We start from the raw sequence: 57,671 nt of genomic DNA, 5'->3' as shown, positions 1-57,671 counted from the left end.
TTTATAATAAAAGAAGAAAGGTGATAACGGTGTTATCGAATTAAAATCATGAAAAAAGAAACAGATGAGTTAAATGAAAAAATCTTGGAAAGCGCAATGAGTGAGTTCTTGGCTTATGGCTATCAGGATGCTTCACTGCGGAGAATTTGTCGCGCTGCTGGCTTGACGACTGGGGCTCTTTATAAGCGCTATGAGAGTAAGGACAGTCTCTTTGCTGCCCTGCTTGAGCCTACTCTGATAGCTTTAGATCAGTATGGACAAGAGCAGAAGCGACGTGACTATGCTTTCCTAGAAGAGGGACACCTGTCTGACATGTGGGCACATCGCTTGGAAGATCTCCAGTCCCTGATGAGGATTCTCTATGATCATAAGGATATTATGCAGCTCTTGCTCTTTAAATCTCAGGGTTCTTCGCAAGTGGACTTCAGGATGCGTCTGCCTCATTTGGCTGCTGACGAGACTTATCGCTATTTGGAGTTGGCTTACAAAGAGGGTAAGATCAATCGTTTGGTCAAACATGAGTTTCTGCGATCGTGCATGACAGCTTATTACACAGCTGTATTTGAGCCCTTGGCTCAAGACTGGCCCCAAGAGCAGGCGCTGGAATTTTGCCATTCCATCATGGACTTGTTTGACTGGGGAGGTTTGCTAGGTTTTTGATAGAAAGAAGGAAATTCTATGAAGAAAAAATCTGTTCTTGCTTGGATCTGGGACTTTGTTTCCCTTCATAAGATGTATTTTGTGCTCAGTCTAATCTTTGCTTTTGTCTCTGTGCTTTCAGGATTCCTGCCTTATTTCTTTATTGGCGGGATGATTAATAAACTCTTGGCTGGCAATAAAAACTGGGATTTCTACCTGCAACAGTCAGCTTGGGCAGGTTTGGCCTGGATTGGCTACTGGGGATTTCACGGTATTTCCACCATGCTGTCGCATACGGCTACTTTTAAGATTCTAGCGGAAATGCGGCATCGCCTGACAGATAAGCTAGCTAGGCTGCCTTTAGGTACAGTGCTTAGTCAGTCATCAGGCAGCTATAAAAACATTATCGTTGAGCGGGTGGATGCGACCGAAACGACCTTGGCCCACCTGATTCCAGAGTTTACTGCTGGGATTTTTGGTCCGATTATTGTTCTCATTGCTATGCTGGTTATCGATTGGCGGCTGACCTTGCTGTCTCTCCTGATTATTCCTATCGTGGCGCTGGCCTATATGCGGATGGTTGCTAATAGCGAAGCTGACTATCAAAATACTCTGGTCAAGACCAAAAAGCTCAATGATACAGCGGTGGAATACATCAATGGGATTGAGGTTATCAAGGTTTTTGGCAAGGAAAAATTTTCTTACGATAAGTTTGTCACGGCTGCTAGAGAAGGAGCAGACTGCTTTATTGAGTGGATGCGCAAGTTCAATCTGGAGATGGGCATTGTGACTGCTTTTCTGCCATCAGGCTTGCTCTTTCTGCTGCCGGCTGGCTGTTATTTCTATCTGCAAGGCAGTTTGACTGCCAGCAATTTTATTCTGATGATTATTCTGTCGCTCAGTCTTCTGACTCCTCTGATTTTAGTGGCTAGTTACATGGACGATTTACGGAAAATCGGGACTATTTTTGGCCAAGTCATTGATATTCTGGAAAAGCCTGATTTGAAAAGGCCTCAGGAGCTGCGAGAACTTCCAAAAGGAAGGGATCTGGTCATGACGGATGTCAGCTTTGGCTATACAGATGAAGAGGAAGTACTCCATGGTATTTCGCTAGATATTAAGGCTGGCAGTATCAATGCTTTAGTTGGTCCGTCCGGCTCAGGTAAGTCTACAATTGCCAAGCTTCTGGCTTCTTTCTGGGATGTCACTTCTGGTCAGATTACCTATGGTGGCATGGACATTCGCCAACTTCCGCTAGATTATTACAGTCGGCAGATTGCTTACGTGACCCAGGATAACTATCTCTTTGATGAGACTATTATGGAAAATATCCGGATGGGAAATCCAGCAGCATCTGACGAAGAGGTCATCGAAATTGCCCGTCGCTGTGGCTGTTATGACTTTATCATGAACTTAGAAGACGACTTTGAAACTCAGGTAGGCTCTGGTGGCGGTCATCTATCTGGTGGGGAGCGTCAGCGGATTGCCATCGCCCGTGCCATGCTTAAGGATGCGCCGATTCTTATCTTAGATGAAGCGACTGCTTATACAGATCCGGAAAATGAAGCACGGATTCAGTCCAGTCTGGCTCGTCTGATTGAAGGACGGACCTTGATTGTCATTGCCCACAGGCTATCTACAATCATGAGTGCAGACCAGATAGTCCTGGTCAATGATGGTCGGATCGAAGCTAGAGGCCGCCATGAAGAGTTGTTAGCGACCAGTCCGCTTTATGCTTCTATGTGGCAGGCCCATATTGCAACCAGGGATAGTGATGAGATGGAAGGAGGGTTGACTCATGCTTAATATACTGAAGAAATTCTTTGATTTCTGTACGGCAGAGGACCGTAGGAAATTTTATCAATCCATTTATCTGGGCGTCATCAAGTCCTTTATCATCGCTCTGCGTATCCCAGCAATAGGCCTAGTCCTTATGGGACTGATTGAGAAGAACCTCTCTATGCAGACCTTCTGGCTGGCTCTGGGTATCATGTTGGTATCCACTGTGCTAAACGTCTGGATTACCCTGAAAATTACCATGCTGCAGACGGAAGCGGGCTATCATACCTGTGCTCAGAAGCGGATTGAAATTGCAGAGCACATGCGCTATTTGCCCATGGGTTACTTTAATCAAAATAGCTTAGGCAAGATTACCAGTGTTACGACTAATACGCTGGAAGGACTGTCTGATGTAGCTACGCGAGTGGTTATGATGACTGTGCAGGGCTTTCTGACGACTGGTCTCATCACTATTTTAGTCTTTCTATATGATTGGCGGGTTGGACTGGTTCTCTTGGTGGGTCTCGTCCTCTTTCTCCTGCCAAATACCCTCATGCGTTGGCAAGTTGGCAAGGTTTCTGATGACAAGTATCAGGCAGATAGGGACCTAGTAGCCGTTGTTTTGGAGTATAGCCAAGGGATTGCTGAAGTTAAGAACTACAATCTGGTCAACCGTTCTGCCAAGAAGCTGTCCAAGGCTATTGAAGGCAAGAGTCGGCTAGATACCAAAATGACACTTGTGACCTCACCTTACATTGCCCTCCAGGGCATAGTGACTAAGCTGACCGGTCTATTTATGGGGCTTTTCTCTATCTACTTTTATCTCGATGGGAGTATGGAGCTGCTTGTGACCATTATGATGATTGTCAGTGGCTTCATGATTTATGAAAATCTAGACGGCGTTGGTTCGTTCTCTTCTCTCCTGCGCATTGTTGATCTGTCGGTTGATATGGTCAATCAAGTCTTAGCCATCCAGCCGATGGACATCAGTGGTCAGGATATTGAGCCAAAGAGCAGTCGTATTGAGTTGATAGACGTTAGCTTTTCTTATGGAAATAAGAAAATCATTGACTGGGTTTCCCTTACCATTCCCGAAAAAACAACAACTGCCTTGGTCGGACCTTCTGGCTCTGGCAAAACAACGCTCTGCAACCTCATCGCCCGCTTCTGGGATGTGGATCAGGGAAGTATCAGTCTAGGCGGCCATGATGTCAGGGATTACAGCTATGACAGCCTGATTCGTAATTTCAGCTTTGTCTTTCAAAGCGTCTATCTCTTTGAGGATACCATTGCTAATAACATTCGTTTTGGCAAGCCGGAGGCCAGTCAGGAAGAAGTAATAGAGGCTGCCAAGAAAGCGGCCTGTCATGACTTTATCCTCTCACTGCCTGATGGCTATGATACCAAGATTGGTGAAGGAGGTGCCAGTCTTTCTGGAGGTGAGCGTCAGCGCATTTCCATTGCACGGGCTATTATCAAGGATGCACCTATTATCATTCTGGATGAAGCGACAGCCAATGTTGACCCAGAAAATGAAGAAGCCCTCATGCAGGCTATTCAGGCTCTGACTCGCGATAAGACTATCATCATGATTGCCCACCGACTCAAGACGGTTGAGCATGCAGACCAGATTTTGGTGCTGGATCAAGGCCGCATTGTCGAACAAGGCAAACACCAAGACTTACTAGCTAAACAAGGCATTTACAGTAAGTTTATCCAAGAAAGAAAAACGGCTGCCAGCTGGCGGATATAGCTGGCGGAGTGATAAACTGAAACAGCAGGCCATTGGCTTGCTGTTTTTAATTTCGAGAAAGGATGATATAATAATCATAAAGATTAACGAGCAGAAGTAGGAGAAAGATGGAAGGAGCAGAGAAGCGGCGTCCTGGCCGGGCCTTTAGTTTGCATGATTTGAGCACTCGGAAGATTTGGCTGGAAAGCAATCATTTGCATGTTCAGTTTGATTATATGATTGATTATAGTCAGGAGGGCGAAAAGTATTATGAAGCTGGCATTTGCTTTGAAAATGTTGAGCTTGATTATTGTCAAATCTACATTTTGGACAGTCAAGAAAATCGGGCATTCACTGGTGTTTACTATCCATTAGAACATTTTCTAAAAGAATATCCGCAATTTATTATTACAATTATTCACGAATATTACAGTGATAAAAAGTGTCTTTGGCAGGGAGAATTATCAATGGGAAATAAGATTTTTCCTTGTCAGCTCCAAATAATGTATGAAGGCTGCATGAACTGTCGGGTCGGAAAAGAAAAAGAATAAAGAGTTTAACTACAGAGAAAGAGGTATCCTATGAATGAAATCAAATGCCCCAACTGCGGGGAGGTTTTTACTGTCAATGAGAGCCAGTACAGTGAGCTTTTGTCGCAGGTTCGAACTGCAGAGTTTGACAAGGAGATTCATGCTCGGATTGAGCAGGAACTGGCTTTAGCAGAGCAAAAATCCCAGAATATCCAACAAGCTCTCTTATCGCAGAAAGAGCAGGAAATTAGCAATCTTCAAAATCAAATTGCTCAGTTTGAGACCCAGCAGGAATTAGCTAAGAAAGAGGCGGAGCAGACAGCTAGTCTTCAATTGCAGGAGAAGGATAAGGAAGTTCAACAATTGGAAAGTCAGCTGACAACTCTGCGCTTGGAGCATGAAAATCAACTTCAAAAGACCTTGTCTGCGCTGGAAAAAGAGCGAGACGAGGTTAAGAACCAGCTAGTCTTGCAAGAAAAGGAAGCAGCGCTGGCTCAGACCTCGCTCAAAGAGCGCTATGAGGTAGAGCTGCGGCAGAAAGATGAGACTATAGAGTTCTACAAGGATTTCAAGGCCAAGCAGTCTACTAAGATGATTGGCGAGAGTTTGGAACAGCACTGTGAGTACGAGTTTAACAAGAACCGTATGGGCATGTTCCCGCGAGCGGAGTTTGGCAAGGACAATGATGCAAGAACCGGCAGCAAGGGTGACTACATTTACCGTGAGGTGGATGAAAATGGCGTGGAAATTCTCTCCATCATGTTTGAGATGAAAAATGAAGGCGATGAGACAGCGACCAAGAAGAAAAACGAGCATTTCTTCAAAGAGCTGGATAAGGACCGGCGGGAGAAAGGCTGTGAGTATGCTATTCTGGTGACACTTCTTGAGGCTGACAGCGAGCTCTACAATTCGGGTATTGTCGATGTGTCCTATGCCTATGAGAAGATGTATGTTATCCGACCACAGTTCTTCCTACCCATGATTACCCTTTTGCGTAATGCTGCGCTCAACTCGCTCCAATACAAGCGGGAACTGGCCTTGGTGCGGGAGCAGAATATTGATATTACGCATTTTGAGGAAGATTTGGATGCCTTTAAAGTAGCTTTTGCCAAGAACTATCAGTCTGCTTCGACCAACTTTGGCAAGGCAATCGAAGAGATTGATAAGGCCATCCGCCGGATGGAAGAAATTAAGAAATTCCTGACGACCTCTGAAAACCAGCTGCGCTTGGCAAACAACAAACTGGATGATGTCTCTGTCAAAAAACTGACACGCAAAAATCCTACCATGAAAGCTAAGTTTGAAGCTTTGAAGGGAGAATGAAGATTTAAACTATGGGAAATAATGTATATTATGAAAAACTAGTAAATGATGTGACTGAGGCAATAAACCAGCTAAAACTAGTAATTTTTATAGGTGCCGGAGTTTCTATTGCTCAAGGATATCCCAACTGGAATAATTATATTGAACATCTTATTAAGTATTGGCAAGGACAAGTTTTATCTGAAAGTGGTGAAAAAAAACTTGGTAGAGAACATCACTTAATTTTTGATTTAATTAGTAAATCTTATATTAGTAATAAACGAAAAGTTGATTTAGTAAACTATGAATTAAAGAAAATTTTTGGTGAAGACTTTGAAAAACGACGACTAGATTTTGAAAAAAGTTATTTTAAAAATTTACTACCGTATTCAATGGTTAATCAAACAGTAGAATCTTTAGCAAGTTTAAATGCAATATTTATTACTTCTAACTACGACTATGAAATTGAAAATCATATTAAACGTTTAAAGAATTCTGTAGTTACTATCAATGATCTCAATGAATTTACCAAGAACAAAAATGGGAAGCTACAATTTGGTGATGTTCTACATATTCATGGGACACCAGATTGTGATGTACAGTATTTTGTCAGCTCATCGGCAGATTATTCAAAAACTTATTTAAGAGATAGAGATAATTTTGAAAATTTAGTAACCTGGTTTAGAGAGACGGAACCCACAGTTTTGTTTATCGGAGCCGGTCTTGAAGAAGATGAAATTTTATCTTTGCTTTGTGAAGATAGTAAAAATTATGCATTGATGAAGTCAGAAAATACTGGTAATCAAATAGCTGATGAACATTATAGAGATGTTTTTGAGGAATTTTTTAGTTCAGAAAATCATACTCAAATTATATGGTACGGCGATAAATTTGAGGATTTACCAACTTTTGTAAAAAAATTAGTTGCTGATATTAATGAAAAATTGGGCACACATGAATTTTATAATAAGTGGAATATCCTTTTGAATCCTTTGTTAAATCAAGAAGACTATAATAAAAATTTAAATAGTATTTCTAATGACTTTAAGTATCTAAGTTCTCTTTTGGATAAGATTATTGAAAATGATAATGATGATCTAAGTCAACTATTGTTGAATGGTCTACTTCAGGGAGAAACTTTAAAGACAATTGAGTCAAAGTCTTTCCCTATATTTTGGACATTTATTGTTAAAAATATTGAAAAGTTAAGTGATAATAATTGGAAGACTATTTATGAGATTATTTCTAAAGGAAATCAAAGTTATTTTATAGATGATTTGTACATTATTTATAAGAAAGCTAGGGAAGGAAAAATTTTTGATAGTAAGCAATTAAATGAGCTAAGAAAAATTATCGCAAAAGATAGTAATGTTATTAACTCCAGTTTCAATCAAGATAAAACTCTTTTGGGATACTGGCTTGTAAATACTTTTGAGCAACAGAAGATGTATTTATACATTGAAGATGAGATTAAGATAGAAATCAATCTGGTACCAGAGTGTATTGAAAGATTGATTGAAATTTTTAATACATCATCACTTTTTCGTTACTATACTTTAAAAGAAATCTTAGAACACAATAACATTGAATTATTGTATAAACTTATAAAGTTAAAAAGATTATTTGTTGAAGGGAAAGATTTTTTAGAAGCTGTTCCTGAAAACTTACTAAGGACAAGATTGGTTCAAAGATTACTTGTTCAAATTGACAATGAAGATAGTTTAAATTTGAAGCTAGTAAATAAATTAATAAATCATATTGATTTTTCTTACATTCACTTTGGAGAAGAATTAAATTCATTTGTTAATAAACATAAAAATATTATTAGAAATAAAAATAGAGAAATCCCAGAAAAGCCTTATAGAAATTGGATATCTTCAATAGAAGGAGGTTTTGTTTCACAGTTTTCTTTTTTAACTCAAGAAAATCTTGTGGAGTATGATGAATCTAGATTATTAGAGATATTAGTCAACGCAGAAAATGAACAAAGAGGTTCTTCGTTTTTAGAAGAAAAGACGATAAATGAAACTGAGGATTTCTTGATTAGTGTTTTAAAAGAATCAAATGAACTATCTAGAAAGGTTTCTAATTTATTGGAAAATCATATAGAAGATTTATATCCAAAATATAAGAGACTATATGTAGAAATTATCAGTTCTTCTGCAATAATAGAGAAATTAAGAAATGTTGTTAGAGAAAAATATTTAGAAAAATTTAACAATGAATGTTTTGATTCTAACGATCGACAATTCTTTGAATATCATATAAAACAACAAAGTACTAATAAAGATATTTTTGAAAAATTGCTTAGTATCGATGTAAATAAACTTTCAACTTTAAGGGATGACGATGAACAACTAGATATGTTTCATTATATAAATAGTGATCTGGGATTATATTTGCAATGTTTGATATCATTATTTGATAATCACTCAAATTATAAACCTGGAATTATTCAGAAAATAGATTCTATAGAGGATCCTGAGTATAAGGAACTTTCTCAAGGCATTTTGTTAAATGAATACGATCCTAAAACAATTAATGTAACCTATCATACATTTTTAGGGTTTAGCTACTCTCATAAGGTGATTTATGCAAAGGTTGCAAATATATTCAAGGATGTTGTTGAAAATATTTTAAAAGAAAAAATTAAAGACAATCAAATTCTTGATAGAGTTTATCTAGTTGCTTTAGAGAGTGTAGATCCAACTATTGATTCATTTTCTTTATCAAAGAATAACTTTAGTCAAATGATAAACATCATTTTTACATCAGAGTATGAATTTAGATATTCTAAGCAATGGTTGCGAGAATTATTCAAATATGACTCAAGTGCAAACTACTTAGAAACAATTTCTAATTTATTTTATAGAGATAATCTTGACAAAGATAGACTAGCTTCATTTATTAATGCATTCAATGAATTTATATCAAGCTATAATTTCAAATTGTCTTTATATAGAATAAAAAACATTCTGAATCAAGAAAATACAAAGCATTTCGATTTGATTAAAAAATATTTTTTTGTGTTACTTGAGAATGATAAATTAGAAAATGATATTTTCTATCTAGACGGCATCAAAAGTATACTTCCTTTATTATCCTTAGATGAAAGAATGAATGTATTACATCATATTCAAAAACAGAGTAATTGTCCTCCTCCAGAGATTGAGGAATTGCAAAGAATTATAGTTAATTAAAATTTGTAAAAATAAAGAAAAATAGAAGTTAGACGATGTCTCTGTCAAAAAATTGACACGTAAAAACCCTACCATGAAAGCTAAGTTTGAAGCTTTGAAGGGTGACTAGGAGGATCCTATGCAGATACGAAAAGCAACCATGAAAGATGCTGAAGTCTTACTGTCTTTATACGAAGACTTGGGCTATCCAACGACCGCTTCTAAGCTGGCTCGACGTTTAGAAACGATTCTTTCTCAGCCGCATTATGGCTGTCTTTTAGCTGAAAGAAACGGAGAAATTTTAGGTTTCTTAGGTTATGCAAAGCTATTCTTTTTTGAAGCAGATGGATCTTACTATCGTATTTTAGCTTTGTTAGTTGCAAAAGAAGCAAGACGACAAGGAATTGCTAGTAGGCTAATCGATGAATTGAAGAAACAAGCGGTAAAAGAAGGAGTTAAGGCACTGACTCTAAATAGTGGATTAACTTCTGAACGAAATGCTGCACATCAGTTTTATCAGGCGGTTGGATTTGAAAAAGTGACTGCCGGCTTTGCACTGCATTTAAAAAGTCAACATGAATAAACATGATAAAATAGTAAGGGAAACGAAGTAATGTCTTCAACAAAAGGGAAAACCTTATATTTTAACGATAAGAGCATGGATTATGTGACCTTTGGAAAAGGTAAGAAAACTCTGCTCATCATTCCAGGCCTAGGGGATGGTTTGGCGACTGTTAAGGGAATGGCGCAAATCCTTGCCCTAGTTTATAGGGAGTTTGCAACAGCTTACCAGGTCTATGTTTTTAGCAGAATCAATGAGTTGCCAGAAAATTATACAACGCGAGATATGGCGACTGATATAGCTGAAGCTATAGATATTTTAGGTCTGAAAAGGGTAGCTGTCCTAGGAATTTCCCAAGGCGGTATGATTGCCCAATGGTTGGCATCAGATTTTCCAGAAAAAATTGAAAAATTGATTTTGACAGTTACAACTGCGAAACTGAATAATCTTGGTAGGGATCGGATTACTCGCTGGCTTGAGTTGAGTCAGACTGGAGCCTATAAGGAACTAATGTTCGATATTGCAAGTCACTCTTATACGCCTAAATCCTTTGGAAAGTTTAAATACCTTTATCGAATAATGGGAATCTTTGGTCGTATTAAAGATAAACAGCGGATTGCTATTCAGGCCATATCTTGCTTAAGACATGATAGTTTAGCAGTTCTGGAAAAGATCAACTGTCCTACGCTAGTCATCGGAGCAGAAGAAGATGACGTTCTAAGCGTAGAAGCTTCATACGAATTGCATCAACATATCAAAGATAGCCAGCTCACTATTTTGCCAGACTGTGGCCATGCACTCTATGAACAGCATAAGTATTTCCAAAAGAGAGTTTTAGTATTTTTAGAAAGTTAATCAATGAACGGAATTATCAACCTAAGAAAAGAAGCGGGGATGACCTCGCACGATGCGGTTTTTAAGCTGCGCAAGATTTTAAAAACAAAGAAAATCGGTCATGGGGGTACCTTGGATCCAGATGTAGTAGGGGTGCTTCCGATTGCTGTGGGCAAGGCGACGCGCTTGGTCGAGTTTATGCAGGAGGAAGGCAAGGTCTACGAGGGGGAGATTACCCTGGGCTGCTCAACAACGACAGAGGATGCCAGCGGAGACATCCTAGAGCGGACGCCAGTGACAGAGCTTTTAGAAGAAGCCCTTATCGATGAAGCGATGGGGTCCATGACTGGGGATATTCGCCAGATTCCGCCCATGTATTCTGCAGTCAAGGTCAATGGCCGCAAGCTTTATGAGTATGCAAGAGCGGGTCAAGAAGTGGAGCGACCAGAGCGGCAGGTGACCATCTATAGTTTTGAGCGTACCAGTCCGATTTCCTATGAAGGTGAACAAGCACGCTTTCGTTTTCGAGTCAAGTGCAGCAAGGGGACCTATGTCCGAACTCTGTCTGTTGATTTGGGAGCCAAGCTTGGCTTTGCCAGTCACATGTCCCAGCTGACACGGACTTCCTCAGCAGGTATGAGCTTAGATGATGCCTTGACCTTGGATGAAATAGCAGAGCGAGTAGCAGTAGATGATTTCTCCTTCCTCCAACCACTCGAATTAGGAATCGGAGATTTAGTGAAAGTTGAGCTCTCTGACGAGCAGGTTGAGGATGTGAGAAATGGCCGTTTTATCAACTTGGTGTCAGAAGAAGCTGAGCTAGCTGGCTTTTATAAGGAGAAGTTAATAGCCATTTTGGAAAAGCGGGAAGCAGCCTACAAGCCCCGCAAGGTCTTCCTTTAATATCCGCAGTAGAATTGTCAAAAGATTGTTACTCTTTTGTAATATGAAATGTGCGCTTGCATGTTATAATAATCTCATTAAACCTCACAAAAGGACAGCAACTGCACAACTGCTGTCCTTTTGTTTTGCATTTTTTCTGATTTTGACAAACGTCCTGACTAGAGTAGTAAAATTTTTTTGAATGTTTTGCAGTTTCGCGCGGAACGGATATTGTAAAAATAGCAAATGCGTAGTAAAATAGAGGAATGATGATAACCAAGAGAATTATAGATGAAAAAGGGATTGATCAGACAGAAGATACGGTCCTTGTTCTAGGCTATTTCGATGGGCTGCATAAGGGTCATCAGGCACTCTTTGAGAAAGCGCGAGAGATTGCTGCGGAGCAAGGTCTCAAGATTGCCGTGATGACCTTCCCAGAGTCTCCTAAGCTGGCCTTTGTCCGCTATCAGCCTGAACTCATGCTGCATCTGGCTAGTCCTGAAGACCGGATGGCGCAGCTGGAAAGTCTGGGTGTTGACTATCTTTACCTGATTGATTTTACTAGTCATTTTGCGGGCAATACAGCCCGGGACTTTTTTGAGAAATATGTATCTCGTTTGCGTGCCAAGGCTGTGGTAGCTGGCTTTGACTATCATTTTGGCTCAGACCGCAAAGAGTCACATGAGCTGAGAGATTATTTTAATGGTAAGATTGTTATCGTTCCTTCGGTTAATCTGGATAATTGGAAAATTTCTTCCACTCGGATTCGGGAGACGATTGCTGTCGGTGATATGCTGAAAACCCAGGAATTGTTGGGCTATCCTCTGTCCACTCGCGGGATCGTGGTTCATGGCAATGCCAGAGGACGGACGATTGGCTATCCAACAGCCAATCTAGCTCCCTTGGATCGAGTCCGTCTCCCAGGAGATGGCGTCTATGTCGCGGATGTTGAGCACAATGGTCAGCGCTATCGTGGTATGGCTAGTGTTGGGAAAAATGTAACTTTTGACGGTGATGAACTCCGTTTTGAGGTTAATATCTTTGATTTTTCTCAGGATATCTATGGCGATACCATTCGGATTTTCTGGCTGGATAAGATTCGCGAGATGGTTAAGTTTGATGGTATTGACAGCTTGATTGCTCAACTGCAGAGTGATGAACGGATCGCTAGAAGTTGGACTGGTTATCGAAATAGTTGAAAAATTTATATTTTCATAACATTCGGCAGTAATTTTCAAAAAAATATAGTCAAGCCAAATAAAATTTAGTATAATAGAGGTAGTTATTATACAGAATTAGAAGAGAAACGCATGATTACATTATTTTTATCGCCGAGTTGTACTTCTTGCCGTAAGGCGCGTGCTTGGCTGCTAAATCATGAAGTGCCCTTTCAGGAACATAATATCATGACGAGCCCTCTGTCAGCTCCCGAATTGCAACACATTCTTTCTCTGACAGAGAACGGTACAGACGACATTATTTCAACTCGTTCAAAAATTTTTCAGAAATTAGATTTGGATGTGGAGGATTTGTCCATTTCAACTTTGATTCAGTTGATTGAGGAAAATCCCAGTCTTTTGCGACGCCCAATTATTTTAGACGGTAAACGAATGCAAATCGGTTTTAACGAGGATGAAATTCGTGCTTTCCTACCTCGTAGTTATCGTAAGGAAGAGTTAAGATCCGCAACCATGCGGGCAGATATTCAGTAAAGATGAACAAAAATTATAGTTACCCACTAGATTTATCGTGGAGCACTGAAGAGCTTGCTTCGGTGCTCTCTTTTTTTAATGATGTAGAAGCAGCTTATGAACAGAAAGTCCAAGCAGAAAAGCTCTTGAAGTCCTATGCGGCTTTCAAGCAAGTTGTTCCTAGCAAGGGCCAAGAGAAGCGAATCGGCCGTGAGTTTGAAAACGTCAGCGGTTATTCGCTTTATCATGCTGTTCAAGAGGCAAAAAGTAAAGGTAAAGGAAGCATTTCTCTTGGAAAATAAATTTCATTTTGCTAAAGAAATCATCTACCAAGCTGGTGCTTTTTTGAGAGAACATCTCTATGATGATTTGGATGTGAGTCAAAAGACCAGTGCCACTGACTTGGTCACCCAGATGGACCGGAAGGTTCAGGATGATTTGGTGGCTAAGATTCTAGCCCGCTATCCGCAGGATGCTATTTTAGCGGAGGAAAATGGACTCCGACATAATATTACTGATGGCAATGTCTGGGTGATCGATCCGATTGACGGAACCACCAACTTTATCACTCAGAAGGCTGATTTTGCAGTCATGATTGCCTATTTTGAAGAGGGCATTGGTCGTTTTGGCTTGATTTATGATGTGACTAGAGACCAGCTCTATCATGGTGGCGGAGACTTTGATGTCTATTGTAACGACCGGAAACTTCCTGCTTTTGAGGACCGGCCTTTTCAAGATTTTCTCATGGCTTCCAATGCCGGTATGCTGCAAGCCAATGATTGGGGCTTGGCAGACTTGGCCCGAGAGTGTTTAGGGGTTCGGGTTTATGGCAGTGCTGGGATTAGCTTTAGCAAGGTACTGTCTGGCGGTCTCTTAGCTTATTTCTCCTACAACTGGCCTTGGGATTATGCGGCGGCTTCGATTATGGCGGAGAAGCTAGGCTTTATCGTCCAGACCTTGGATGGCAGTCAGCTAAATTTCCAGACTCGGCAGCCTGTCATGATGGCGCCTAAGTGCAAACTATCGGCTCTGACGCCTTATTTAGAAAAGGGGAAGCAGTAGATGGACTTTCCTAAAGGTTTTAAAGAAAAATATGAGCAGATTTTAGGCGCAGAAGCAGCAGAATTTTTTGCGACTTTTGACGAGGAGGCGATTTCGGCCTTTCGCAGCAATCCTCTAAAAGAAGGCCAGCAGAATTTCTCAGATGCCATTCCTCAGACAGACTGGGGCTTTTATGGCAAGGTGTCTGGCAAGTCTGCTGAGCATGTGACTGGTCTGGTTTATTCGCAGGAGCCAGCAGCTCAGATGGTGGCTCAGATAGCAGCACCATCTAAGGGGATGAAAGTCTTAGATTTGGCGGCAGCACCAGGTGGCAAGTCTACCCATCTCTTGTCTTTTTTGGACAATACAGGCCTACTGGTCTCCAACGAAATCAATAGCAAACGCTCAAAAATCTTAGTGGAGAACATTGAGCGCTTTGGTGCTAGAAATGTGCTTGTTACCAATGAATCTGCTGAGCGGTTGGCTCAGGTCTTTGAAGGTTATTTCGATTTGATTGTGCTGGATGCTCCTTGCTCGGGCGAGGGCATGTTTCGTAAGCAGCCGGATGCTACCCAGTATTGGACTCCAGATTACCCAGCCCAATGCGCTCAGCTCCAGCGAGAGATTTTAACAGCTGCTATGAGCATGCTTGCCAAGGACGGTCGCCTTGTTTACTCGACCTGTACTTGGGCTCCTGAAGAAAATGAAGACATCGTTGCTTGGTTACTGAAAGAATTTCCACTTGAACTGATTGATATTCCTAAGATAAACGGGATGACTGAAGGGATTGGCTTTCCTGAGACAGCTCGGATGTATCCGCATCGCTTCAAAGGTGAAGGTCAGTTTGCAGCTCACTTTCGCTTTACTGGTGAGAATAGCTGCAAGAAGATTAAATCAAGTAAGAATCGTTTGACGAGCGAGCAAAGAAAACTCTGGCAGGACTTTGAGAGCAAGCATCTAAAAACAATCTTGACTGAAGAACTGCAGACCTTTGGGGACAATCTTTATTTGTTGCCAGCTGGATTGCCAGACCTGTCCAAGCTAAAGATTGCCCGTAACGGCTTGCATCTAGGAACGTTTAAGAAGAATCGCTTTGAGCCTAGCTTTGCCCTAGGATTGGCTATGAAGCCCAGCGAAGTTCTGAATCGAGTTGAAATCAGTAATCAGGTCTTCAAGAAATATGCGGCAGGTGAGACGATTGAACTGGCAGGACCGCAGCCAAACGGCTGGTACCAACTAGTCCTTGGCGGGAACGGTCTTGGCTTTGCAAAAGTCACTGGAAAAACCCTGAAAAATTATTTTCCAAAAGGCCTGAGATTTAGATAAAATATTAGGAAAAGCTGGTATTATATGATATAGTTGAAGATGTGAATGTATTGAAAAAAGGCTTCTTTCTGCTAAGTAAGAAATACTAAAGATACTTCCCATCCTCTTGATTTTATTAAAGGAGAAATCTTTTGAACAAATTGAAAAAATTTGCTTTAGCGCTGACAGCTCTGGGCTTAGGACTCACCTTATCAGCTTGTTCATCATGGATTGACCGTGGTGAATCCATGACAGCAGTAGGATCAACTGCCCTGCAGCCTTTAGTTGAAGCGGCAGCTGATGACTTTGGCTCTAACAACATCGGTAAAACAGTCAATGTTCAGGGTGGTGGATCTGGTACAGGTCTGTCTCAAGTGCAGTCAGGAGCTGTTGAAATCGGGAACTCTGATGTTTTTGCTGAAGAGAAGGAAGGAATCAAAGCGTCTGACTTGGTGGACCATAAGGTCGCTGTGGCCGGTATTGCTGTGATTGTCAATAAAGAAGTTGATGTGGATAATCTAACGTCCGAGCAGCTGCAGAAAATTTTCACTGGTGAAATCACCAACTGGAAAGAGCTGGGCGGTAAGGACTTGGAGATTTCGATTATCAATCGTGCGGCTAGCTCTGGGTCCCGCGCAACCTTTGACAGTGTCATCATGGATGGGAAATCAGCTGTGCAGAGTCAGGAGCAGGATTCCAACGGTATGGTCAAAAATATCGTTTCGCAAACTCCTGGTGCGATTTCTTACCTAGCCTTTGCCTATGTTGACGAGTCTGTAAAAACCTTGAAACTTAATAACTACGAGCCAACAGCAGAAAATGTTGCTACCAATAATTGGTCGCTCTGGTCTTATGAGCATATGTATACACTAGGCAAGCCGACTGGTCTGGCTGCTGAGTTTCTTGAATACATGCTGTCAGATGATGTTCAAAAAGGGGTTGTTACAAGCATGGGCTATATCTCAATCAACGATATGAAAGTCAGCAAGGACGCTGATGGGAATGTCACAGCAATAGAAGGAGATTCAAAATGAAAAATGAGGAATTAACCAAAAAGTTGTTATCGCCTTCTAAAAATTCTCGCTTGGAGATGTTTGGCCGCTATCTGACTTTTGCCTGTCTGTCACTGATTGTGGTGATTGTGGCTATGATTCTAATCTTCGTTGCTCAGAAAGGTCTATCTACTTTCTTTGTCAACGGCGTTAATGTTTTTGATTTTCTTTTTGGTGGTGTCTGGAATCCTTCTGGTAAGGAATTCGGTGCCCTGCCAATGATTTTAGGCTCCTTTATCGTTACTATTCTATCTGCTCTGATAGCAACTCCCTTTGCGATTGGTGCAGCTGTCTTTATGACAGAGGTTTCTCCAAAAGGAGCAAAGATACTGCAACCTGCGATTGAGCTTTTAGTTGGTATTCCGTCTGTTGTTTATGGATTTATCGGTCTGCAAATCGTAGTACCTTTTGTCCGTACAGTCTTTGGCGGTACGGGTTTTGGGATTTTGTCTGGTATTTTTGTGCTCTTTGTCATGATTTTGCCAACAGTAACCTTTATGACGACAGACAGTCTGCGTGCTGTGCCACGTCACTACCGTGAAGCTAGTCTGGCTATGGGCGCAACGCGCTGGCAGACCATTTGGCGGGTAACACTCAAGGCTGCTCGCTCAGGTATCTTTACAGCTGTGGTCTTTGGAATGGCACGTGCTTTCGGTGAAGCCCTAGCTATCCAAATGGTCGTTGGGAACTCTGCGGTGATTCCAACCTCTTTGACAACACCAGCAGCTACACTGACCTCTGTCCTGACCATGGGAATCGGAAATACAGTTATGGGAACAGTGGACAATAACGTTCTCTGGTCTCTGGCTCTGGTGCTCTTGATGATGAGCTTAGCCTTTAACAGTGTGATTAAACTAATTACAAAAGAAAGAGGTAAGAAAAACTATGCACGCTAAGAAATTAGATAAATTGGCGACTGGTGTTCTCTACACAATAGCGAGTATCATTGTTGCCATCCTTGCCTCTCTCATCCTCTATATCTTAGTTAGAGGTCTGCCTCATGTTTCCTGGTCTTTCTTGACAGGGAAATCCTCTTCTTACCAAGCTGGCGGTGGTATTGGGATTCAGCTATACAATTCCTTCTTCCTGCTGGTAATTACTCTGATTATCTCTGTGCCTCTTTCTATGGGGGCTGGGGTTTATCTGTCAGAGTATGCTAAGAAAGGACCAGTGACCAACTTTGTCCGCACCTGTATTGAAATTCTGTCTTCACTGCCTTCGGTAGTAGTTGGGCTCTTTGGTTATTTGATCTTTGTTGTCCAGTTTGAGTATGGCTTCTCAATCATTTCTGGTGCCTTGGCCCTGACTGTCTTCAATCTGCCACAGATGACGCGGAACGTCGAAGATAGCCTGCGCCATGTCCATCATACGCAACGTGAAGCTGGTTTGGCCTTGGGAATTTCTCGCTGGGAAACGGTTCTGCATGTGGTCATCCCGGAAGCTTTGCCTAGTATTGTAACAGGGATTGTACTGGCTTCTGGTCGTATCTTTGGTGAAGCAGCGGCCTTGATTTATACAGCAGGTCAATCAGCTCCAGCTCTTGACTGGTCCAACTGGAATATTTTCAGCGTCACTAGTCCTATCTCTATCTTCCGTCAGGCTGAAACCTTGGCTGTCCATATCTGGAAGGTCAACAGTGAAGGAACTATTCCTGATGGCACAGCTGTTTCTGCTGGTTCAGCAGCAGTTCTCCTGATCTTCATTTTGATTTTCAATCTGGGAGCCCGCAAACTGGGCAGCTATCTGCATAAGAAATTAACCTCTGCTTAAAGGAGAAGAAATGACAGAATATAATTGGAATGAAAAACATATCATTACTTTTCCTGAAGAAAAGGTAGCCCTGTCGACCAAGGATTTGCATGTTTACTACGGTAAAAAGGAATCCATCAAGGGCATTGATATGCAGTTTGAAAAAAACAAAATCACTGCTTTGATTGGCCCCTCTGGATCAGGGAAATCTACCTATCTTCGCAGCCTCAACCGCATGAACGATACCATTGATATTGCCAATGTGACTGGAGAGATTCTCTATGAGGGGATTGATGTCAACCTCCCTGAAATCAATGTTTACGAAATGCGTAAGCATATCGGCATGGTTTTCCAACGGCCAAATCCTTTTGCCAAGTCTATCTATCGAAATATTACCTTTGCCCATGAACGGGCTGGTGTCAGAGATAAAAAGGTTCTGGATGAGATTGTGGAGACTTCGCTCAAGCAAGCAGCTCTTTGGGATCAGGTCAAAGATGACTTGCACAAGTCAGCCCTGACTCTCTCTGGGGGTCAGCAGCAGCGGCTCTGTATTGCCCGTGCTATCTCAGTCAAACCAAACATTCTGCTCATGGATGAGCCAGCGTCAGCCTTGGATCCGATTGCGACCATGCAGCTGGAAGAAACCATGTTTGAACTTAAGAATAACTATACCATTATCATTGTGACCCACAATATGCAGCAGGCTGCCCGTGCTAGTGACTACACTGGATTCTTCTATCTGGGCGACTTGATTGAGTACGATAAGACGGCCAATATTTTCCAAAATGCCAAACTTCAGTCCACTAATGACTATGTTTCAGGTCACTTTGGTTAAGCTGCCGTCCGTATTCATCACGATTCAACAAGCTTAGTCTTTGGTTGAATGTAAAATAAAATGAAGGAAAAACGTATGACAGAACCTATTTTGCAAGTCAAGGACTTGTCGGTTTATTATAATAAAAAGAAAGCCCTTAATAGCGTTTCACTTGATTTCATGCCAAATGAGATTACGGCTTTGATTGGACCGTCAGGCTCAGGTAAGTCAACCTTGCTTAAGGCCATCAACCGAATGGGCGACCTGAATCCAGAAGTAACGACTACAGGAACGGTCATTTATAACAGTCACAATATCTATGGTCCGAGGACAGATACGGTAGAGCTTCGCAAGGAAATCGGAATGGTCTTCCAGCAGCCCAATCCTTTCCCTATGACCATCTATGAAAATGTAGTTTATGGACTTCGGATTAATGGTGTCAAGGACAAGGCAGTTTTGGACGAAGCAGTAGAGCGCTCCCTTATTGGTGCTTCTATCTGGGACGAGGTCAAGGACCGTCTGCATGATTCCGCTATCGGTCTTTCCGGTGGTCAGCAGCAACGGGTTTGTGTGGCTCGCGTGCTAGCTACTAGTCCTAAGATCATTCTCTTGGACGAGCCGACATCAGCCTTGGATCCAATCTCAGCTGGGAAAATCGAGGAAACCCTCTACAGTCTAAAAGACAAATATACCATGCTTTTGGTCACTCGCTCCATGCAGCAGGCGTCTCGGATTTCTGAAAAAACAGGCTTCTTCCTTGGTGGAGACTTGATTGAATTTAATGAAACCAAGAAGATGTTCCTCAATCCAGCCCATAAAGAGACCGAAGATTACATTACTGGTAAATTCGGATAACAGAAAGGAATCTTATGCTTAGAGTACAATTTGAAGAAGATTTAGAAAAACTTCATAATCAATTCTACGCGATGGGAAACGAAGTCCTATCGCAGATTAATCGGACGGTGCGTGCCTTTGTTACACATGACCGTGAACTGGCTCGTCAGGTCATTGAAGACGATGCTGAAGTTAATGAATACGAAGTGAAACTGGAGAAGAAATCTCTTGAAATCATCGCCTTGCAGCAACCTGTGTCTCAGGATTTGCGAACCGTTATCACCGTGCTGAAAGCCAGCAGTGACTTGGAACGCATGGGCGACCACGCCGTATCTATTGCCAAAGCGACTGTTCGGATGAAGGGAGAAGTCCGCATCGAGTCTGTAGAAGATGCCATCAGCAAGATGGGGCGCGATGTTAAGAATTTCGTCGAAGAAACTCTGAACGTCTACCTCAATGGAAATGTAGACCAAGCCTATGCAGTTGCAGCTCTAGATGAGAAAATCAATCAATACTTTGATGATATTCGCGATCTTGCTACAGAGGAAATCAAACAAAATCCAGAGCTGATTGTGACTGGCCGTGACTACTTCCAAGTTATCTCTTACTTGGAACGAATCGGCGACTATGCCAAGAATATCTGTGAATGGGTTGTTTACTTTGAAACAGGTAAAATTATTGAGTTGTGATGATAAAAGATACGATTTGTGTCGTGTCTTTTTTTTGTATATTCTCAAGAATTGTCAGAATTCTGTTTTGTGTTTTAACTTACAACTAACTATGTTATACTACGAGTGTAGATTCAAAAAACATATATTTTTATATTAGTACATAATGGAGAATGTTTATGAAGAAAAAGATCATTTTCGCCTTGACAGTTCTGATGCTTCTCATTCCAGGTGTAATCTTTGGTGTGACAAAGTGGATTGAACACCAAAACTCACCCTATAATGTTAGTGACGTTTTAGACGATAAAGGAGTAAAACTTTACAAACGAGGATTTCGTTTGTTGGAAGAACAACTGGCAACTTACATTAAAGAGCATTACTCTGGTGTCAGTAAAATTGAGTTTTCGCCAATTTTTGTTCAAGGTGGGGATGGGCAGAGCATGTTTCGTGCAAATATTGTTCCTGTGATTTATGATTTACAAGGCAATAAAGCCTACTTGGGAAAAAAAATTGGTGAGAATTCCTACAGTCATTATGGTAGTTTTTGGGATGTTAGGCTTGATTTTAATGGCTGGGATGAAGAAATCATAGAATTAAAGGTTGGTGACGATTTTATTGATATTTCCGAGAGTAAAAAATTACCTGTGGAAGCCAAATTATCAACTAAACCAAAAATTGATGAGAATATAGAAGCTTTAGTTCAAGAACATCAGCTCGTAGATGTTAAAAAAAGCGAGAACGGTAGTCCTGATGCAGAAGTTGTCTATAATACAGAAATTAGGAAAGGAGACTTTTTAGAATGGCATTGAAGGAGTCAAGGTGATAGTATTAAATCCTTTTCAACAGAATATACTTTTCTAAAAATTAAGGTAGAAATATCTTGAAATTACTAATTATGATATAATGTATGTAAGCAATTTGTTTGTAATTTGATTAATAAAATGGAGGAAATTGATGAAGAGAAAAATCTTTGCAATAATAACAGTTCTTGCAGTTTTAATTTTTGGAGGAGTATTTTATATGGTAAATTCACAAAAAAGTTCGACAGGACTTGATGCAAAAGAAGAAAAAATTATCGAACATGGGTTTCGCTTGTTGGAAGAACAGATTGCGACTTACATCAAGGAGAACTATTCAGGTGTTTCTAAAATAGAATTCTCACCAATTTTCATTGAAGGTGGTAAAAATAATCCTCCATTTACAGCTGATGTAGTACCAGTTATTTATGATGAGGAGGGAAATAGGGCTGTTTTTGGAACTTTAATTGGCAACCATGCTTATGCCTCCTATGGGATACCCTATAGCATTTATGTAGATTTGGATTATGAAGATACGGAATATATTTTGTTAAGAGATTCAAATGGGGATCATATTGACGTGTCTAATTATAATAAATTACCTAAGGAGGCTAAATTGACTTCTAATTCTCCTATAGATAATAATATAAAAGGTTTACTTGATGATGGTCAATTGAAAAAAATCGAAAAGAATGGAGCTGGGAGTCCGAATGCTAAGATAAACTATAATATTGAAATCAGAAGAGGGAGTCGTTTGGAATGGAATTAAGTCATGAAAATATTCAAAATCTCCATAGAGAGGTAAGAACTTGGAAGACGATTAAAGAAGGAACTACAGTAGACGCCGATGACGGCATGCAATACGAAATCATCAATTCTGAAAACTCCGTAACAGAGGCTGTTGCTGTTGCTCCTATTGTAGGTGGGAAAGCTGACTATTCAAAGACTATTGTCTTAACAGCTGGTACACAGAACAAGGTAAATCCATTGAAAAATTCTTTTGAAGAGATAGGTAATACTTTGTGGTCAGTAGAAGGTGCTGCTGACGCCGCCTATGTTTCTGGTTTAAGTCCCCAATATGCTAAAATGGATGAATTTTTCGCGGAAACACAGAAACGCTTGGAAGATAAAGGTGTGAAAGGTGGTCAAATTTGGTATTCTTCTGCTCATAGTCAGGCTGGAGTACCAAATGCAAAGCTTTCAGTAAAATATAGAGTTAAAGAAATCGTTAATTACTATGATTGGGGTGCTAAAAAGGCCGTAGACAGTGGGCATTTTACAAAATCAGAGCTAAACTATTTAGAAAAGCATGCGATTATTTACTCGGATTCTGGGAAGCAAATTACGGGAATAGATGGAAATGGAGGAGCTATCCCCTACGGTCAAGTTCGCCTTTATGAAGGAAAAAGCCATAATATCCAAACTCCGTATTTAAAAGGTAATAATTATGATTTTGATAAGTATATCAAAAAAAATAAATTCGTTTCCGGCATGACAGAAAAACAGGTCCGAAAGATTGCTGAATATAAAGCAAAAACGTACAAAGTAAATGTAGCAATCGCAAATTATGGATTAGAGGATGACAAGCAAAATCCTGAGTATTATGTTCGTGAGTATTTAAAGGAATATGGAAACTTTGCTCCTGAGCCTTCTAAGCAGGATTTAATCGCCATAAATAGACAACGCATTGATGAACTGCATGCTTCTTTAAGAACCAGTTCTGGCGACAAAACAATTAGTTTGAGAGAGGAACTTGTTCGTACAAGTGCGCAAACAGCTCAGCTTCAAGCTGAAGTATATGAGCAAGAAATTAGAGATAAGATAAAAAGTGTTAAATCTAGTGTTGAAAATCATATCAAAGAACTGAGAGATGCAGCTTATACCCTAGCCCACAATCTTTCTACTGATGAGGTAGAGGGCTTATTATCTGAGTTGGGCATGTCAACTGCTTGGAATGATGGAAAAGAAGCAAGTACCCTTGCCTCAGCAAACTCTTATATGACTACAATGACTGGTATTGCAGGGAATTTAAACAAAGCTGCAGATAGGATAGTAGAAATCGATCAACAAGGTGCCCAGATTTTTGAGAAAAGCAAGGAGGTAGAGTATGATTGAACCAAATACAGAAGATCGAGTTGAAGCCGAACGTATAAAAAAAGAATATTTAAAGATTCAGGAACGTATAGCTATTCGTGGCTTGATTTCAGCTAAAAGAGCTGTCCTTCTTGAAGAAAGTCAAGCTTTGCAAACTTGGTTAGATAGTCAAGCTGAGGCTATGAAAACTTTTGCATCCACTCAAGTACCTGCTGACTTATCCGGGGCCTTTACCGGTGGAGCAGCAGATTCCATCAAGGAGGTACTAGGTGCTGTTCCTAAGCCTAGTTTGACCAGCCCTATCTTATAGGAGGCTTTATGGATATTCAGAAAAAGATCAATCGTCTTGATGACGATCACATAGCTTTTCGAAAGAAAGTTAGTGAGTATGAATGGGATTATCAGGACATGAGACGAGAAGCTAAAAATGTTTCAGAGCGAATGAGCGAATGGATATTATCTTTTTGTCGCAATAATCCTGATACCGTCCCCTCATATGAATTAGGCCAAATAGAGAAAAACAGGGAAATTTTTGAGAGAAAAATTCAGCGTTATGAAGAACGGCTAAACAAAACTTATCACGAAGAAAATCGAATCTATAACAAAAAATTAGAGGAACTTGAGAAAGAAAAGAAGAACTCTTGACCTTTCTTCCGTTTTATTAACCACATTGACAGGTACTACCTGTCTTTTTGTTTGCATTTATTCTGCAACGAAATCTTCTAAATATGATACAATAATAACAGATTATAAGCGGACAAGGGTGTCGGAGTAATCTTGCCATGTTGTTCGCTAGATGAGGAGAAGCTTATGCAAGCAGTTAAACATTTTATTGAAACTTTTGTTCCTGAGCACTATGATCTCTTTTTGGATTTGAATCGTGCCGACAAGACTTTTTCAGGCAAGGTGACCATTACTGGGGAAGCTAAGACAAGTAAGATTTCCCTGCATCAAAAAGATTTGACAGTTGAAGCTGTAGAGGTGGCTGGCCAAGCTCGCCCTTTCACTCTTGATAAGGACAATGAAGCTCTTTATATCGAGCTGGAAGCGGCCGAGCATGTAGTGGTGACCATAACTTATACTGGTCAGATTACGGACAATATGACGGGGATTTACCCATCTTACTACACGGTTGATGGTGTGAAAAAAGAGATTATTTCTACGCAGTTTGAGAGCCATTTTGCCCGCGAAGCCTTTCCGAGTGTGGATGAGCCAGAGGCTAAGGCAACTTTTGATTTGGCTTTGAAATTTGACCAAGCAGAGGGTGAGTTGGCTCTGTCTAATATGCCGGAAATTGATGTTGAAAACCGCAAAGCGACTGGCGTTTGGAAGTTTGAAACGACTCCACGTATGTCTTCCTATCTCTTGGCTTTTGCTGCAGGTGATATGCAAGGAATTACTGCTAAAACCAAGAATGGAACTTTGGTAGGAGTTTATGCGACCAAGGCCCATCCAGAGAGCAATCTAGAGTTTGCTTTGGACATTGCGGTTCGCTGTATTGAATTTTACGAAGAATACTACGGAGTCAAGTATCCTATTCCTCAGTCACTTCATGTGGCCCTGCCAGACTTTTCTGCTGGGGCTATGGAAAACTGGGGCTTGGTAACCTATCGTGAAATCTATTTGCTGGTGGATGAAAATTCAACAGCTCTGAGTCGTCAGACAGTTGCCTTGGTTGTTTCACACGAACTAGCTCACCAATGGTTCGGAAATCTAGTGACCATGAAGTGGTGGGATGACCTTTGGCTCAATGAAAGCTTTGCAAATATGATGGAGTATGTCTCAGTTGATGCGATTGAGCCTAGCTGGAAGATTTTTGAAGATTTCCAGACCAGTGGGGCTCCTTATGCCCTCAAGCGTGACGCGACAGATGGCGTCCAGTCAGTCCATGTAGAGGTCAAACACCCTGATGAAATTAATACTCTTTTTGATGGGGCAATCGTCTATGCCAAGGGTAGCCGTCTAATGCACATGCTGCGTCGTTGGCTGGGAGATGATGCTTTCCGTAAGGGGCTAGGTGCCTACTTTGAGAAGCATCAGTATGGTAATACTATCGGTCGTGATCTTTGGGATGCTCTTTCTCAATCTTCTGGCCGTGATGTAGCAGCCTTTATGGATGCTTGGCTGGAGCAGCCGGGATATCCAGTTGTCACTGCTAAGGTTGAAAATGACTCCTTGATTTTGACGCAGAAGCAGTTCTTCATTGGAGAGCATGAAGACAAGGGTCGTCTCTGGCCAGTACCGCTCAATAGCAACTGGCAAGGACTCCCTGATACTCTGACGACAGAAAGACTGGAAATTCCTAATTATGCAGCCTTGGCAGCGCAAAATGAAGGAGCCCTGCGTCTTAATACAGAAAACACAGCCCACTATATTACAGATTATCAAGGTGAGTTGCTAGATGCTCTTCTGAATAATCTCAGCTCTTTGGACAATATCAGTAAACTGCAAATCGTGCAGGAGCGCAGACTTCTGGCAGAGTCAGGTAAGATTTCCTATGCAGACCTACTGCCAGTCATCAGTAAGCTGGCAAACGAAACTTCTTATATGGTGGTTTCAGCTGTTTCCCAAGTGCTGGAAGGGTTAAATCGCTTTGTGGATGAAGGCAGTCAGACTGAAGAAGATTACAAAGCCCTGCTGAAAGTACTTAGTCAAAGCAATTTTGACCGTCTTGGTTTTGAAAAACAGGAGGGTGAAAGCGATGAGGATGAGATGGTTCGTCAGTTGATTGTGGGCAATATGATTAAGGCTGACGATGAGACAGCTAAAGCTCAAGCAAGCCAGATTTTTGACCGCTATCGTGATAATTTGGAAAAACTCCCTGCCGCTATTCGTTTGCAGGTATTGGTCAACCAAATCAAGCATCATGAAAGCAAGGAGCTGACCAAGCTTTATCTGGACCTCTATGTCGCTTCAAATGATGGAAGCTTCAAAAATGCTCTTTCTACAGCCCTTTCTTATACGAAGAACAAGGAAACCTTGGATGAACTTTTAGCGACTTGGAAAGATAAATTTACTGTGAAACCGCAGGATTTGTCAGCTTGGTATGCCCGTTTCCTCAGCCGTGATTTTACCCAAGAAGCAGTATGGTCTTGGGCGCGTGAGAATTGGGACTGGATCAAGGCAGCGCTAGGTGGTGATATGAGCTTTGATAGCTTTGTCATTAGCCCAGCAGTGGTCTTCAAGACAGAGAAGAGATTGGCAGAGTACAAAGCCTTCTTTGAGCCACAGTTGCATGATATGGCGATTAGCCGAAACATCAGCATGGGAATCAAGGAAATCGCTGCGCGTGTTGAACTAGTGAAGCGCGAGAAAGAAGCAGTGGAAAAAGCAATTCGAGCTGCGATTTGATCGATTTAATTAAATTGACAAGAAAGTCTGAGATAGTAGTCTATCTCAGGCTTTTTCTTTATTATTTTTAGCATTTAAACATTGCTTATTTGCCTTTGCTCTGATAAAATAGAACAATATGGACAATAAACAGGTAACTGTTTAAAGGAGAAATGGAGATTATAATGGAAAAGAAAATAGTCTATGGCTTCCGCAAGAGCCGCCTTTCTAAGGGCTTATGCGGAGCTGTTTTGGGTGCAGCTTTGTTGCTAGCTGCTGGGTCGGTTCAGGCTGAGGAAAAGGCAGCTGAAGCAGCAGATCAGTCTTCCCTTTCTGAAGCTGCACTTTCTCCAACCGAAGCACCCCAGCCAACTGCTGCTCCTGTTCAGTCAGAGCCTGTAAGTCAAGGCAAGCTTCCCTTGGAGGTTTCCCATGCGGAAATGGACCAAGCTTTGGTAGAGGCCGAGAAAACAGGAGTTCAGCTAAAGCAAGAGCCGGCTGTTGATTTAGGAACAGCTAGAAATCCAGAAGAAGCTGCGAGTAAACGGGAGACAGCGCTAGCAGATTATGCGACCCAAGTCAAGGAAATACGTGAAACCACAGCAGCTTATCAGGAGCAGCTGAAGTCTTATGAGAAAGAACTCAGTCAGACAGAGTCTGCCAATCAAACCTTGAAAGATCAATATGACAAGGCTCTGGCTTCCTATGAACAAGAGTCCAGTCGTATTCAAGCTGAAAATGCTCAGCTAGAGGCGGACTATGAGCAGAAACGGACGGCTTATCAAGCAGAATTGAGCCGTATAGTAAAAATCAATCAAGAGAAAGAAGCCTCCTATCAAGCAGCTTTAGCAGCCTATCAAGAGGAGCGTTCACGAATTTTACAAGAAAATGCTCAAGCGAAAGCAGACTACCAAACTGCTATGGAGAGCTATGCTACAGAGCTGAAAGTTACTCAGGAGAAGAATGCAGAAGCAAAGCGTCGCTATGATGAAAAGCTTGCTCAGGTCTCAGCTCACAACAAAGCTGCCCAAGCTGACAATGCAGCCATTACAGAACGAAATCAGGCAGCTGAAAAGGCCTATCAGGAAGCAGTCAAGCAGTATGAAGCTGAAGTATCCAGACTGACTCAGGTTAAGGCAGAAAAAGAAGCTGTTTATCAAGCTACCTTGGCTGACTATGAGAAAGAATTGGCTCGGGTTCAGAAAAACAATGCTGAGCTAGAGCAGCAGTATCAGTCAGATTTAAGGGCTTATCAGCAGGAAGTAGAACGTATTCAAACAGCCAATCAAGAAGCTAAACAATCTTATGAGACAGCCTTGGCTAAAATCCAAGAGCAGAATAAAGAGATTGAGACCCAAAATCTAGCCGTTCGGAAGAAAAATGCAGCTTTAAAGGAGCAGTATCAGGCTGATTTAGCTGCTTATCAAGAGCGATTGGCTGAGATTCGACAAAAAAATCAAGCGGCAGAGAAAGACTATGAGAGCAAATTAGCTGCTTATCAAAAGAATCGCTCTGAAATCGAGGCGTCCAATGAGGCCAAAGAAAGAGATTATCAAGCGTCTTTAACTGCCTATCAAGCTGAACTTAAGCGTATTCAAGGTGAAAATAAGAAGCTGCAAACTGCCTATGAGTCAGAAAAAGCAGGAGTAACAGCCCGTAATGCTGCCATTGAAGCTGAAAACGCCCAAATTCGTCAGCAAAATCAGGAAAAACAAGAGCTTTATAAAAATCAATTAGCCCAATATGAGCAGGATGTGGCTCGAATCACCGAAAGCAACCAGAAAAGTCGAGAAGCATATGAGAAAGCCTTGCTTACCTACCAAGAAGAAACTGCTCGGATTGAGTCGGAAAACAAAAATAAACTAACTGCTTATCAGGCAGACTTAGCTACCTATAAAGCAGATCTTGCAAGGATTGAAGCAGAAAATCAAAGAATGAAAGAAGATTATGAGGCAAACCTTGCAGCTGTTTCAGCGCAGAACGCAGTGATTGAGCAAGAAAATGCAAGCATTAAAGAAAAAAATGCCCGATTGAAAGCCGACTATGATAAGCTGTTTGAAGAATATAAGAAGGCAAAAGCTGCCTATGATACTGCCAAAACTAAGTATGATGCAGCTCTTGTAACTTTTGAGAGAGAGATGCAGGAAGCTGAAGCTAAGAAAAATGAAGAAGGCTATCTCAGCAAGGTTGAAAGCCAGCCATTTGTTTTCAAATCTGAGCCCCAGGCCGTCTTGACACTTGATCCCTCTATTAGAACATATACCAATGATGAGCTGACTGAGGAGGTTCGTTCTTGGAGAATGGATGAATCAGGAATGAGAGCATTAACCAGTGTTTTAAAAGGAAAAGAGCATCAGACTAAAGTCGTTTTGCAAAAAGATGTGCCTTTGGTAGCTACTTATACCAATATCAAAAATTCCAGTATTCAAGGCAAGAAAATCTCTAAAGTTGTCTATACTTATACTCTGAAAGAATCAACGAAGAGTCAGGATAAGCTGCCGGTTTTCTTAGTTAAGGATCCGACCTTGACTGTGTGGACCTTGGATTTTCATGGCCAATCTCGAGTCAATGTCCAAGCGGAATTTTTCGATGAGGCTGGAGAAAGGCTTGATATGACAGGTTCGCTTGTCAGCTTCTCATCTTTAAATACTAATAAAGCTGCGATTGAGTACATCAAGAATTTTAATGGTGAATATGTTCCTATCACAGGTTCTGCTATTAACATTCACCCAGATACCAGTGTCCATGCCGATATTTCTATTAACTTTGAGAGAGAAGGTTCTCGCTTTGAGCATAATAAGTGGGATACGCCTACTAGTCCCTATAACTGGTATGGCGCTATTGTAGGTAAAGCTCAGGGAGATGTCATTTCTTTTGATATCGGTTCGCGAAATCGGGGTTCTGCTTGGTTTGTCTTTAACTCTGATATTAAAGCTAAAGGTGTCCCAATGAAGCCTGTCGCTCCGACTGAGGTTGCCCAACCACAAGAGCCAACCTATGAAGAACTCAAGGCACTGCAACCTCTTCCAAGTCAGCCGGTTTATCAATCTTTGCCGCAAGAGCCAGCTCAGCCGGTTTATCAAGAACTTCCTAGCAGACCGACAGAAACTCAGCCTCTTCCTCAGCCAACTCAGCCTGAGCAGCCAGTAGCTCTACCGGAAAGAGATTTGGAAGTTTTACCGCAAGAGCCGACTTATAAGGCTGAGCCGCTTCAACCTCAAAAACCTGTTTATCAAGAGGTGCCAGAAGAACCTAGCTCCCCTACTCTATTGACAGAGCCGTCAGCGGTTGAAGAGCCGACCTATGAGAAGGAGAAGTCCTTGCTGAGTCTTCCGCAAGCTCTGGTTGAAGAAGCGCTGCCACAGGAACCGCAAGCTCCTACCTATCTCAAAGAGCCTGAGCAGCCTCAGAAAGCCCCTGAAGTAAGCACGGGTGAGGCTCCGAAACCTCCTGTTTATGAAGAAGAAATTGTTTTAGAGGACCTGCCTCAAGAACCAAGTTATCTGCAGGAACCTCAGCTCCCTCAAGAACCAGTTCTTCAGCCTGAGCCCCAGTCACCTCTCAGAGAAAGTGGCCTGCCTTTGATTGCTGAGCCTGACAAGCCGAACTATAAAGAACTTCCTCAAAAGCCGGCTGAACCTAGCTATCAAGCTTTGCCAAGCCGTCCGCAAGCGCCAACTCAAACTTATCACTATAACCAGATCTTTATTCAGTTAAAAATCAGAGAAGAGCTGGAGGATGAGTCCAAGAAGAATATTCATCAACAAGAAGTTAGTCAAGGAAGTTTTGCAGTCCTGAATCTTACAACGGATGCTTTGCCTGCTTATCGCCTGCCAATTCATTCTTTCCTATTGGAAGATCGCCTGCCAGAAGGTTTTGAATTAGATCTAGAAGCAACTAGAGCGAAAAGTCCTGGTTATGAGGTTTCTTATGACCCGAGCACCAGGGTCTTGACTTTTGTTGCTGCACCAGGTCTGCTTGAAAGATACAATGCTGACTTGAATACTACGACTGAGACCCTAGCTCCAGCAGCAGTCGGTCGACTCTTGTATTCAGGCAGAACCTATACCAATCATTTCAGCTTGCTGATTAATAATCAATACAGGATAGAATCCAATCAGGTTAGTGTTTCAACACCTTCTGCAGAAATTACTGTTCAAACAGCGCAGAAATTTGAGCATCTTTCAAACCGGACTTGGCAGCATCCAAAAACTGCAAGTAAGCAAGCAAGCAACTTGCAGCTATCTGTCAGCTACCAAACCACTCAAGGGCAATTGCCTAAAACTGGAAGCAATACGAGTGGACTTCTCACTTATCTTGGCTTTGCGGCCTTGCTAGCTTCAGCTGGCTTCCGTTCTTCTAAGAAAGAGTCGTAAAAAGATAAGTAGCTCCTGCATCAAGAGCTTTTGAACATGATAAATCAAGACTGAGACAATTTTGTCCCAGTCTTTTTTGCTGCGGATTTTTTGAGGAAATGGTTGATATCATCCAGTTTAGAAAGAGAATTGGGGAAAATTTCTTTTCATGCTCCATTTTCCCTATCTTTCAGCCTTTTTTAAGAAAAAATTCAGTCCTGTTTAAGTAAAAAACTATATGATAATGCTATTCAAGTGAAAGGATGTGTATAGGATGACTTGTAAGCTGCATTAGCTTCTTGTTTGATAGAAACAGATAGAAAAATTTACAAAAGAAAGAAGGAACATATTAAATGGATATGGAAAAAATGATTGTTGTAGAAAAAAGCACCAAATGGTGGCTGACAGTTGCGACGGGTGGTGCTCTAGCAGTCGGACTTATGGGTGGCTATGGCCTTGCGACAGCTATTCACGGTACAAACAATCAGCAATCAGCTATTCAACAGACAGCTACTATGCCTGGAGCACCGGAGCAGGGGCAGAATGCAGGAAATGGCATGCCGCCACAAGCTGGTCAGAATGGTCAAAATGGTGGACCAGGTAATGGAATGCCGCCGCAGGATGGTGGACCAGGACAGAACGGTCAAGACCAAGGCATGCCGTCTCAAGACGGCCAGCAGTCTGACAATGACAAGAGCAAGAATTCTCCTGCTCAGCAAAATGACAACGGGAAGAAAAACAAGAAAAAGTCTTCAACGAACACAAATGAACAATCGGACAAGAACAATAATAAGTCGACAAAAGAAAATAAAACGTCGCAGTCGTAGAAAAAACTTACTGATTTTGACCCAAGTCATGATATAATAAGAATAGCAAATAAAACAAAAACCAAAAGACATAATCTTGGAAAGTTTTATTGGAGGAAAGAAAAATGATTAAAATTCTATTGGTAGAAGATGATCTTGGACTGTCAAACTCAGTTTTTGATTTTTTAGATGATTTTGCAGATGTAATGCAGGTTTTTGATGGTGAAGAAGGTCTATATGAAGCAGAAAGCGGTGTTTATGACCTTATCTTACTGGATCTCATGCTGCCTGAAAAGGATGGTTTCCAAGTGCTGAAAGATCTCCGAGCAAAAGGAGTTACAACACCTGTTCTCATCATGACAGCTAAGGAAAGCTTGGATGACAAAGGACATGGCTTTGAGCTCGGGGCTGATGACTATCTGACAAAACCTTTCTATTTGGAAGAACTGAAAATGCGGATCCAAGCGCTCTTGAAACGCGCTGGTAAATTCAACGAGAATACTCTTTCTTATGGTGATGTGACTGTCAACCTATCTACAAATTCAACCACGAAGGCGGGTAAAGATGTAGAGTTGCTTGGTAAAGAGTTCGACCTCTTGGTTTATTTCCTGCAAAATCAAAATGTAATCTTGCCTAAGACTCAAATTTTTGACCGTCTGTGGGGCTTTGACAGTGATACCACTGTTTCCGTTGTCGAAGTGTACGTTTCCAAGATTCGTAAAAAACTGAAAGGAACGGCATTTGCGAAAAACCTACATACTCTTCGTAGTGTCGGCTACATTTTAAAAGATGCTGAATAAAATCAAGAAGACCTTTTATGCGGATGATTTCTCTTATTTCATTCGCTATTTTGGGTTGTTTACATTAATCTTCTCAGCCATGACCTTGATTATTATTCAGGTTATGCGCTCCAGCCTTTATACGTCAGTTGATGAAAATCTGAAAAACCTGAGTAATGATCCTAGTTCAGTAGCTGATTTGGCCTATCGGACGACAGGTCAGCAGTCTGATCCGAGCAATAAGGTCAATTCTAAAAGTCCTAAAAGCAGTAAAGAGCCAGATGGTGATTCAGATGAAGAGCCTAAGCCTAACAATCTAACTACGCCAAATGTCAGCTCTAATACTTTTGCCCTGCTTTTGGATGATGATTATAAAAATATTTCCACCAGCAAGAGCGATGGTTTTCTGGACTTTAACTCGCTGGAATTTAACAAGTCCTATCTGAATCAAATCAAGGAAATCGTGATTGGTAATAGCTTTGGCCAGACAGAAAGCTATCGGGCTTATCTCTTTGATATTGATCCTAAAAATGAGTATCCTGATATCAAGTATGCTGTGGTCATGACTAGTATCAGCCAGCTGGAGCAGACCAGCAGCAAGCATGAGCAGTTGATTGCCATGGTTATGGTCAGTTTTTGGGGAATTTCCCTGATTGCCAGTATTTACCTTGCTCGGATGAGTGTCAAGCCTCTGCTGGAAAGTATCCAGAAGCAGAAGGCTTTCGTGGAAAATGCCAGTCACGAACTACGGACTCCTCTGGCAGTATTGCAGAGCCGCTTAGAGACGCTCTTTCGTAAGCCTGAAGCTACAATTATGCAGAGCAGTGAAAATATTGCTTCTAGCTTGGATGAAGTACGGAATATGCGCTTGCTGACGACCAATCTGCTCAACCTGGCCCGCCGCGATGATGGCATCAAGCCACAATATGGTGAAGTTGAACCAGAATTTTTTGATACGACCTTTGCTAATTACTGTATTATCGCAAGGGAGAATAAAAAAGCCTTTCATTCAGAAAATATGATTAAGCACCCTATTGTGACCGATCAAATTTTCCTCAAGCAGCTGATGACTATTCTATTTGACAATGCTATCAAGTATACAGATGATGATGGCGTAATCAGTGTCATGGCTACTTCGACAGATCGTTACCTTATTTTCAGAGTGGCGGACAATGGCCCTGGTATCAGCGATGAAGATAAGAAGAAGATTTTTGATCGCTTTTATCGGGTGGACAAGGCTCGGACCCGTCAGAAAGGTGGCTTTGGTCTGGGGCTTTCTCTGGCCAAGCAGATTGTCGATGCTTTCAAGGGCTCTATTTATGTCAAGGACAACAAACCAAAAGGTACGGTCTTTGAAGTTAAACTGCTACTGAAAGAAACGAAAAAGCGTTCTGTAAAATAGCAGGAGAGGCCTAATATGAACATTTTGGTTTATGGTGCTGGCACGATTGGTTTGACATACGCTTGGTTACTGTCTAATCAGCATCAAGTTACTGTCTTAGTTAGAGAGCATAAGCTGTCGACTTTAGAGCAAGGCTTCACACTTTCTATTAAAGATTTAAGGAAAGATGATCAGGTCTATAAAGAACATCATTTTCAACCGCCATTGGTGACGAGCATTGATCAAGACTATGACCTGATTCTCTTAACGGTAAATAGTTTGCAACTAGAGCAGGCATTGGATCATTTGGCGGCTATAAAGGAAAAAGCTCATATACTTATTTTACAGAATAACTGGAATATCAACTCCAAGATTCCTTCTTATTTGGATAGAAAGCAGGTGTCGTTAGCTTTTCCTTCTTCTGTTGGAGGAGGGCGAAAGAGTGATGGTCGGATCCAAGCTATCATTTTCAAAGAAGCTACCTTACTTGATGATGATTCTTACACATCAGAGTTGTCTCCTATCTTCAGAGCTAGTGGTATAGGCATTGATGCTATGCCTGACTTGGCTTCTTGGATGAAGGTTCACTGCCTTCAGGAGGCAGTAATGGCGGGTGCAGTTGCAGAAGCGGGGACTTTTGATGCACTCTTGAAAGATAAAAAAGCAATTCGAAAGATGATTTGCGCTTGGCGAGAAGGTTTAGAACTCTGTCAGCGATATGGCATTCCTAAACATCGTTATAAACCTACTAAATATCTATCCCTGCCCCTATTTCTCTTGGTTCCAGTAATGAAGTTCATGTTGAGTCAGCCTTTGGTTGCCGAAATGGTCACAAATCATATGTATTCAGGCTATGTTGAGTGGGTTGATCAATATTTTGAAATCAAAAGAAGTGCTGAGAAAGAAAGCATTCCCATGCCTCAATGGAATTCGTATAGCGACTTCATCGAACAGTTTTTGAAAAACAATTCTTAGCAGGCCTTATTGGCTTGCTTTTTATCTGGCTTTTATTTACTTTTTTAAAAATTTAATATAAGTTTTGCCCAAAATAGGGTATAATAATAAACAAGAAAGAATGAGGTGAAATTATGGCATCAAAAATGTTACATACTTGTTTGCGTGTGGAGAATTTGGAAGCGTCTATCGCTTTTTATGCAGAGGCTTTTGGCTTTAAGGAGCTTCGTCGCAAGGATTTTCCAGATTATCAGTTTACTATCGTTTATCTAGGTTTGGAAGGCGATGATTATGAGCTGGAACTGACCTATAACTATGACCATGGTCCTTATGTGATTGGGGACGGATTTGCTCATGTGGCACTTAGCACGCCAGACTTAGAAGGTCTGCATGCTGAGCATAAGGCCAAAGGCTATGAAGTGACAGATCCAAAGGGTCTTCCTGGTAACCCTCCTAATTATTATTTTGTAAAAGATCCTGATGGCTACAAGGTGGAAGTCATTCGTGAGAAGAGTCTCTAACATCTAGCTGCAGTTAATTTTGCAAGATAAATGATGAATTTTATTCATTTAGGACAGGTGTATGAAAAGACAAAATAACAAGAAACACGGTAAGAAAACACTCATTGTTCTCAGCTTGCTAGGTTTAGCTTTTGTTGCTGCTCTATTTCTGGGTGCTGTAAAAATTTACGCTATTTTCCAAGAAAAGGAACTTCAAGAGAAAGTTAGTGTGCTAATTGCCCAAGAAGAGACCTTCCACGCTGAAAATACTGAAAAGCAAAGCAAGATGATTGGCAGCCACTATGTAGAGGCCTTTTATCCTCTGCTAGATGGTCAGGTTATGGCAAGCATCAAGGAGCAGATGGACGCTGATAGCCAGACGATTAAGGATAATCAGAAGAAGGACGATAAGATTGAGGAATTGACCTTCTACTATGCTGAGGAAAAAGAAACGAGCCTGAAGGATGTCAAAGAAGTACTGGTGCATCGCAAGGACTATCATGTCAAAGAGATGAAAATCAGTAAAGGAGAAGAGCGGGAAGTTGCTGACAGCTATCTCGGTGCAGACGGCAGCCGTTTCACTCTAGATAAGCTTTTTCAGGATCCTGATGCAGCTAAGGAAATCTTCATCAACGAAATATCCAGCCAGCTGACCTTTAGACAGGCCGATGAGGCGGTGCAGACGGAAATTCTCAATAACCTTAATGGAACGGAGTTGAGTCAGTGGTCCTTCCGTTATGAGTACAGCCATTTTTCTATTAAGCTGAGTAAGGAAGTGCAAGGCTTAACCAGCATTGATGTTCCTTTGTCTAGCTTTTATGACCAGATCAATGCGGACTATCTGACTGGCGATGACTTGGCAGCTTATCAGAGTTTTGAAGCTAAGAAGCATGTGAAGATGGTTGCTCTGACCTTTGATGACGGTCCAGATCCTAAGACAACACCGCAGGCTCTGGATATCCTTAAGAAATATGGTGCCAAGGCGACCTTCTTTATGGTTGGTCAAAACATTGCTGGTAATGAAGCGATTGTCAAGCGCGTGCACAATGAAGGTCATCAGATTGGAATTCATACATGGGACCATCCAGTCTTAACCAAACTTCCTCTAGATACAGCTCAAAAAGAAATCCTTGATACCCAGACCGCTATTAACAATGTGATAGGCATCAAGCCAACGATTACGCGGCCTCCTTATGGAGCTATTAATGCTACAATCCAAAATTCGGTTGATCAATCCTTTATCATGTGGAATGTGGACAGCCTAGACTGGAAGACACGCAATACTAAAGCTATTATGCAAGAGATTGCCAAAACCCAGCCAGGCTCGATTATCCTCATGCATGATATTCACCAGACCAGTATTGACGCTCTGCCAAGTGTCCTCGAGTATCTGAAGAGTAACGGCTATACTCTGGTGACGGTCGATGAGCTGTTGGAGGGTCAGCTAGAGCCCCATCGTATTTATTACGGCAGAGACTAAGACGTTCCTTGGGTTTAGATTATTGAAATACTTACTGGTAATTAGTAAAAGCAAAAAGCTTTGGAAACATGAAGTTTCCAAAGCTTTTTTAGTTTAACTTGTTACATAAAGTTCTTGATTTTTTAATACAATTTCACGAACGGAGGCGTATTTTTTTAATGTTTTCAACTCTTCTGGATGGCTGATGAGAGTGATAACATAGCCCTCCTTGCCTATACGGCCGGTTCGGCCAGAGCGATGGGTATAGGTTTCTAAATCGCGCGGAAGTTCATAGTTGACGACGCATTCTAGCGAATCAATATCAATGCCGCGAGCAACCAAGTCAGTGGCCAGCAAGAGAGTAATCTGGTGTTCTTTGAACTTGTCCAGAATCACTTTGCGGAACTTAACGTTGACATCGCTGGCTAGAGAAACTGCGTTGGCTTCACGATACTGGAGTTTTTCCTCGGCGCTTCCTAGGTCTGACAGAGCGTTGAAAAAGACCAGTCCACGGAAATCTTCAACATTGGATAACTTACGGAGCAAGTCCACCTTATCACGTTTTTCAACTTGCATGTAAAAATGCTGGATGTTGTCTAAAACTTGGTCGTTAATGCGGATTTCTAGAGTATTTTCAGCGATTTTATCGTGATCAAACTTAGCGGTGGCACTCATATATACCAGCTGGTGGTCACGAGGCGCATAGTGGGTGATTTTATCTACAAAGTGATACTGAGAATCGCTGAGCAGCTGGTCAAACTCATCTAAAATGATGATTTCGACATTCATCATCTTGATTTTCTTGAGCTTGACCAACTCGAAAATTCGCCCAGGCGTTCCAATGATAATTTCTGGACCTTTCTTAAGGCGCTCAATCTGTCGCTTCTGGCTGGAGCCGGAGAGCAGGAGCTGGGCTGTTAGCCCTAAAGGCTCAGCCCAAGTCTTGCAGACCTCAAAGATTTGTCCAGCCAACTCGGTGTTAGGAGCTAAAATCAAGAGCTGTTGTGCTTTTCTAGGTGTCAGCTTGAGCAGACTGGGAAAGAGATAGGCCAGAGTTTTACCAGTACCAGTCGGACTGATTCCCAGCACCGTATCACCTGTAGAAATAGGCTCAAACATCTTTTCCTGAATAGCTGTCAAATCTTCAAAGCCTAGCTGAGCCAGCTGATTTTGCCAGCTCGGGGGAAATTGTTTCTTAATCATCATCAACCTCAAATCTAATGCCAGCGTCCTTGCGCATGGCAAATAAGCTTTCATGAACGGCCGCCGCCGCATCCAACCATTTCTCGTAAGCTGCATCCTGTCCGCCCTTGAGCACTCGTGCGAAAGCTTGAGCCTCTTCCAGCATGGTGTGGGAAGCACGCTGGATAGGCAGTACCTCCTCTTGACCGTCCAGATTTTGGAAAATAGCAGAGCTGATAAATTCGACTCCGTCTAAAGTCAGAGTTCCCTGATCCGTATAAATCTCTGCAGGTAGATTGCTGTTTATATTTTTACCGGCCTGAATCTGAACTTGAAAATCTGGATAGATGAGACAGCCGGCTCCATTTAAATCAATCGTATTATCTAGCTGCTGGGCGCTGTAGCGAGTGAAGCGCGGATGGCCGAAAAGTCTGATAGCTGCATAGACAGGATAGACACCCAAGTCCATCAAAGCGCCGCCAGAAAACTTAGCTGAGAAAACGTTGGGCTGCTCTCCTGCAAGCAGAGCCTGCATTTTTGAAGAATACTTAGCATAGGTAAAGTTGGCTCCCAAGACAGTCTTGTCCTTGAGGAAATCACTAATCGTATCAAAGGCCTGCTCATGATAGTTGCGGGCAGCTTCAAAGAGATAGACTTGGTGCTCGTCAGCCAGCTTAATCAATTCCCGCCATTCTTTGGGACGAGAAACCGCAGGCTTTTCGACAATGACGTGTTTACGAGCCAAAATAGCTACCTTGGCATGATTGAAATGCAGGCTGTTGGGACTGGCGATATAAACAACATCGATATCAGACGACAGAAAGTCTAGCATTTCAGTAAAGACGGCTGTATTTTCATAGTTTTGCACAAAGCGCTCAGCAGAAGCCAGAGTCCGAGAGTAGACAGCTGCCAGCTGATAGTCGCCTGTTGAGTGAGCGGCCTTGATGAACTCATGAGAAATAGAACCTGTTCCGATGATTCCAAGTTTGAACATAAAAACCTCCTTTTTTCTATTTTTAAGCATGTACTTTTTTTATTTTAGCTCTTTCATTATAACATGAATTGCGGTAAAATAGATAAGATAACAAGAGATGGAGCTTATAATGCAAAATAGACCTATTATTATTGGTGTGACTGGTGGTTCCGGAGGCGGAAAGACCAGTGTTTCTCGAGCAATTTTGGCTAATTTTCCCAATGAAAATATTGCCATGATTGAGCATGACTCCTATTATAAGGATCAGACGCATCTGACTTTTGAGGAGCGGGTTAAGACCAACTATGACCATCCTTTTGCCTTTGACACGGACCTGATGATTGAGCAAATCAAGGAGCTCTTAGCTGGTCGGCCAGTGGATATTCCTACTTATGACTATACGGAGCATACTCGCAGTAAAAAGACCTATCGGCAGGTTCCTCAGGATGTCTTTATCGTTGAGGGGATTTTGGTCTTAGAGGATCAGCGCCTGCGGAATTTGATGGATATTAAAATCTTTGTGGACACAGATGATGATGTTCGGATTATACGTCGAATTAAGCGGGACATGGAAGAGCGTGGACGCAGTTTGGATAGTGTTATTGAGCAGTATTTGGGTGTCGTTAAGCCTATGTACCATCAGTTCATTGAGCCGACCAAGCGCTATGCGGATGTTATCATTCCAGAGGGAGCTTCTAACAAGGTGGCTATTGACCTGATTACAACCAAGATTGAAAAAATCCTTAAGGAAGCCAGAGAAGGCTAGCACACGTAGCTTTCTGCTCTGTCATTTGAGGAAATAAAAGTTTGTAAATCTGGCGAATCACAGTAGCTACAAGATTTTAAAATGTAATCTAGCAAGGGGAAGTGGGCGGACTGAAAATTGGTGATTTTCTGAATCCGTTCATCCCCTTATTTTGTAGGTGATTTATGAAGCAATTTGTAAAAAGAGAGTTTCACTCTCGCTCCAAATTTTTTGCCTGTCTTTTGACTTTTTGCGCCGGTTTTATTGATGCCTATACCTTCATTGAGAGGGGTGGTACCTTGGTGGCAGGGCAGACAGGAAACGTCGTTTTTCTTTCGGTCGAGCTTATCAATCAGGAAACCAGCGGAATCGAAGTGAAATTGGCAACTATGTTGGCTTTTATGCTGGGGATTTTTCTGATGACTGTTTTTCAGCATCATTTTGAGCATTCTTGGCGCAGACTGTCCAGTGTATTTCCCTTGATTCTGACAACAGCTGTGACTGGCTTTTTGCCTGCCCATGTCCCCCATCTCTATATCGTGCCGCCACTAGCTTTCTGCATGGGTGTGGTGGCGACGGCTTTTGGCGAAGTGGATGGCATTGTCTATAATAACTCCTTTATGACGGGGAACATCAAGAAAACCATGGAAGCTTTTGGCAATTATGTACGAAACAAGCATGGGAAAGATTTACAAGAAGGCCTTTTCTTTGTAGGGCTACTAACAAGCTTTGTAGTGGGAGCTATCATCTCTACCTATCTGATTCAATTTTACCTCTTGAAAACCATCTGGTTGGTTTCGTTGATTTTAACAGCCTTTCTGGTTTTCCGAGGTGTTCAGTACGTGAGGAGATGAAGTGACTTAATACCAATGAAGTGTGTCATAAGATTATAAAATGAATAGAAAAAAGGATAGATAGAAAGAATATGAGAAAAATAATTTTTATTGGACAGAGCGGTGATGAAGCCGTCTACTATAACACGCGAACAAAAGAGGCTTTGGCAGCCGATAAGAGTGTCTTGTTAAATACGGAAGGGGCTAGGAAGACTAATAAGGCCATTATTCCTTTGATGTTGGTTTTCATTTTCTTAGGTTTGATAGGGGGAATGGTAGCTATACCAGCTTTTTCCGGTTTTCGATACAGCAGCTGGATGGTTCCGCCTTTTATCGCTGCCCAGTTCTTTGTCTTTTTTGGATTTATATGGATGATGGAAGTCGCCTTGTATAAAGAAGTTAAGCATGTTCGTAGAGCAACAAAGCAGGAGTTTGCGAAAACCGTTGATTCAAATCTATTTTGGGAAAATTTTAGTGAGAAAAAAGCAACGTTTGGGAAGATGTTTATTTTTATGATTGTCATGTTATTAGTTTTTATGACTACTATAGTAATATTTGCTGCTGCCATCCCGGGCATTATTGACTCATTCAATAAGCAGGAACCATTTGATATACAAATCATTTTCTCGCTTTTGGCAGCCCTGTTTCCTGCCTTGTTGTACCTTTTCTTATTCCAAAACAATCCCATTCGCTGGCTGTTAGCTGTGCGGAAGTTTGAACGAGGTCAAGTAGTGTTTAAAGAAGAAGCTGAGGAGATAAAAGAAAAATAACATGAGTTCTTTTTTAAAAATACAAATGAGAACGATATTGAAATTCAAAACAAACAAGTTTGATTTGAATAAGACTTGAAGATTATTGTTTTCTTAGGAGGTTTTTATGCAAGCGCATCATGTAAATTTTAGATATATATTATTGGAAGATGATAAGGAATATTTTCTATTGGATAAGCTACCGACATTGTGGGGCTATTTTTTCCCTTATCTGAATTGGTTTAGCAATCGAACACTTTACCGATTGACAGAGTCGCAATTTTGGGAAATCCGCAACCGCAAGAAATCTTGGTCTGAGACTTTTACTATCTCAATGCCTATTTTGATAGCAATAGCGGTATGGGCAGGAAGAATAAGAGGACCTCATGAGCTAACAGATTTTTTGACAAATACACAGTCTTCTGTTTTAGAAAGATATCTATTTTTATTTTTAATAATAGTTGCAATTATATTTATAGCTCGATTCTGTTATTACTTATCCCATCTATTTTTGTCTAGAAAATTTCCATTTTATAACTACAAAAAGGAAGCAGGAAAAGTGAAGCTAGAGAGAACAAGTCAATGGTCACGCAAACAGTTTAAAATAATAATACTTTTTTTGTTATTAAGTGTTCTAATGAGTTGTTTTTATCTATTTTGGGGAGTATTGACAATGTTAATGATGACAGTTTGCATAAATTTATTATATATTATTTTGATGGGGAATTTGAGTTATAGTGAGGGTTGTCAGTATACAATAGAAAGAGATGAGAAAGATGACGCTATAAAATAAAAGGCCTTGCTTTCTATATGTGGAACAATAAATTTCCTTATAATTAATAAAATACTAGAAGAAGCGAGACTTACCTTGCTTCTTTTTCTTTCTCTTATTTTTGCTAATCTCCCCCAAAATAATCCAGCATATTAAAAATTTTCAGAAAATATCGACTTTTTCTTGACAGGTTTATGATACTGTGTTAAAATACTAAACAATAAGAAACCATCTCAAAAAGGAGTTAGTCAAACATGAAGTCAACCCAATCTTCAAACTTTGTTTTGTTGTTGCGTTACTCGGGCTAGTGCAAAAGCATTAGTCCTGTTTGGCTTACCAAGCGGGAGTAAATCAACATCTCGCTTGTTCCTCAAGTGAGATGTTTTTTATTTCACCTATCTTACCTCAAATTCTGATGAGGAAGAAATGGTTTCTAAAGGAGCGACGGGAGTGGGAATGCATCTTGATTTTTCTGAAATCAATTTGTCTCATACTGTCTCAGTCATTGAACACGACCTAGAAGTTGGGGAAGAGTTTTTCCTAAATGGTCTATGTATTTAGAAAAGGAGTTGTCTATGACACGCAAAGTTGAGTTTTTTGATACTAGCCTCCGGGATGGCGAGCAGACACCAGGAGTGAATTTCTCTATCAAGGAGAAGGTGGCTATTGCCAAGCAGTTAGAGAAGTGGGGTATTTCAGTCATTGAAGCTGGTTTTCCTGCTGCGAGTCCAGATTCTTTTGCGGCGGTGCAGGAGATTGCTAAAGTCATCACAAAAGCTTCTGTTACTGGGCTGGCGCGTTCGGTCAAGTCCGATATTGACGCCTGCTATGAAGCGCTCAAGGATGCCAAGCATCCACAGATTCATGTCTTCATTGCGACCAGTCCTATTCACAGAGAGTTTAAGCTGAAAAAGTCCAAGGAAGAGATTTTAGATGCTGTGAAAGAGCATGTCTCCTACGCGCGCTCCAAGTTCGATATAGTCGAGTTTTCACCAGAGGATGCGACACGAACAGAGCTGGATTTCCTTTTTCAGGTGGTACAAACAGCGGTTGATGCAGGTGCGACTTATATCAATATTCCAGATACAGTCGGCTTTACCACGCCAGAAGAGTTTGCAAATATTTTCGACTACCTAGTGGCAAATGTGACTTCTGATCATAAGGTGGTATTTGGCGTTCATTGCCATGATGACCTTGGCATGGCAACGGCCAATACTTTGACGGCTATTAAGCACGGTGCTGGTCGTGTTCAGGGGACTATCAATGGAATCGGTGAGCGGGCAGGAAATGTAGCGCTGGAAGAAGTAGCAGTTGCTTTAGAAATTCGTCAAGACTATTATCAGGTTGAGTCGGATATCGTCCTTAATGAAACCATCAACACTTCTGAGCTGGTGTCCCGCTTCTCAGGTATTCCAGTGCCTAAGAACAAGGCGATCGTTGGCGGCAATGCCTTCTCTCATGAGTCCGGTATCCATCAGGATGGAGTCCTTAAGAATCCACTGACCTATGAAATCATCACACCTGAGCTGGTTGGTGTTAAGAGCAATTCACTGCCGCTTGGCAAACTGTCTGGCCGCCATGCCTTTGTCGAAAAACTCAAAGAACTGGCTCTGGACTTTGCGGAATCTGAAATCAATGATCTCTTTGCTAAGTTTAAGGTCTTGGCTGATAAGAAAAATGAAGTCACGGATGCTGATATTCGGGCTCTGATTGCTGGAACGACGGTCGAAAATCCTGAAGGCTTCCACTTTGATGATCTACAGCTGACGACCAATGATGACCATACCATCACAGCAGATGTGCAGCTGGTTAATGGCGACGGAGAGACGGTCAGCTGTGTGGCAGAAGGTAAAGGAAGTGTTGAAGCTATCTTTAATGCCATTGACCAATTCTTTAACCAATCTGTCCAACTTTTGTCTTATAACATTGAAGCGGTAACGGATGGTATTGACTCTCAGGCTCGCGTCTTGGTAGCTGTTGAAAATACGGATACAGATACAATTTTCAACTCCTCTGGTATTGACTTTGATGTTCTTAAGGCCAGCGCCATTGCCTATATCCATGCCAACACCTTTGTGCAAAAGGAAAATGCTGGTGAAATCGGCCATCAGGTATCTTATCGCGATCTGCCTACAAATAATTAGAAGGAAGCGACTATGACAAAAGAAATTGTAGCTCTGGCAGGTGATGGTATTGGCCCAGAAATCATGGAAGCCGGTCTCCAAGTACTGGCTGCTGTTGCGGGCAAGTTCGGTTTTACTTATCATATCACGGAGAAAGCTTTTGGGGGTGCTGGTATTGATGCGGAAGGTCATCCTCTCCCTCAGTCAACTCTAGAAGCGGCCAAGGAGGCGGATGCTATTCTCCTAGCAGCTATCGGCAGTCCCCAGTATGATAATGCTCTGATTCGGCCAGAGCAAGGCTTGCTCGCTCTGCGCAAGGAGCTTGAACTCTATGCCAATATCCGCCCAGTTAAGATTTTCGATTCTTTGAAGCATTTGTCGCCTTTGAAGGCTGAAAGAATTGCTGGCGTGGACTTCGTGGTCGTGCGTGAGCTGACTGGTGGGATTTACTTTGGTGAGCATATTTTGGAGGACAGATCTGCGCGTGATATTAACGACTACAGTTATGAAGAGGTGGAGCGAATTGTCCGTAAAGCCTTTGACATTGCGCGTGGTCGCAGAAAGCGCGTGACCAGTATTGACAAGCAAAATGTGCTAGCGACATCTAAACTCTGGCGCAGAGTAGCAAATGAGGTGGCCAAGGATTATCCAGATGTGACCTTGGAGCACCAGCTGGTGGACAGCGCTGCGATGCTCATGATTACCAATCCTGCTAAGTTTGATGTTGTGGTAACGGAAAATCTTTTTGGAGATATTCTATCCGACGAGTCCAGTGTCTTGTCAGGGACGCTGGGAGTTATGCCATCGGCCAGTCATTCGGCATCTGGACCAAGTCTTTACGAGCCCATCCATGGTTCGGCTCCAGATATTGCGGGGCAGGGCATTGCCAACCCTATCAGCATGATACTTTCTGTATCCATGATGCTGCGGGATAGTTTTGCAGAGGTTGAAGCTGCAGAAGCGATTGAAGCAGCGGTGGAGAAGACTTTGGCTCAGGGTATCTTAACCCGAGATTTGGGTGGTCAGTCAGGGACAGCTCAAATGACGGAGTCAATTATTAATAATTTATGAAATGGATATTAACAGGTATTTGCCTACTTTGGAACCTTATCGTTTTCCTGCTTTATGGCTGGGATAAGCGTAAGGCTAAGAAAAATCACTACCGCATTCCAGAGAAGACTTTGCTCTTGTCAGCATTGGCAGCCGGAGGTTTAGGCGCTTTATTAGGCGGTCGACTCTTTCACCACAAGACCAGAAAATGGTATTTCTGGCTGGCTTGGATTTGCGGAATAATAGTGGAAATCGGAATTTTATATTACATATGGAGAAGCTAGTATGGCTGGAAAATCGATTTTTGATAAGCTGTGGGAAAGGCATCTGATAACTGGTGAAGAAGGCCAGCCCCAGCTTATGTATGTGGATCAGCATTATATTCATGAAGTGACCAGCCCTCAGGCTTTTCAGGGCCTTCGAGATGCAGGTCGCAAAGTTAGACGGCCGGATTTAACCTTTGGAACCTTTGACCATAATGTTCCTACGGTCAATATCTATGATATTCGGGATGTGATTTCCAAGGCTCAGATTGATAAACTTTCTGAGAATGTCAAGGATTTTGGCATTGAACACGCGGCTCACGGATCGGAACTGCAGGGGATTGTCCATATGGTTGGACCGGAAACGGGCAAGACCCAGCCGGGCAAATTTATCGTCTGCGGTGACAGTCACACGGCCACTCATGGGGCTTTTGGAGCTATTGCTTTTGGAATCGGTACTTCAGAGGTAGAACACGTCTTTGCCACGCAGACCATTTGGCAGGTCAAGCCCAAGAAAATGTTGGTCAAATTTACTGGGGTGCCACCTAAAGGTGTCTATTCTAAAGACTTTATCTTAGCACTGATTGCCCGATATGGTGTGGCTGCAGGTGTCGGTCATGTGGTCGAGTATGCTGGTGATGCGATTGACCATCTGACCATGGAAGAGCGCATGACCATCTGCAATATGTCCATAGAGTTTGGCTCAAAGATGGGCATTATGAACCCCGACCAGAAGACTTATGATTACGTTCAAGGCCGGCCGGGCGCTCCAAAGGACTTTGAGGCGGCGGTAGCCGATTGGAAGACTCTAGTCAGTGATCCTGATGCTGTCTATGATAAGGTCATTGAGATTGATGTCTCCCAGCTGGCACCTATGGTGACTTGGGGAACCAATCCTTCTATGGGAGTAGAGTTCGGCGCGGCTTTCCCAGAAATCCGTGATATGAACGATGAGCGGGCCTACAATTACATGGACCTCTCACCGGGTAAGAAAGCAGAAGATATTGACCTAGGTTATATCTTTATAGGCTCCTGCACCAATGCCAGGCTCAGCGATTTGCAGCTGGCAGCTAAGTTTGTCGCTGGCAAGCATATTGCTCCCAATCTAACAGCTATCGTCGTGCCAGGTTCTCGCCCAGTCAAGCGGGCTGCTGAAAAGATGGGACTGGATAAAATTTTCATGGATGCAGGCTTTGAGTGGCGCGATCCAGGTTGCTCCATGTGCCTGGGAATGAATCCAGACAAGGTGCCAGACGGAGTTCACTGTGCCTCGACCAGTAATCGGAACTTTGAGGATCGTCAGGGATTTGGCGCTAAAACCCATCTTTGCAGTCCTGCTATGGCCGCAGCGGCAGCTATTGCCGGGCACTTCGTAGACGTCCGCCAGCTACCGGAGGTCCAGTAAGGTAAGGAAGTTTTATGGAAAAATTTACAATCTATACGGGGACAACAGTTCCCCTCATGAACGATAATATCGATACAGACCAAATTTTACCCAAGCAATTTCTCAAGTTGATTGATAAAAAAGGCTTTGGCAAGTACCTCATGTATGCGTGGCGTTATCTGGACAATCAGTACACGGAAGATCCTGATTTCGTCTTTAATAGACCGGAGTACCGCAAGGCGACTATTCTGATTACAGGGGACAATTTCGGAGCGGGTTCCTCTCGGGAGCACGCTGCCTGGGCCTTGGCTGACTATGGCTTTAAGGTAGTCATTGCCGGATCTTTCGGAGATATTCACTACAACAACGAGCTTAACAACGGTATGCTGCCTATCGTCCAGCCACTGGAAGTCCGGCAAGCATTGGCTAATCTGAAGCCGACGGATGAAGTGACGGTGGATTTGGAGCAGCAGAAGATTTTTTCGCCGGTGGGGGAATTCTCCTTTGACATTGATGGTGAATGGAAGCACAAGCTCCTCAACGGACTGGATGACATCGGCATTACGCTGCAGTATGAGGATTTGATTGCAGAATATGAAAAAAATCGTCCATCTTATTGGCAGTAACCATATTTTTGCTATATTGAGAAAATTCTGAAAAAATCTTGTCTCCGATAAAAATATATGGTAAAATAAATCTTAATTTAATAGAAAAGGAAGAAACTTATGACAAAACACATTCAATGGAACGGACAGCTTTCACAAGAAGGTTATGACATCTTGAAAGGCGATGGCGGCTGTATCGTTTGCCCGACCAAGGTGGGTTACATCATCATGACTAGCGATAAAGCTGGCTTGGAGCGTAAGTTCGAAGCTAAGGCTCGTAACCGTAATAAGCCAGGTGTTGTCCTCTGTGGCAGTATGGATGAGCTCCGTGCTTTGGCTCAGCTAAATCCGGAAATTGAAGCTTTTTATCAAAAGCATTGGGATGAAGACATTCTCTTGGGCTGTATCCTACCATGGAAGCCAGAAGCTTTTGAAAAGCTCAAGGCATTTGGCGACGGTCGGGAAGAGCTGATGACAGATGTTCGTGGCACTAGCTGTTTTGTTATTAAGTTTGGTAAGGCGGGCGAGCAGCTGGCAGCTAAGCTTTGGGAAGAAGGCAAGATGGTCTATGCATCCTCAGCTAACCCATCCGGTAAAGGAAACCGCGGCAAGGTTGAAGGAATTGGCGAGCGCATCGAAAATGCTGTTGATTTGGTCATTGAAGCAGATGACTATGTAGCCTCTATCCAGCCAGACAAGACCATTGAAACTCGCTACGAGCAAGGTGTTATGGTCTCCATGGTGGACAAGGATGGAAAACTGATTCCAGAACAAGGTGGCCAACGTTCCATCTCACCAGCACCAGTGGTTATCCGCAAAGGCTTGGACATCAACAAAATCATGATGCACCTGTCCGATACTTTCAACTCATGGGATTACCGTCAGGGTGAATATTACTAAGATAAAAAGAAGCTCAGTGCGAGAGAGGGATTTCCTCTTTACACTGGGCTTTTTAGTTTGGAACTTTAAGTTTAAAATTATTTCGAAATAGAACAAAATTCTTGATAGTTGAAATCACAAATGTTACAATGGAACCGTTCGTTTTGGATGATAATGGATTGATTGTAGAGCATTGGGACAATAAAGAAGTCATGCCTAAGGTAGAAGACTTGACCAATCGAGGGAAGTTTTAAATTGAGGATAAACAATGATTGAATACAAAAATGTAGCGCTACGCTATACAGAAAAGGATGTCTTGAGAGATGTCAACTTACAGATTGAGGATGGTGAATTTATGGTTTTGGTGGGGCCTTCTGGGTCTGGTAAGACAACCATGCTCAAGATGATTAACCGTCTTTTGGAACCAACTGATGGAAATATTTACATGGATGGCAAGCGCATCAAAGACTATGATGAGCGGGAACTTCGTCTTTCTACTGGTTATGTTTTACAGGCTATTGCTCTTTTTCCTAATCTAACAGTGGCTGAAAATATTGCTCTCATTCCTGAGATGAAAGGATGGAGCAAGGCAGATATTCAGCAGAAGACTGATGAATTGCTGGAGCTAGTAGGCTTGCCTGCTGAAGACTATGCTCAGCGTATGCCGAGTGAGCTGTCTGGTGGTGAGCAGCAGCGGGTGGGCATTGTCCGTGCCATTATCGCCCAACCCAAAATCTTGCTGATGGATGAGCCTTTTTCAGCTCTTGATGCCATCTCGCGTAAGCAATTGCAAGGCTTGACCAAGAGTATCCATGACCAGTTTGGGATGACAACAATCTTTGTGACCCATGATACGGACGAGGCTTTAAAGTTGGGAAATCGGATTGCTGTTCTGCAAGATGGGGAGATTCGTCAAGTGGCAACACCTGAGGAAATCTTATCTGCACCTGCGATCAGCTTCGTAGCAGATTTGTTTGGAGGTGTTCAACATGGCTAATTTGTTTTCTACCTTTCAGGAGCGCTTTGGTGAATGGTTGGCAGCCTTAGGTCAACATCTCCAGCTGTCTCTTCTGACCTTATTAGTGGCTATCTTCCTGACCATTCCGCTCGCTATCTATCTTCATAGTCACAAAAAAGCAGCCAATTGGGTGCTGCAAATTGCGGGAATCTTTCAAACCATTCCTTCAATGGCCTTGCTGGGACTCTTTATCCCTCTTATGGGGATTGGCACACTGCCGGCACTGACTGCTCTGGTGATTTACGCTATTTTCCCGATTTTAGAAAATACTGTCACGGCTTTGAATGGGATTGATCCTAGTTTAGAAGAAGCTGGAATCGCCTTTGGGATGACCAAGTGGGAACGACTCAAAAAGTTTGAACTGCCTCTAGCTATGCCCGTCATCGTTTCTGGAATTCGGACAGCAACGGTTATGATTATCGGGACAGCAACTTTAGCGGCCCTTGTCGGAGCTGGTGGACTAGGTTCCTTTATCCTTCTAGGAATTGACCGTCGCAATGCCAGTCTAATCTTGATTGGAGCAATTTCATCCGCAGTTTTGGCTATTCTTTTCAACAGTCTCCTTAAATGGATGGAAAAGGCTAAGCTTCGGACGGTCTTTGCAGCATTTGCAGTCTTAATACTCGGACTTGGCGCTTCTTATACGCCAAGTTTGCTACCGAAACAGGAGAAGGATCATCTGGTTATTGCTGGGAAATTGGGTCCAGAGCCAGAAATTCTTATGAATATGTATAAGCTCCTCATCGAGGAAAATACGGATATGACTGTGACGGTCAAGCCAAACTTTGGTAAAACCGACTTCCTTTATCAAGCACTAAAAAAAGGTGATATAGATATCTATCCTGAGTTCACCGGTACGATTACTGGAACTCTCTTGCAGCCTGCTCCAAAGGTCAGCACTGATGCTGAAGAAGTTTTTGAAGCAGCACGTGATGGAATCAAAAAACAGGACAATCTAGTCTTGCTCAATCACATGGCCTATCAGAATACCTATGCGGTTGCAGTTCCAAAGGCTATTGCCAAAGAATATAATCTTAAAACGATTTCTGATCTCAAGGCAGTCCAAGACAAGCTCAAGGCAGGCTTTACCTTGGAATTTAACGACCGTGAAGATGGAAACAAGGGACTCCAGTCTGTCTATGGACTGAACCTCAATGTATCAACTATGGAGCCAGCCCTTCGCTATGATGCGATTCAATCAGGCGATATCCAGATTATGGAAGTCTACTCAACTGACCCTGAAATTGAGCGCTATCAACTTCAGATTTTAGAAGATGATAAGCATCTTTTCCCTCCTTATCAAGGGGCACCTCTCCTGAAGGCTGAATTGCTAGAAAAACACCCTGAGTTGGAAGGTATTCTCAATAAGCTGGCTGGTAAAATTACGGAAAGCCAGATGAGCCAGATGAATTATCAAGTTGGCATCGAAGGCAAAAAAGCCGAAGCTGTTGCGCGTGACTATCTGGTCAAGGAAGGACTTTTAAAAAAATAATAAGTAAAAGAGTTAGACTTGTAAGGTCTAGCTTTTTTGCTTACTTGAGGATAGACAGACTAAGGATGGAAGGAGATGTGTTTATCTCTTAGTTAGGTAATCTTCATTCATTTTTGGTATAATAAAGTAACAATTTATGGAGGTGTTCCGATGGCATCTAGTCAAGAATATTTTGATTTTATTCTGGAGCAGCTGCAGGGCTTAGGGCAAGAAATTAGCTTTCGCAAGATGATGGGAGAGTATTTGCTTTATTATCGGGGGCGCTTATTCGGCGGGATTTATGACAATCGCCTGATGGTCAAGCCGGTCCAGCCAGCTCTGGATTTTTTTGAAAATCCGATTTATGAGTCCCCTTATCCAGGCGCAAAGCCAATGCTTCATATAAAAGAAGTAGAAGATGCTGCCTTTCTCTGTAGTCTGATTGAGGCTGTCTATCCTGCCTTACCAGCACCTAAAAAGAAAAAATAGTCTTTCCTTTACAATAGATATTATAAAAAATTTCCGTTTAAATAGACATTTTTAAAATTTTCCTTTATAATGGACTTAAAGGAGGTTTGGTATGCTTTATATTGCTCTTATTGGAGATTTAATAGAATCCAAACAGCTGAAAAATCGCAAGCAGGCTCAGAAGGACCTGCAGGACATGATGGCGGTGCTAAATCAGGATTATCGGGATTATCTGGTGTCACCTTTCACGGTAACGACTGGAGATGAGTTTCAGGCTTTGCTACGGCCTAATCCAGAGATCATGCAGCTCCTTGATCAGATTGCCTTGGGCTTTCCTCACCCAATTCGCTTCGGGCTTGGTTTGGGGGAGATTGTGACGGATATCAATCGGGAGCAGAGTATTGGTGCCGACGGTCCGGCCTACTGGAGGGCACGCGCAGCCATTGAGGCTATTCACGAGAAGAACGACTACGGTAGCAGCCGTATAGCTGTATCCTTGGGAGATGAAGAGCTCAGTCAGGCGGTCAATACGGTGCTGGCAGCTACTTCATTTATCCAGAGCAAGTGGAACACCAGTCAGAGAGAAGTTCTGGAGCGGATGCTCATGGAATATATCTATGATGAGAATTTTTCTCATGGGGAAATAGCAGAGCTGCTGCAGATTAGTCCCAGTGCGCTTAGTAAGCGGCTCAAGTCGTCTGGTCTGAAGATCTATCTGAGAAATCGCCGTTTAGCTATGAGAATGATTTTACAGGCAGCAAAGGAGGCTGAAGAATGACAAATTTTATGGGATTTTCAGAATTTTTCATGCAGAATCCGATTCTTGTATTGACTTTGCTGGCTCATGTGCTAGCTGATTTTCAGCTCCAAAGTCAGAAAATGGCCGACCTTAAAAGCCGGCGGATGAATTTCTTAATTCTCCACTTGGGAATTGTTCTATTGCCCTTGTTGCTCTTGGGTCTCATCTTACCTAATTATCTGCTATATTTCGCCTTGGTCTGGCTCAGTCATGCGCTTATTGACTTCTTGAAGAATAGGTTGAATTCATTGATTGTCCGGCATCATGCTCAAAAGTCAGCCTTTTTACTGGATCAGATCTTGCATCTGATTAGCATTTTTGCTCTTTATTTTCTCTTAGGACAGCAGAAAATTCCAGCTCCTAATTGGCTGTCTGAGCGCTACCTCATGCTGCAGGCTCTCTTTTTCTTCGCCCTTACTGGTAAGCCGATTAATATCCTCTTTAAACTCTTCTTCAGCAAGTATCAGGCAGGAGAAGACAGTGGAGAGACTATTGCGGGGGCTGGTGCCATGATTGGGATTTTGGAGCGCTTGATTATGGGACTTTCTCTTATTTTCGGGCAGTTTACTGCGATTGGGCTAGTCTTCACGGCTAAGTCTATCGCCCGCTACAATAAGATTTCAGAAAGCCAGTCCTTTGCTGAATACTACCTGATTGGCTCGCTTTTCAGTATGATTGCAGTCTTGTTGGTTTACGGTTGTCTGTATTGGTAAAAATAAATAAAATAAACAGATCATCATAGCGATGGTCTGTTTTTGTGTTTTTATCTGTAATTCTACTCAATCATGGTATTGACAGCAGTGCCTGTTTGGTAGTCAATCTCTGCATTTGGAGAGACATTGTCCAAGAGGACATGAGACATTCCGTCTTCATCTATTGTTTCCTTGCCCCCTAGCTGGATGCTGACAACATTGCCTTCTGCGTCGAGCCCGACATACTGGAGCTCAATCTTGCGAGGAAGAAGCTCATTGTCCGTGTAAATCGGAGTAACCTTGTAATCCAGCCAGTAATCTGGATTTTCCTCTAGCCAGCGCTCCAAGCGATGTTCATAATAGATCATGCTATCTGGGTTATTGTCGTCCAGTCCTTGGAAACTGCCAGAGTTGAGCCAAGCGGTCATCGGAACGAGGTTTTTCCCTTCGTTATTGAGGCCACTGAAAGTAAAGCCGATCAGGTGAGCGCGATTCATGAGCCAAGCCCGATCATCTCCATTTCCGTAGTAAAATTTGTAATTGTGCCAACCGATGGGATTGTATGTGACCTTGGTCTCCTTTTTCTTTTTGGCTTTGTGTTGCTCCTGCATTTGAACATGAGCAGCAGTAGCCCGACCGTACTTGTCCTTTTTCCCAAGCTTTAGCTGATACTCCCCATTCAACTCCAGAGTGCCGATAGCTGTTTCATCGCTATGGTTAAGCAGCTGGACCTTAATCTGGTTCTTCTGATTAGCAGCGACATTTTCTGCAGGAAGAGCCTGTGAAAGTAACAACAAAGAGCCGGCTGACAGGACAAGCCAAGTGCCAAACCTAAACTTTTTCATAAAGAACTCCTTTTAAATAATATATCTCCGACATCATTCTACTAAAAAATAGATTGTTTGACAACTAAAACTTTTCAAAAATATTACAAAAATAAATATCTGTTCAATAAGTGCAAGGTTTGACTAGGATGTGTATTTTTTCTATAATCATAACTAGAGAAAACGCTCGTATAAATTACCTAAGGAGGTGCTTATGAGTCCATCTTTAGAGGAAATGTCGCTCGAGGAGCTGTGGCAGCTTTTTCCGATTTTTTTAAGAGAGCAACAGGCGGTGTGGAAAGACTGGTATGCGGAGGAACGGCTTCTGCTTTTGAGTTTTTTGCCAGAACATCAGATTGTTCGTCTTAGCCATATTGGCTCAACATCGGTAGAGACCATCTGGGCCAAGCCAATAGTGGATATCTTATTGGAAATTCCCAAAGAAACAGATATGGCGGTAATGAGAGACTTGCTGCTGCAAAATGGTTATCTCCTCATGTCAGAAAGCCAAGGGCGGATGTCATTTAATAAAGGCTACACACCGAGTGGTTTTGCGGAGCGGGTTTTCCATCTGCATTTGCGCTATGAAGGCGATCATGATGAGCTATACTTTAGAGACTATCTACAGGAGCATCCTGCTGTAGCCAAGGACTATGAACAACTCAAACTGTCTTTGTGGAAACAGTATGAGCACAACCGGGATGCCTATACCGACTCCAAGACGGATTTTATCAAGAAATACACCAAGGAAGCTAAAAGGCTTTATGGCAGAAGATATGAGAGGGAAGACAGATGAGTTATCTAGCAATAGTTGGCCTTCTGATTATTCTTGCTTTTCTTTACTTAATGTACCAATCAAAGAATTTGATTGCAGCATTTCAGACCCATTTTCATTGGTCAGATTTAACTCAAGCTTTTTTGGAATTAAAGAGAATTCTCAAGCCTGATGGAATCATCTTACTGGCATGTGAATGGAGCAAATTAGCTTACTACCTGCCAGCCTTTAGAAAGCAAGAAAAACTGGAGCATTATTTGTCTAACTTGGACTTGCATCTCATCGATAGTCAAAGAAATGGTCAATGGATTCTTTATAAAATTAAGAAAAAATAAGGAGGTATCCTATGAAACAATTATTTTTATGTTCATATTTTGCGGGAGTCAAGGACTTGTTCAGACAATATGCGTCTGAAAAGCAATTGGGCAATCAGGTACTTTTTATCCCGACGGCTGGAAATGTAGAAGACTATAGGGGTTATATTGACGAAGCCCTGCAAACCTTTGAGGACTTGGGATTTCAAGTAGAAGTCTTGGATATTTCAGCTTGTGATAGAGAAACAGCTCAGGCAAAAATTTTCCAAAGTAAGCTTCTCTATATCTCTGGTGGCAATACCTTTTATCTTCTGCAGGAGTTAAAGAAAAAGGAGCTTTTGTTCTTGATAAAAGAACAAATTGCAGACGACATGGTCTATGTGGGAGAATCTGCTGGCGCTGTTATCACTGCTGAGAATATTGATTACATCAGACTTATGGACGATAAGGAAGTAGCTGGGGAATTGTCTGATACGGTGGCGTTACATGAGGCAGATTTTTATCTCCTGCCTCATGTTGGCGAAGAACCCTTTGCTGAAAGTGCTCAGGCAATCCTAAATACTTATGGAGACAAGCTTAATTTGCTGCCCCTTAATAATCGCCAAGCAGTGCTGGTGGAGGATGAGGAAGTGAAGGTTTTGGTGGAAAATAAATAAGAATGCGGGTGTAGTATTTTGATTGAAAAGACATACGAAACATCAAGTGGAGTCATTCACTATTGGACAAATGATATGTATGCATCAGCGAAAAGAGCTCTTATCTTTTTACCTGGGCTAACTGCTGACCATAGGTTATTTGACAAACAAATAGAGTACTTTAAAGACAAATATAGAGTCCTAGTGTGGGATGCTCCAGGCCACGCGTCATCTTATCCATTTTGTCTCGATTTTACTTTATTTGATTTAGCAACTTGGCTGGATGAAATATTTGTCAAAGAGAGAATAGAAAATCCAATACTAATTGGTCAGTCAATGGGAGGATATGTAGGACAGGTTTATGCTCAACTTTTTCCTGAGAAATTAAAAGGTCTTGTTACGATTGATTCACCTTCCCTGCAAAGGAACTATTATACAGCTATGGAATTGTGGTTCTTAAAAAATATGGAGGCAATTTATAGAATCTATCCATGGAAATCTCTTTTGAAATCAGGCCCTAAAAGCGTATCAACAACAGACTATGGAAGAAAACTGATGTATGATATGATGATGGTTTATGATGGCGATCAAAAAAGGTATGCTCGTCTTGCGGGTTACGGATATAAGATATTTTCAGAAGCAGTAGAGAAGAAGCTTTCTTATGAAGTAAAATGTCCACAATTGGTTATATGTGGAAAAGAAGATCGTGCAGGGTCTTGTATACGATATTTGAAAGCCTATGAAAAAAATACTGGGAAGTCTGTTCAATGGATTGATAAGGCGGGACATAATTCTAATACCGACCAACCCGATATTGTAAATAGACTGATTGATGAATTTTTGGATAACAAAATTAAAGAAAAGCTTGGTTGAAAGACCGGCTTTTTGATATAATAGATTTCGTGAGTAAATAGAGAAGCTTTTGACCATATGAGGATTGGAATGATAAAGAAGAAAAAAGTATTTGTATTTTCTGTGCTTTTGCTATTAGTTTTTCTCTTTTGGGGAGTGAAGGCATGTTTGGATGCTAATAAAAAAATATATCTTAAAAAAGAACCAGAAGTTTTTGACAGTATTCAGGTATTTGATGACCAGAAGTTTGTAATGGTCAGCCAAAAAGGACGATATGGGATTCGTGTTTTCTATGGCCAAGATTATGTGGCAACTGTTTCAGAAAAAACCCTTTATACAGGTGAGATGAAGACTCCTCCTAAAATAGGAGATGAAGAATACTTTAAGATTATTACATATGATCTTAATACTCCAAATCTTTTTAAAAGAGAGTTTGATGTTTATCAGCTTTTGGGCGAAGAAAATGTTTATAGAGCAACGGGTAGTATCGACTATTATTATCAAAATGGAACGGACTATTTTGTTATGCCTATGACACTGATCCAATATCAAGAAGAGGGGGAACAAAAACTTCTCTTTACGGCGAGAGGAGAGTTGATTACTGATAATTCCGAAGAAAGAATTGAAGAGTTGGAAAAAAGTAATCCTGGTTTAACTAAAGAACCAATTTATAAGACAGTTTTTGACTGGAGTCAAGGGGGGATTAGCCAACAAATAAGAGATAATTTGAAGGAGTTTGGGTTAGCATATACAGTAGGTACTATTTATCCTGATAGATACGAAGATATAGGATATATTAATCTTGCTGGCACAAACTTTGCCGCTCTTTACCCAGAAGTAGCTAAAAAAGCAAAGGATTTAGAACATCTCTATTTTCGCCCAAAACAGTATACGGAAAAGGAGTGGTTTGATAAGCTTATACATTGGTTTGCTCTGAAAGGTCAAGATGTAATGGAGCTTTATGCAACTGATGAGAAAACAGGAGAACGAACTCAGATCAAATCTTATGATGAATTTGCGGCATGGGTAGCCGCTCACCCAAAGGAGGGAGAAACGAATGAGTAAACGACATAGAGTTTACTTATTCGTTTCTATGCAAGAAGTGTTCCTTCTAGTTGGTTAGTTTTTTCAAATCAGTATCAGCAGGTGCGTTTGTGCCTGCTTTTTGATATAATAGACTCTATGAACACAAAAGAAAAAATTTCAAATTATCAACT

At 41.8% G+C, this 57,671-nt stretch carries 55 protein-coding genes and 3 pseudogenes; 55 read left to right on the top strand and 3 right to left on the bottom strand.

Annotation, left to right across the window (positions count from 1 at the left end; translation table 11 throughout):
- The first annotated feature begins 48 nt into the window (after window positions 1-48).
- The 34 genes and pseudogenes from RWS24_RS03485 to RWS24_RS03320 all read left to right on the top strand — a co-directional run bounded on the left by RWS24_RS03485 (window position 49) and on the right by RWS24_RS03320 (window position 37,069).
- The gene (locus RWS24_RS03485) at window positions 49-660 is read left to right on the top strand and encodes a TetR/AcrR family transcriptional regulator (RefSeq protein ID WP_314365422.1); all 612 of its coding nucleotides are present in this window, start codon (window positions 49-51) and stop codon (window positions 658-660) included.
- An 18-nt stretch (window positions 661-678) separates the two neighbouring features.
- Complete coding sequence (locus RWS24_RS03480; RefSeq protein ID WP_314365419.1) at window positions 679-2,445, top strand: ABC transporter ATP-binding protein; 1,767 nt, start codon at window positions 679-681, stop codon at window positions 2,443-2,445.
- Window positions 2,438-4,171, top strand: coding sequence for an ABC transporter ATP-binding protein (locus RWS24_RS03475; RefSeq protein ID WP_314365417.1), 1,734 nt, complete (start codon window positions 2,438-2,440; stop codon window positions 4,169-4,171). The genes RWS24_RS03480 and RWS24_RS03475 overlap by 8 nt, the downstream gene beginning before the upstream one ends.
- Before the next feature lie 107 nt (window positions 4,172-4,278).
- Complete coding sequence (locus RWS24_RS03470) at window positions 4,279-4,701, top strand: hypothetical protein (RefSeq protein WP_314365415.1); 423 nt, start codon at window positions 4,279-4,281, stop codon at window positions 4,699-4,701.
- 30 nt (window positions 4,702-4,731) lie between these two features.
- Window positions 4,732-6,003, top strand: coding sequence for a DUF2130 domain-containing protein (locus RWS24_RS03465; RefSeq protein WP_314365413.1), 1,272 nt, complete (start codon window positions 4,732-4,734; stop codon window positions 6,001-6,003).
- An 11-nt stretch (window positions 6,004-6,014) separates the two neighbouring features.
- The gene (locus RWS24_RS03460) at window positions 6,015-9,182 is read left to right on the top strand and encodes a hypothetical protein (RefSeq protein ID WP_314365410.1); all 3,168 of its coding nucleotides are present in this window, start codon (window positions 6,015-6,017) and stop codon (window positions 9,180-9,182) included.
- A gap of 25 nt (window positions 9,183-9,207) precedes the next feature.
- A pseudogene (locus RWS24_RS03455) lies at window positions 9,208-9,291 on the top strand (DUF2130 domain-containing protein); the annotation flags it as partial.
- Window positions 9,292-9,300: 9 nt separating this feature from the next.
- On the top strand, window positions 9,301-9,744 hold the full coding sequence (locus RWS24_RS03450; protein ID WP_314365407.1) for a GNAT family N-acetyltransferase: 444 nt from the start codon (window positions 9,301-9,303) through the stop codon (window positions 9,742-9,744).
- Window positions 9,745-9,774: 30 nt separating this feature from the next.
- Complete coding sequence (locus tag RWS24_RS03445; RefSeq protein ID WP_314365404.1) at window positions 9,775-10,578, top strand: alpha/beta hydrolase; 804 nt, start codon at window positions 9,775-9,777, stop codon at window positions 10,576-10,578.
- A gap of 3 nt (window positions 10,579-10,581) precedes the next feature.
- Window positions 10,582-11,460 (top strand): tRNA pseudouridine(55) synthase TruB, encoded by an 879-nt coding sequence (truB, locus tag RWS24_RS03440; RefSeq protein ID WP_314365401.1) that lies wholly within the window; start codon window positions 10,582-10,584, stop codon window positions 11,458-11,460.
- A gap of 248 nt (window positions 11,461-11,708) precedes the next feature.
- Window positions 11,709-12,638, top strand: a complete 930-nt coding sequence (locus RWS24_RS03435; protein WP_314365399.1) for a bifunctional riboflavin kinase/FAD synthetase — start codon at window positions 11,709-11,711, stop codon at window positions 12,636-12,638.
- Window positions 12,639-12,749: 111 nt separating this feature from the next.
- A complete protein-coding gene (locus tag RWS24_RS03430) occupies window positions 12,750-13,151 on the top strand; it encodes a Spx/MgsR family RNA polymerase-binding regulatory protein (RefSeq protein WP_002906786.1) in 402 nt (133 codons plus the stop codon).
- 2 nt (window positions 13,152-13,153) lie between these two features.
- On the top strand, window positions 13,154-13,432 hold the full coding sequence (locus RWS24_RS03425) for a UPF0223 family protein (RefSeq protein WP_002912219.1): 279 nt from the start codon (window positions 13,154-13,156) through the stop codon (window positions 13,430-13,432).
- Window positions 13,422-14,192 carry an inositol monophosphatase family protein gene (locus RWS24_RS03420; protein ID WP_223336737.1) on the top strand — a complete coding sequence of 257 codons (771 nt, stop codon included), beginning with the start codon at window positions 13,422-13,424 and terminating at the stop codon, window positions 14,190-14,192. The genes RWS24_RS03425 and RWS24_RS03420 overlap by 11 nt, the downstream gene beginning before the upstream one ends.
- A complete protein-coding gene (locus tag RWS24_RS03415; protein WP_314365393.1) occupies window positions 14,193-15,497 on the top strand; it encodes an RsmF rRNA methyltransferase first C-terminal domain-containing protein in 1,305 nt (434 codons plus the stop codon). It begins immediately after the preceding gene.
- A gap of 131 nt (window positions 15,498-15,628) precedes the next feature.
- Window positions 15,629-16,510 (top strand): phosphate ABC transporter substrate-binding protein PstS family protein, encoded by an 882-nt coding sequence (locus tag RWS24_RS03410; protein WP_002900576.1) that lies wholly within the window; start codon window positions 15,629-15,631, stop codon window positions 16,508-16,510.
- Window positions 16,507-17,424 carry a phosphate ABC transporter permease subunit PstC gene (gene pstC, locus RWS24_RS03405; RefSeq protein ID WP_223336739.1) on the top strand — a complete coding sequence of 306 codons (918 nt, stop codon included), beginning with the start codon at window positions 16,507-16,509 and terminating at the stop codon, window positions 17,422-17,424. The genes RWS24_RS03410 and pstC overlap by 4 nt, the downstream gene beginning before the upstream one ends.
- Window positions 17,414-18,298, top strand: a complete 885-nt coding sequence (gene pstA / locus RWS24_RS03400) for a phosphate ABC transporter permease PstA (protein WP_002895770.1) — start codon at window positions 17,414-17,416, stop codon at window positions 18,296-18,298. Before pstC ends, pstA begins: the two co-directional genes overlap by 11 nt.
- Window positions 18,299-18,308: 10 nt before the next feature.
- The gene (pstB, locus tag RWS24_RS03395) at window positions 18,309-19,112 is read left to right on the top strand and encodes a phosphate ABC transporter ATP-binding protein PstB (RefSeq protein WP_314365383.1); all 804 of its coding nucleotides are present in this window, start codon (window positions 18,309-18,311) and stop codon (window positions 19,110-19,112) included.
- A 75-nt stretch (window positions 19,113-19,187) separates the two neighbouring features.
- Complete coding sequence (pstB, locus tag RWS24_RS03390; protein WP_009660526.1) at window positions 19,188-19,946, top strand: phosphate ABC transporter ATP-binding protein PstB; 759 nt, start codon at window positions 19,188-19,190, stop codon at window positions 19,944-19,946.
- A 14-nt stretch (window positions 19,947-19,960) separates the two neighbouring features.
- Window positions 19,961-20,614: a phosphate signaling complex protein PhoU gene (gene phoU / locus RWS24_RS03385; RefSeq protein ID WP_002897761.1), complete on the top strand. Its 654-nt coding sequence runs from the start codon at window positions 19,961-19,963 to the stop codon at window positions 20,612-20,614.
- 158 nt (window positions 20,615-20,772) lie between these two features.
- Window positions 20,773-21,402, top strand: coding sequence for a hypothetical protein (locus RWS24_RS03380; protein ID WP_314365377.1), 630 nt, complete (start codon window positions 20,773-20,775; stop codon window positions 21,400-21,402).
- Between the two features lie 145 nt (window positions 21,403-21,547).
- Window positions 21,548-22,159, top strand: a complete 612-nt coding sequence (locus tag RWS24_RS03375; protein WP_223311282.1) for a hypothetical protein — start codon at window positions 21,548-21,550, stop codon at window positions 22,157-22,159.
- Window positions 22,150-23,505 carry a hypothetical protein gene (locus RWS24_RS03370; RefSeq protein WP_314365374.1) on the top strand — a complete coding sequence of 452 codons (1,356 nt, stop codon included), beginning with the start codon at window positions 22,150-22,152 and terminating at the stop codon, window positions 23,503-23,505. Before RWS24_RS03375 ends, RWS24_RS03370 begins: the two co-directional genes overlap by 10 nt.
- Window positions 23,498-23,794 carry a hypothetical protein gene (locus tag RWS24_RS03365; RefSeq protein WP_002919196.1) on the top strand — a complete coding sequence of 99 codons (297 nt, stop codon included), beginning with the start codon at window positions 23,498-23,500 and terminating at the stop codon, window positions 23,792-23,794. The genes RWS24_RS03370 and RWS24_RS03365 overlap by 8 nt, the downstream gene beginning before the upstream one ends.
- Window positions 23,795-23,802: 8 nt before the next feature.
- A complete protein-coding gene (locus RWS24_RS03360) occupies window positions 23,803-24,129 on the top strand; it encodes a hypothetical protein (protein WP_314365373.1) in 327 nt (108 codons plus the stop codon).
- 165 nt (window positions 24,130-24,294) lie between these two features.
- Window positions 24,295-26,835: a M1 family metallopeptidase gene (locus RWS24_RS03355; RefSeq protein ID WP_314365371.1), complete on the top strand. Its 2,541-nt coding sequence runs from the start codon at window positions 24,295-24,297 to the stop codon at window positions 26,833-26,835.
- A 152-nt stretch (window positions 26,836-26,987) separates the two neighbouring features.
- The gene (locus RWS24_RS03350; RefSeq protein ID WP_314365369.1) at window positions 26,988-31,190 is read left to right on the top strand and encodes a GbpC/Spa domain-containing protein; all 4,203 of its coding nucleotides are present in this window, start codon (window positions 26,988-26,990) and stop codon (window positions 31,188-31,190) included.
- Window positions 31,191-31,522: 332 nt separating this feature from the next.
- Window positions 31,523-31,996, top strand: coding sequence for a hypothetical protein (locus RWS24_RS03345; protein ID WP_002904312.1), 474 nt, complete (start codon window positions 31,523-31,525; stop codon window positions 31,994-31,996).
- Window positions 31,997-32,100: 104 nt separating this feature from the next.
- Complete coding sequence (locus RWS24_RS03340) at window positions 32,101-32,775, top strand: response regulator transcription factor (RefSeq protein ID WP_002897753.1); 675 nt, start codon at window positions 32,101-32,103, stop codon at window positions 32,773-32,775.
- A complete protein-coding gene (locus RWS24_RS03335; RefSeq protein WP_002904314.1) occupies window positions 32,765-34,156 on the top strand; it encodes a cell wall metabolism sensor histidine kinase WalK in 1,392 nt (463 codons plus the stop codon). Before RWS24_RS03340 ends, RWS24_RS03335 begins: the two co-directional genes overlap by 11 nt.
- A gap of 15 nt (window positions 34,157-34,171) precedes the next feature.
- Window positions 34,172-35,110, top strand: a complete 939-nt coding sequence (locus tag RWS24_RS03330; RefSeq protein WP_002904315.1) for a ketopantoate reductase family protein — start codon at window positions 34,172-34,174, stop codon at window positions 35,108-35,110.
- Between the two features lie 113 nt (window positions 35,111-35,223).
- Window positions 35,224-35,610 carry a VOC family protein gene (locus RWS24_RS03325; RefSeq protein ID WP_002895748.1) on the top strand — a complete coding sequence of 129 codons (387 nt, stop codon included), beginning with the start codon at window positions 35,224-35,226 and terminating at the stop codon, window positions 35,608-35,610.
- Window positions 35,611-35,671: 61 nt separating this feature from the next.
- Window positions 35,672-37,069, top strand: coding sequence for a polysaccharide deacetylase family protein (locus RWS24_RS03320; RefSeq protein WP_314365356.1), 1,398 nt, complete (start codon window positions 35,672-35,674; stop codon window positions 37,067-37,069).
- 93 nt (window positions 37,070-37,162) lie between these two features.
- Here the strand turns inward: RWS24_RS03320 and RWS24_RS03315 are convergent, their stop codons facing one another.
- Complete coding sequence (locus RWS24_RS03315; protein WP_314365353.1) at window positions 37,163-38,254, bottom strand: DEAD/DEAH box helicase; 1,092 nt, start codon at window positions 38,252-38,254, stop codon at window positions 37,163-37,165.
- Window positions 38,244-39,254, bottom strand: coding sequence for a Gfo/Idh/MocA family oxidoreductase (locus tag RWS24_RS03310; RefSeq protein ID WP_314365351.1), 1,011 nt, complete (start codon window positions 39,252-39,254; stop codon window positions 38,244-38,246). The genes RWS24_RS03315 and RWS24_RS03310 overlap by 11 nt, the downstream gene beginning before the upstream one ends.
- A 79-nt stretch (window positions 39,255-39,333) precedes the next feature.
- Here RWS24_RS03310 and udk point away from each other — a divergent pair, with 79 nt between their 5' ends.
- The 16 genes and pseudogenes from udk to RWS24_RS03230 all read left to right on the top strand — a co-directional run bounded on the left by udk (window position 39,334) and on the right by RWS24_RS03230 (window position 53,075).
- Window positions 39,334-39,969, top strand: a complete 636-nt coding sequence (gene udk, locus RWS24_RS03305; protein ID WP_314365348.1) for a uridine kinase — start codon at window positions 39,334-39,336, stop codon at window positions 39,967-39,969.
- 164 nt (window positions 39,970-40,133) lie between these two features.
- Window positions 40,134-40,802, top strand: coding sequence for a YoaK family protein (locus tag RWS24_RS03300; protein ID WP_314365347.1), 669 nt, complete (start codon window positions 40,134-40,136; stop codon window positions 40,800-40,802).
- 71 nt (window positions 40,803-40,873) lie between these two features.
- Window positions 40,874-41,551: a hypothetical protein gene (locus RWS24_RS03295; RefSeq protein WP_314365344.1), complete on the top strand. Its 678-nt coding sequence runs from the start codon at window positions 40,874-40,876 to the stop codon at window positions 41,549-41,551.
- 106 nt (window positions 41,552-41,657) lie between these two features.
- On the top strand, window positions 41,658-42,323 hold the full coding sequence (locus RWS24_RS03290) for a DUF443 family protein (RefSeq protein ID WP_314365342.1): 666 nt from the start codon (window positions 41,658-41,660) through the stop codon (window positions 42,321-42,323).
- Window positions 42,324-42,877: 554 nt separating this feature from the next.
- Window positions 42,878-44,446 carry a 2-isopropylmalate synthase gene (locus RWS24_RS03285; protein WP_314365339.1) on the top strand — a complete coding sequence of 523 codons (1,569 nt, stop codon included), beginning with the start codon at window positions 42,878-42,880 and terminating at the stop codon, window positions 44,444-44,446.
- Between the two features lie 12 nt (window positions 44,447-44,458).
- Window positions 44,459-45,496 (top strand): 3-isopropylmalate dehydrogenase, encoded by a 1,038-nt coding sequence (gene leuB, locus RWS24_RS03280; RefSeq protein ID WP_125435655.1) that lies wholly within the window; start codon window positions 44,459-44,461, stop codon window positions 45,494-45,496.
- Window positions 45,493-45,759 (top strand): DUF1294 domain-containing protein, encoded by a 267-nt coding sequence (locus tag RWS24_RS03275; RefSeq protein WP_002913655.1) that lies wholly within the window; start codon window positions 45,493-45,495, stop codon window positions 45,757-45,759. The genes leuB and RWS24_RS03275 overlap by 4 nt, the downstream gene beginning before the upstream one ends.
- Window position 45,760: 1 nt before the next feature.
- The gene (gene leuC / locus RWS24_RS03270; RefSeq protein WP_125341313.1) at window positions 45,761-47,143 is read left to right on the top strand and encodes a 3-isopropylmalate dehydratase large subunit; all 1,383 of its coding nucleotides are present in this window, start codon (window positions 45,761-45,763) and stop codon (window positions 47,141-47,143) included.
- 14 nt (window positions 47,144-47,157) lie between these two features.
- A complete protein-coding gene (gene leuD, locus RWS24_RS03265) occupies window positions 47,158-47,748 on the top strand; it encodes a 3-isopropylmalate dehydratase small subunit (protein WP_002895722.1) in 591 nt (196 codons plus the stop codon).
- 99 nt (window positions 47,749-47,847) lie between these two features.
- Complete coding sequence (locus RWS24_RS03260; protein WP_314365331.1) at window positions 47,848-48,627, top strand: Sua5/YciO/YrdC/YwlC family protein; 780 nt, start codon at window positions 47,848-47,850, stop codon at window positions 48,625-48,627.
- 149 nt (window positions 48,628-48,776) lie between these two features.
- A pseudogene (locus RWS24_RS03255) lies at window positions 48,777-48,860 on the top strand (polyketide cyclase); the annotation flags it as partial.
- Window positions 48,861-48,874: 14 nt separating this feature from the next.
- A complete protein-coding gene (locus RWS24_RS03250; RefSeq protein WP_314365330.1) occupies window positions 48,875-49,603 on the top strand; it encodes an ABC transporter ATP-binding protein in 729 nt (242 codons plus the stop codon).
- Window positions 49,596-51,116 carry an ABC transporter permease/substrate-binding protein gene (locus RWS24_RS03245; protein ID WP_314365328.1) on the top strand — a complete coding sequence of 507 codons (1,521 nt, stop codon included), beginning with the start codon at window positions 49,596-49,598 and terminating at the stop codon, window positions 51,114-51,116. The genes RWS24_RS03250 and RWS24_RS03245 overlap by 8 nt, the downstream gene beginning before the upstream one ends.
- Window positions 51,117-51,266: 150 nt before the next feature.
- Window positions 51,267-51,584 (top strand): TfoX/Sxy family protein, encoded by a 318-nt coding sequence (locus RWS24_RS03240; protein WP_268688935.1) that lies wholly within the window; start codon window positions 51,267-51,269, stop codon window positions 51,582-51,584.
- A 91-nt stretch (window positions 51,585-51,675) separates the two neighbouring features.
- Window positions 51,676-52,341 (top strand): SatD family protein, encoded by a 666-nt coding sequence (locus RWS24_RS03235; protein WP_311154454.1) that lies wholly within the window; start codon window positions 51,676-51,678, stop codon window positions 52,339-52,341.
- Window positions 52,338-53,075: a DUF3307 domain-containing protein gene (locus RWS24_RS03230; RefSeq protein ID WP_268688937.1), complete on the top strand. Its 738-nt coding sequence runs from the start codon at window positions 52,338-52,340 to the stop codon at window positions 53,073-53,075. The genes RWS24_RS03235 and RWS24_RS03230 overlap by 4 nt, the downstream gene beginning before the upstream one ends.
- Before the next feature lie 62 nt (window positions 53,076-53,137).
- Here the strand turns inward: RWS24_RS03230 and RWS24_RS03225 are convergent, their stop codons facing one another.
- Window positions 53,138-53,899 carry a DNA/RNA non-specific endonuclease gene (locus tag RWS24_RS03225; protein WP_111675933.1) on the bottom strand — a complete coding sequence of 254 codons (762 nt, stop codon included), beginning with the start codon at window positions 53,897-53,899 and terminating at the stop codon, window positions 53,138-53,140.
- Between the two features lie 193 nt (window positions 53,900-54,092).
- Between RWS24_RS03225 and RWS24_RS03220 the strand changes: the two genes are divergently transcribed.
- The 5 genes and pseudogenes from RWS24_RS03220 (at window position 54,093) to RWS24_RS03200 (ending at window position 57,519) form a co-directional block, all read left to right on the top strand.
- Window positions 54,093-54,674: a GrpB family protein gene (locus RWS24_RS03220; protein ID WP_124764815.1), complete on the top strand. Its 582-nt coding sequence runs from the start codon at window positions 54,093-54,095 to the stop codon at window positions 54,672-54,674.
- Window positions 54,675-54,739: 65 nt separating this feature from the next.
- Window positions 54,740-54,988, top strand: a pseudogene (locus RWS24_RS03215) (methyltransferase domain-containing protein); the annotation flags it as partial.
- A gap of 11 nt (window positions 54,989-54,999) precedes the next feature.
- Complete coding sequence (locus RWS24_RS03210) at window positions 55,000-55,623, top strand: Type 1 glutamine amidotransferase-like domain-containing protein (protein ID WP_314365317.1); 624 nt, start codon at window positions 55,000-55,002, stop codon at window positions 55,621-55,623.
- Between the two features lie 18 nt (window positions 55,624-55,641).
- Entirely contained in the window at window positions 55,642-56,475 is an 834-nt protein-coding gene (locus tag RWS24_RS03205; RefSeq protein ID WP_314365316.1) for an alpha/beta hydrolase, read from the top strand.
- 69 nt (window positions 56,476-56,544) lie between these two features.
- Window positions 56,545-57,519 carry a hypothetical protein gene (locus RWS24_RS03200; RefSeq protein WP_314365315.1) on the top strand — a complete coding sequence of 325 codons (975 nt, stop codon included), beginning with the start codon at window positions 56,545-56,547 and terminating at the stop codon, window positions 57,517-57,519.
- The last annotated feature ends 152 nt before the right edge of the window (window positions 57,520-57,671 follow it).

Origin of the sequence: uncultured Streptococcus sp. (assembly GCF_963528215.1) — a bacterium.
Taxonomy (GTDB): domain Bacteria; phylum Bacillota; class Bacilli; order Lactobacillales; family Streptococcaceae; genus Streptococcus.
Note: the sequence above shows the minus strand (reverse complement) of the source record. Positions and strands in the feature narration are given on the sequence as shown.

What these genes read in the sequence shown, in the direction of transcription:
- RWS24_RS03225 (WP_111675933.1), bottom strand. Translation starts at nt 53,899, where the DNA reads ATGAAAAAGTTTAGGTTTGGCACTTGGCTTGTCCTGTCAGCCGGCTCT.
- RWS24_RS03415 (WP_314365393.1), top strand. Translation starts at nt 14,193, where the DNA reads ATGGACTTTCCTAAAGGTTTTAAAGAAAAATATGAGCAGATTTTAGGC.
- RWS24_RS03485 (WP_314365422.1), top strand. Translation starts at nt 49, where the DNA reads ATGAAAAAAGAAACAGATGAGTTAAATGAAAAAATCTTGGAAAGCGCA.
- leuD (WP_002895722.1), top strand. Translation starts at nt 47,158, where the DNA reads ATGGAAAAATTTACAATCTATACGGGGACAACAGTTCCCCTCATGAAC.
- RWS24_RS03260 (WP_314365331.1), top strand. Translation starts at nt 47,848, where the DNA reads ATGACAAAACACATTCAATGGAACGGACAGCTTTCACAAGAAGGTTAT.
- RWS24_RS03475 (WP_314365417.1), top strand. Translation starts at nt 2,438, where the DNA reads ATGCTTAATATACTGAAGAAATTCTTTGATTTCTGTACGGCAGAGGAC.
- RWS24_RS03445 (WP_314365404.1), top strand. Translation starts at nt 9,775, where the DNA reads ATGTCTTCAACAAAAGGGAAAACCTTATATTTTAACGATAAGAGCATG.
- RWS24_RS03335 (WP_002904314.1), top strand. Translation starts at nt 32,765, where the DNA reads ATGCTGAATAAAATCAAGAAGACCTTTTATGCGGATGATTTCTCTTAT.
- RWS24_RS03320 (WP_314365356.1), top strand. Translation starts at nt 35,672, where the DNA reads ATGAAAAGACAAAATAACAAGAAACACGGTAAGAAAACACTCATTGTT.
- RWS24_RS03330 (WP_002904315.1), top strand. Translation starts at nt 34,172, where the DNA reads ATGAACATTTTGGTTTATGGTGCTGGCACGATTGGTTTGACATACGCT.
- RWS24_RS03375 (WP_223311282.1), top strand. Translation starts at nt 21,548, where the DNA reads ATGAAGAGAAAAATCTTTGCAATAATAACAGTTCTTGCAGTTTTAATT.
- RWS24_RS03240 (WP_268688935.1), top strand. Translation starts at nt 51,267, where the DNA reads ATGGCATCTAGTCAAGAATATTTTGATTTTATTCTGGAGCAGCTGCAG.
- RWS24_RS03465 (WP_314365413.1), top strand. Translation starts at nt 4,732, where the DNA reads ATGAATGAAATCAAATGCCCCAACTGCGGGGAGGTTTTTACTGTCAAT.
- RWS24_RS03300 (WP_314365347.1), top strand. Translation starts at nt 40,134, where the DNA reads ATGAAGCAATTTGTAAAAAGAGAGTTTCACTCTCGCTCCAAATTTTTT.
- RWS24_RS03435 (WP_314365399.1), top strand. Translation starts at nt 11,709, where the DNA reads ATGATAACCAAGAGAATTATAGATGAAAAAGGGATTGATCAGACAGAA.
- RWS24_RS03360 (WP_314365373.1), top strand. Translation starts at nt 23,803, where the DNA reads ATGGATATTCAGAAAAAGATCAATCGTCTTGATGACGATCACATAGCT.
- RWS24_RS03370 (WP_314365374.1), top strand. Translation starts at nt 22,150, where the DNA reads ATGGAATTAAGTCATGAAAATATTCAAAATCTCCATAGAGAGGTAAGA.
- RWS24_RS03285 (WP_314365339.1), top strand. Translation starts at nt 42,878, where the DNA reads ATGACACGCAAAGTTGAGTTTTTTGATACTAGCCTCCGGGATGGCGAG.
- RWS24_RS03245 (WP_314365328.1), top strand. Translation starts at nt 49,596, where the DNA reads ATGGCTAATTTGTTTTCTACCTTTCAGGAGCGCTTTGGTGAATGGTTG.
- RWS24_RS03480 (WP_314365419.1), top strand. Translation starts at nt 679, where the DNA reads ATGAAGAAAAAATCTGTTCTTGCTTGGATCTGGGACTTTGTTTCCCTT.
- pstC (WP_223336739.1), top strand. Translation starts at nt 16,507, where the DNA reads ATGAAAAATGAGGAATTAACCAAAAAGTTGTTATCGCCTTCTAAAAAT.
- RWS24_RS03425 (WP_002912219.1), top strand. Translation starts at nt 13,154, where the DNA reads ATGAACAAAAATTATAGTTACCCACTAGATTTATCGTGGAGCACTGAA.
- RWS24_RS03340 (WP_002897753.1), top strand. Translation starts at nt 32,101, where the DNA reads ATGATTAAAATTCTATTGGTAGAAGATGATCTTGGACTGTCAAACTCA.
- RWS24_RS03275 (WP_002913655.1), top strand. Translation starts at nt 45,493, where the DNA reads ATGAAATGGATATTAACAGGTATTTGCCTACTTTGGAACCTTATCGTT.
- RWS24_RS03355 (WP_314365371.1), top strand. Translation starts at nt 24,295, where the DNA reads ATGCAAGCAGTTAAACATTTTATTGAAACTTTTGTTCCTGAGCACTAT.
- RWS24_RS03290 (WP_314365342.1), top strand. Translation starts at nt 41,658, where the DNA reads ATGCAAGCGCATCATGTAAATTTTAGATATATATTATTGGAAGATGAT.
- udk (WP_314365348.1), top strand. Translation starts at nt 39,334, where the DNA reads ATGCAAAATAGACCTATTATTATTGGTGTGACTGGTGGTTCCGGAGGC.
- pstB (WP_314365383.1), top strand. Translation starts at nt 18,309, where the DNA reads ATGACAGAATATAATTGGAATGAAAAACATATCATTACTTTTCCTGAA.
- leuC (WP_125341313.1), top strand. Translation starts at nt 45,761, where the DNA reads ATGGCTGGAAAATCGATTTTTGATAAGCTGTGGGAAAGGCATCTGATA.
- RWS24_RS03235 (WP_311154454.1), top strand. Translation starts at nt 51,676, where the DNA reads ATGCTTTATATTGCTCTTATTGGAGATTTAATAGAATCCAAACAGCTG.
- RWS24_RS03310 (WP_314365351.1), bottom strand. Translation starts at nt 39,254, where the DNA reads ATGCTTAAAAATAGAAAAAAGGAGGTTTTTATGTTCAAACTTGGAATC.
- RWS24_RS03325 (WP_002895748.1), top strand. Translation starts at nt 35,224, where the DNA reads ATGGCATCAAAAATGTTACATACTTGTTTGCGTGTGGAGAATTTGGAA.
- RWS24_RS03450 (WP_314365407.1), top strand. Translation starts at nt 9,301, where the DNA reads ATGCAGATACGAAAAGCAACCATGAAAGATGCTGAAGTCTTACTGTCT.
- RWS24_RS03220 (WP_124764815.1), top strand. Translation starts at nt 54,093, where the DNA reads ATGAGTCCATCTTTAGAGGAAATGTCGCTCGAGGAGCTGTGGCAGCTT.
- RWS24_RS03470 (WP_314365415.1), top strand. Translation starts at nt 4,279, where the DNA reads ATGGAAGGAGCAGAGAAGCGGCGTCCTGGCCGGGCCTTTAGTTTGCAT.
- RWS24_RS03365 (WP_002919196.1), top strand. Translation starts at nt 23,498, where the DNA reads ATGATTGAACCAAATACAGAAGATCGAGTTGAAGCCGAACGTATAAAA.
- RWS24_RS03230 (WP_268688937.1), top strand. Translation starts at nt 52,338, where the DNA reads ATGACAAATTTTATGGGATTTTCAGAATTTTTCATGCAGAATCCGATT.
- truB (WP_314365401.1), top strand. Translation starts at nt 10,582, where the DNA reads ATGAACGGAATTATCAACCTAAGAAAAGAAGCGGGGATGACCTCGCAC.
- RWS24_RS03315 (WP_314365353.1), bottom strand. Translation starts at nt 38,254, where the DNA reads ATGATGATTAAGAAACAATTTCCCCCGAGCTGGCAAAATCAGCTGGCT.
- leuB (WP_125435655.1), top strand. Translation starts at nt 44,459, where the DNA reads ATGACAAAAGAAATTGTAGCTCTGGCAGGTGATGGTATTGGCCCAGAA.
- RWS24_RS03460 (WP_314365410.1), top strand. Translation starts at nt 6,015, where the DNA reads ATGGGAAATAATGTATATTATGAAAAACTAGTAAATGATGTGACTGAG.
- RWS24_RS03295 (WP_314365344.1), top strand. Translation starts at nt 40,874, where the DNA reads ATGAGAAAAATAATTTTTATTGGACAGAGCGGTGATGAAGCCGTCTAC.
- phoU (WP_002897761.1), top strand. Translation starts at nt 19,961, where the DNA reads ATGCTTAGAGTACAATTTGAAGAAGATTTAGAAAAACTTCATAATCAA.
- RWS24_RS03210 (WP_314365317.1), top strand. Translation starts at nt 55,000, where the DNA reads ATGAAACAATTATTTTTATGTTCATATTTTGCGGGAGTCAAGGACTTG.
- pstB (WP_009660526.1), top strand. Translation starts at nt 19,188, where the DNA reads ATGACAGAACCTATTTTGCAAGTCAAGGACTTGTCGGTTTATTATAAT.
- RWS24_RS03345 (WP_002904312.1), top strand. Translation starts at nt 31,523, where the DNA reads ATGGATATGGAAAAAATGATTGTTGTAGAAAAAAGCACCAAATGGTGG.
- RWS24_RS03250 (WP_314365330.1), top strand. Translation starts at nt 48,875, where the DNA reads ATGATTGAATACAAAAATGTAGCGCTACGCTATACAGAAAAGGATGTC.
- RWS24_RS03430 (WP_002906786.1), top strand. Translation starts at nt 12,750, where the DNA reads ATGATTACATTATTTTTATCGCCGAGTTGTACTTCTTGCCGTAAGGCG.
- RWS24_RS03200 (WP_314365315.1), top strand. Translation starts at nt 56,545, where the DNA reads ATGATAAAGAAGAAAAAAGTATTTGTATTTTCTGTGCTTTTGCTATTA.
- RWS24_RS03380 (WP_314365377.1), top strand. Translation starts at nt 20,773, where the DNA reads ATGAAGAAAAAGATCATTTTCGCCTTGACAGTTCTGATGCTTCTCATT.
- RWS24_RS03350 (WP_314365369.1), top strand. Translation starts at nt 26,988, where the DNA reads ATGGAGATTATAATGGAAAAGAAAATAGTCTATGGCTTCCGCAAGAGC.
- pstA (WP_002895770.1), top strand. Translation starts at nt 17,414, where the DNA reads ATGCACGCTAAGAAATTAGATAAATTGGCGACTGGTGTTCTCTACACA.